Origin of the sequence: Streptomyces sp. ISL-10 (genome assembly GCF_018614575.1) — a bacterium.
Taxonomy (GTDB): domain Bacteria; phylum Actinomycetota; class Actinomycetes; order Streptomycetales; family Streptomycetaceae; genus Streptomyces.
Genome location: NZ_JAGGOJ010000025.1, coordinates 1 through 56,144, shown reverse-complemented (window position 1 = coordinate 56,144; position 56,144 = coordinate 1). Strand labels below are relative to the sequence as shown.

Annotated in this window: 54 protein-coding genes and 1 pseudogene (1 of these 55 running past the window's edge); 24 read left to right on the top strand and 31 right to left on the bottom strand. The window is 71.0% G+C overall.

Annotated features, from left to right (window positions below):
- A protein-coding gene (locus tag J7E88_RS26315; protein ID WP_215185340.1) for a LysR family transcriptional regulator crosses the window boundary here: on the top strand, positions 1-838 show its 3' portion. Its footprint begins 53 nt before the window's first position; only the last 838 of its 891 coding nucleotides appear in the window; the start codon falls outside the window, past its left edge; it ends in the stop codon at positions 836-838.
- Here the strand turns inward: J7E88_RS26315 and J7E88_RS26310 are convergent.
- The gene (locus J7E88_RS26310; protein ID WP_215185338.1) at positions 735-1,670 is read right to left on the bottom strand and encodes a DMT family transporter; all 936 of its coding nucleotides are present in this window, start codon (positions 1,668-1,670) and stop codon (positions 735-737) included. The two genes, J7E88_RS26315 and J7E88_RS26310, sit on opposite strands and share 104 nt — an antisense overlap.
- 120 nt (positions 1,671-1,790) lie before the next feature.
- Between J7E88_RS26310 and J7E88_RS26305 the strand changes: the two genes are divergently transcribed.
- The 3 genes from J7E88_RS26305 (at position 1,791) to J7E88_RS26295 (ending at position 5,990) form a co-directional block, all read left to right on the top strand.
- Complete coding sequence (locus J7E88_RS26305; protein ID WP_215185337.1) at positions 1,791-2,240, top strand: nucleoside deaminase; 450 nt, start codon at positions 1,791-1,793, stop codon at positions 2,238-2,240.
- A gap of 184 nt (positions 2,241-2,424) precedes the next feature.
- The gene (locus J7E88_RS26300; protein WP_215185335.1) at positions 2,425-4,485 is read left to right on the top strand and encodes a hypothetical protein; all 2,061 of its coding nucleotides are present in this window, start codon (positions 2,425-2,427) and stop codon (positions 4,483-4,485) included.
- On the top strand, positions 4,485-5,990 hold the full coding sequence (locus tag J7E88_RS26295; protein WP_215185333.1) for an ABC transporter substrate-binding protein: 1,506 nt from the start codon (positions 4,485-4,487) through the stop codon (positions 5,988-5,990). The genes J7E88_RS26300 and J7E88_RS26295 overlap by 1 nt, the downstream gene beginning before the upstream one ends.
- 138 nt (positions 5,991-6,128) lie before the next feature.
- On the opposite strand, the gene J7E88_RS26290 is transcribed toward J7E88_RS26295, so the two are convergent.
- The 8 genes from J7E88_RS26290 to hemL all read right to left on the bottom strand — a co-directional run bounded on the left by J7E88_RS26290 (position 6,129) and on the right by hemL (position 14,260).
- Positions 6,129-6,644, bottom strand: coding sequence for an SRPBCC domain-containing protein (locus J7E88_RS26290; protein ID WP_215185331.1), 516 nt, complete (start codon positions 6,642-6,644; stop codon positions 6,129-6,131).
- A gap of 54 nt (positions 6,645-6,698) precedes the next feature.
- Positions 6,699-7,781 (bottom strand): c-type cytochrome biogenesis protein CcsB, encoded by a 1,083-nt coding sequence (gene ccsB, locus J7E88_RS26285; RefSeq protein ID WP_215185329.1) that lies wholly within the window; start codon positions 7,779-7,781, stop codon positions 6,699-6,701.
- Positions 7,778-9,457, bottom strand: coding sequence for a cytochrome c biogenesis protein ResB (locus tag J7E88_RS26280; RefSeq protein WP_215185327.1), 1,680 nt, complete (start codon positions 9,455-9,457; stop codon positions 7,778-7,780). Before J7E88_RS26280 ends, ccsB begins: the two co-directional genes overlap by 4 nt.
- Before the next feature lie 6 nt (positions 9,458-9,463).
- Positions 9,464-10,228, bottom strand: coding sequence for a cytochrome c biogenesis CcdA family protein (locus J7E88_RS26275; RefSeq protein WP_215185325.1), 765 nt, complete (start codon positions 10,226-10,228; stop codon positions 9,464-9,466).
- A gap of 4 nt (positions 10,229-10,232) precedes the next feature.
- A complete protein-coding gene (locus tag J7E88_RS26270) occupies positions 10,233-10,832 on the bottom strand; it encodes a TlpA disulfide reductase family protein (RefSeq protein ID WP_215185323.1) in 600 nt (199 codons plus the stop codon).
- 68 nt (positions 10,833-10,900) lie between these two features.
- Entirely contained in the window at positions 10,901-12,139 is a 1,239-nt protein-coding gene (locus tag J7E88_RS26265; RefSeq protein ID WP_215185447.1) for a hypothetical protein, read from the bottom strand.
- A 127-nt stretch (positions 12,140-12,266) separates the two neighbouring features.
- Positions 12,267-12,947, bottom strand: coding sequence for a histidine phosphatase family protein (locus tag J7E88_RS26260; RefSeq protein ID WP_215185322.1), 681 nt, complete (start codon positions 12,945-12,947; stop codon positions 12,267-12,269).
- Complete coding sequence (gene hemL, locus J7E88_RS26255) at positions 12,944-14,260, bottom strand: glutamate-1-semialdehyde 2,1-aminomutase (RefSeq protein ID WP_215185320.1); 1,317 nt, start codon at positions 14,258-14,260, stop codon at positions 12,944-12,946. The genes J7E88_RS26260 and hemL overlap by 4 nt, the downstream gene beginning before the upstream one ends.
- Before the next feature lie 116 nt (positions 14,261-14,376).
- Here hemL and J7E88_RS26250 point away from each other — a divergent pair, with 116 nt between their 5' ends.
- A complete protein-coding gene (locus J7E88_RS26250) occupies positions 14,377-14,931 on the top strand; it encodes a hypothetical protein (RefSeq protein ID WP_215185445.1) in 555 nt (184 codons plus the stop codon).
- A gap of 87 nt (positions 14,932-15,018) precedes the next feature.
- Here the strand turns inward: J7E88_RS26250 and J7E88_RS37485 are convergent.
- The 3 genes and pseudogenes from J7E88_RS37485 to J7E88_RS26240 form a co-directional block, all read right to left on the bottom strand.
- Positions 15,019-15,129, bottom strand: a pseudogene (locus J7E88_RS37485) (hypothetical protein); the annotation flags it as partial.
- Positions 15,130-15,220: 91 nt separating this feature from the next.
- Positions 15,221-15,871, bottom strand: coding sequence for a class I SAM-dependent methyltransferase (locus J7E88_RS26245; protein WP_251023231.1), 651 nt, complete (start codon positions 15,869-15,871; stop codon positions 15,221-15,223).
- A gap of 403 nt (positions 15,872-16,274) precedes the next feature.
- Entirely contained in the window at positions 16,275-17,036 is a 762-nt protein-coding gene (locus tag J7E88_RS26240) for an SDR family NAD(P)-dependent oxidoreductase (protein WP_215185318.1), read from the bottom strand.
- Between the two features lie 126 nt (positions 17,037-17,162).
- On the opposite strand from J7E88_RS26240, the gene J7E88_RS26235 reads away from it, so the two are divergent.
- Positions 17,163-17,771: a TetR/AcrR family transcriptional regulator gene (locus J7E88_RS26235; protein ID WP_308307610.1), complete on the top strand. Its 609-nt coding sequence runs from the start codon at positions 17,163-17,165 to the stop codon at positions 17,769-17,771.
- Between the two features lie 524 nt (positions 17,772-18,295).
- Here the strand turns inward: J7E88_RS26235 and J7E88_RS26230 are convergent.
- Both J7E88_RS26230 and J7E88_RS26225 read right to left on the bottom strand, forming a co-directional pair.
- Positions 18,296-19,171: a glycosyltransferase family 2 protein gene (locus J7E88_RS26230; RefSeq protein WP_215185315.1), complete on the bottom strand. Its 876-nt coding sequence runs from the start codon at positions 19,169-19,171 to the stop codon at positions 18,296-18,298.
- A 109-nt stretch (positions 19,172-19,280) separates the two neighbouring features.
- The gene (locus J7E88_RS26225; protein WP_215185313.1) at positions 19,281-19,862 is read right to left on the bottom strand and encodes a TIGR03086 family metal-binding protein; all 582 of its coding nucleotides are present in this window, start codon (positions 19,860-19,862) and stop codon (positions 19,281-19,283) included.
- A 75-nt stretch (positions 19,863-19,937) separates the two neighbouring features.
- Between J7E88_RS26225 and J7E88_RS26220 the strand changes: the two genes are divergently transcribed.
- The 3 genes from J7E88_RS26220 to J7E88_RS26210 all read left to right on the top strand — a co-directional run bounded on the left by J7E88_RS26220 (position 19,938) and on the right by J7E88_RS26210 (position 22,255).
- Positions 19,938-20,825, top strand: a complete 888-nt coding sequence (locus J7E88_RS26220) for a helix-turn-helix domain-containing protein (protein ID WP_215185311.1) — start codon at positions 19,938-19,940, stop codon at positions 20,823-20,825.
- A 56-nt stretch (positions 20,826-20,881) separates the two neighbouring features.
- Positions 20,882-21,439, top strand: a complete 558-nt coding sequence (locus J7E88_RS26215; RefSeq protein WP_215185302.1) for a GNAT family N-acetyltransferase — start codon at positions 20,882-20,884, stop codon at positions 21,437-21,439.
- 90 nt (positions 21,440-21,529) lie between these two features.
- Positions 21,530-22,255 carry a Mut7-C ubiquitin/RNAse domain-containing protein gene (locus J7E88_RS26210; protein WP_215185300.1) on the top strand — a complete coding sequence of 242 codons (726 nt, stop codon included), beginning with the start codon at positions 21,530-21,532 and terminating at the stop codon, positions 22,253-22,255.
- Positions 22,256-22,323: 68 nt separating this feature from the next.
- On the opposite strand, the gene J7E88_RS26205 is transcribed toward J7E88_RS26210, so the two are convergent.
- Positions 22,324-22,899, bottom strand: a complete 576-nt coding sequence (locus J7E88_RS26205) for a TetR/AcrR family transcriptional regulator (RefSeq protein ID WP_215185298.1) — start codon at positions 22,897-22,899, stop codon at positions 22,324-22,326.
- Positions 22,900-23,029: 130 nt separating this feature from the next.
- Here J7E88_RS26205 and J7E88_RS26200 point away from each other — a divergent pair, with 130 nt between their 5' ends.
- Entirely contained in the window at positions 23,030-24,538 is a 1,509-nt protein-coding gene (locus J7E88_RS26200; RefSeq protein WP_215185296.1) for an FAD-dependent oxidoreductase, read from the top strand.
- A 142-nt stretch (positions 24,539-24,680) separates the two neighbouring features.
- Here J7E88_RS26200 and J7E88_RS26195 read toward each other — a convergent pair whose 3' ends face one another.
- Positions 24,681-25,229, bottom strand: a complete 549-nt coding sequence (locus J7E88_RS26195) for a hypothetical protein (RefSeq protein WP_251023230.1) — start codon at positions 25,227-25,229, stop codon at positions 24,681-24,683.
- Positions 25,230-25,411: 182 nt separating this feature from the next.
- On the opposite strand from J7E88_RS26195, the gene J7E88_RS26190 reads away from it, so the two are divergent.
- Together J7E88_RS26190 and J7E88_RS26185 are read left to right on the top strand one after the other, a co-directional pair.
- Positions 25,412-26,176, top strand: coding sequence for an SDR family NAD(P)-dependent oxidoreductase (locus J7E88_RS26190; RefSeq protein WP_215185294.1), 765 nt, complete (start codon positions 25,412-25,414; stop codon positions 26,174-26,176).
- Positions 26,176-26,757 carry a GNAT family N-acetyltransferase gene (locus J7E88_RS26185; RefSeq protein WP_215185292.1) on the top strand — a complete coding sequence of 194 codons (582 nt, stop codon included), beginning with the start codon at positions 26,176-26,178 and terminating at the stop codon, positions 26,755-26,757. Before J7E88_RS26190 ends, J7E88_RS26185 begins: the two co-directional genes overlap by 1 nt.
- Here J7E88_RS26185 and J7E88_RS26180 read toward each other — a convergent pair.
- Complete coding sequence (locus tag J7E88_RS26180) at positions 26,725-27,393, bottom strand: DNA-binding response regulator (RefSeq protein WP_215185290.1); 669 nt, start codon at positions 27,391-27,393, stop codon at positions 26,725-26,727. The genes J7E88_RS26185 and J7E88_RS26180 overlap by 33 nt on opposite strands.
- 69 nt (positions 27,394-27,462) lie before the next feature.
- Here J7E88_RS26180 and J7E88_RS26175 point away from each other — a divergent pair, with 69 nt between their 5' ends.
- Positions 27,463-28,434 (top strand): aldo/keto reductase, encoded by a 972-nt coding sequence (locus tag J7E88_RS26175; RefSeq protein ID WP_285427594.1) that lies wholly within the window; start codon positions 27,463-27,465, stop codon positions 28,432-28,434.
- Between the two features lie 114 nt (positions 28,435-28,548).
- Here the strand turns inward: J7E88_RS26175 and J7E88_RS26170 are convergent, their stop codons facing one another.
- Positions 28,549-29,742 (bottom strand): RtcB family protein, encoded by a 1,194-nt coding sequence (locus J7E88_RS26170; RefSeq protein ID WP_215185288.1) that lies wholly within the window; start codon positions 29,740-29,742, stop codon positions 28,549-28,551.
- 196 nt (positions 29,743-29,938) lie between these two features.
- Between J7E88_RS26170 and J7E88_RS26165 the strand changes: the two genes are divergently transcribed.
- The 3 genes from J7E88_RS26165 (at position 29,939) to J7E88_RS26155 (ending at position 33,413) form a co-directional block, all read left to right on the top strand.
- Positions 29,939-30,889 (top strand): DUF3558 domain-containing protein, encoded by a 951-nt coding sequence (locus J7E88_RS26165; protein ID WP_215185286.1) that lies wholly within the window; start codon positions 29,939-29,941, stop codon positions 30,887-30,889.
- Between the two features lie 239 nt (positions 30,890-31,128).
- Positions 31,129-31,839, top strand: coding sequence for a DUF3558 family protein (locus J7E88_RS26160; protein ID WP_215185284.1), 711 nt, complete (start codon positions 31,129-31,131; stop codon positions 31,837-31,839).
- Positions 31,840-32,057: 218 nt separating this feature from the next.
- Entirely contained in the window at positions 32,058-33,413 is a 1,356-nt protein-coding gene (locus tag J7E88_RS26155) for a DUF2637 domain-containing protein (RefSeq protein WP_215185282.1), read from the top strand.
- A 63-nt stretch (positions 33,414-33,476) separates the two neighbouring features.
- On the opposite strand, the gene lysS is transcribed toward J7E88_RS26155, so the two are convergent.
- Positions 33,477-35,225 (bottom strand): lysine--tRNA ligase, encoded by a 1,749-nt coding sequence (lysS, locus tag J7E88_RS26150; RefSeq protein WP_215185280.1) that lies wholly within the window; start codon positions 35,223-35,225, stop codon positions 33,477-33,479.
- Positions 35,226-35,533: 308 nt separating this feature from the next.
- Between lysS and argS the strand changes: the two genes are divergently transcribed.
- The gene (argS, locus tag J7E88_RS26145; RefSeq protein ID WP_215185278.1) at positions 35,534-37,297 is read left to right on the top strand and encodes an arginine--tRNA ligase; all 1,764 of its coding nucleotides are present in this window, start codon (positions 35,534-35,536) and stop codon (positions 37,295-37,297) included.
- 131 nt (positions 37,298-37,428) lie between these two features.
- Here the strand turns inward: argS and J7E88_RS26140 are convergent, their stop codons facing one another.
- Entirely contained in the window at positions 37,429-37,698 is a 270-nt protein-coding gene (locus tag J7E88_RS26140; RefSeq protein WP_215185276.1) for a DUF1876 domain-containing protein, read from the bottom strand.
- A 400-nt stretch (positions 37,699-38,098) separates the two neighbouring features.
- Between J7E88_RS26140 and J7E88_RS26135 the strand changes: the two genes are divergently transcribed.
- Together J7E88_RS26135 and J7E88_RS26130 are read left to right on the top strand one after the other, a co-directional pair.
- Positions 38,099-38,998 (top strand): glycoside hydrolase family 19 protein, encoded by a 900-nt coding sequence (locus J7E88_RS26135; protein ID WP_215185274.1) that lies wholly within the window; start codon positions 38,099-38,101, stop codon positions 38,996-38,998.
- Positions 38,999-39,163: 165 nt separating this feature from the next.
- Positions 39,164-41,941: a hypothetical protein gene (locus J7E88_RS26130; RefSeq protein WP_215185272.1), complete on the top strand. Its 2,778-nt coding sequence runs from the start codon at positions 39,164-39,166 to the stop codon at positions 41,939-41,941.
- 6 nt (positions 41,942-41,947) lie between these two features.
- Here J7E88_RS26130 and J7E88_RS26125 read toward each other — a convergent pair whose 3' ends face one another.
- Positions 41,948-42,349 carry an ATP-binding protein gene (locus tag J7E88_RS26125; RefSeq protein ID WP_215185270.1) on the bottom strand — a complete coding sequence of 134 codons (402 nt, stop codon included), beginning with the start codon at positions 42,347-42,349 and terminating at the stop codon, positions 41,948-41,950.
- A gap of 152 nt (positions 42,350-42,501) precedes the next feature.
- Between J7E88_RS26125 and J7E88_RS26120 the strand changes: the two genes are divergently transcribed.
- Positions 42,502-43,287 carry a helix-turn-helix transcriptional regulator gene (locus J7E88_RS26120; RefSeq protein WP_251023228.1) on the top strand — a complete coding sequence of 262 codons (786 nt, stop codon included), beginning with the start codon at positions 42,502-42,504 and terminating at the stop codon, positions 43,285-43,287.
- Positions 43,284-43,520 (top strand): DUF397 domain-containing protein, encoded by a 237-nt coding sequence (locus J7E88_RS26115; protein ID WP_215185264.1) that lies wholly within the window; start codon positions 43,284-43,286, stop codon positions 43,518-43,520. Before J7E88_RS26120 ends, J7E88_RS26115 begins: the two co-directional genes overlap by 4 nt.
- On the opposite strand, the gene J7E88_RS26110 is transcribed toward J7E88_RS26115, so the two are convergent.
- From J7E88_RS26110 to J7E88_RS26100, 3 genes are read right to left on the bottom strand one after another with little or no spacing between them, the layout of a single operon-like run.
- On the bottom strand, positions 43,504-44,016 hold the full coding sequence (locus J7E88_RS26110) for a DUF1772 domain-containing protein (RefSeq protein WP_215185261.1): 513 nt from the start codon (positions 44,014-44,016) through the stop codon (positions 43,504-43,506). The genes J7E88_RS26115 and J7E88_RS26110 overlap by 17 nt on opposite strands.
- Positions 44,013-44,420, bottom strand: a complete 408-nt coding sequence (locus tag J7E88_RS26105; protein ID WP_215185259.1) for a VOC family protein — start codon at positions 44,418-44,420, stop codon at positions 44,013-44,015. The genes J7E88_RS26110 and J7E88_RS26105 overlap by 4 nt, the downstream gene beginning before the upstream one ends.
- Before the next feature lie 59 nt (positions 44,421-44,479).
- Positions 44,480-44,644, bottom strand: a complete 165-nt coding sequence (locus J7E88_RS26100) for a hypothetical protein (protein WP_215185257.1) — start codon at positions 44,642-44,644, stop codon at positions 44,480-44,482.
- Between the two features lie 97 nt (positions 44,645-44,741).
- Here J7E88_RS26100 and J7E88_RS26095 point away from each other — a divergent pair, with 97 nt between their 5' ends.
- Entirely contained in the window at positions 44,742-45,413 is a 672-nt protein-coding gene (locus J7E88_RS26095; RefSeq protein ID WP_251023227.1) for a TetR/AcrR family transcriptional regulator, read from the top strand.
- Positions 45,414-45,497: 84 nt separating this feature from the next.
- Here J7E88_RS26095 and hemB read toward each other — a convergent pair whose 3' ends face one another.
- The 7 genes from hemB to J7E88_RS26060 all read right to left on the bottom strand — a co-directional run bounded on the left by hemB (position 45,498) and on the right by J7E88_RS26060 (position 53,531).
- A complete protein-coding gene (hemB, locus tag J7E88_RS26090) occupies positions 45,498-46,499 on the bottom strand; it encodes a porphobilinogen synthase (protein ID WP_215185255.1) in 1,002 nt (333 codons plus the stop codon).
- 221 nt (positions 46,500-46,720) lie between these two features.
- Positions 46,721-47,584: a class I SAM-dependent methyltransferase gene (locus J7E88_RS26085; RefSeq protein ID WP_215185253.1), complete on the bottom strand. Its 864-nt coding sequence runs from the start codon at positions 47,582-47,584 to the stop codon at positions 46,721-46,723.
- Positions 47,585-47,760: 176 nt separating this feature from the next.
- Positions 47,761-49,422, bottom strand: a complete 1,662-nt coding sequence (locus tag J7E88_RS26080; RefSeq protein WP_215185251.1) for a uroporphyrinogen-III synthase — start codon at positions 49,420-49,422, stop codon at positions 47,761-47,763.
- Complete coding sequence (hemC, locus tag J7E88_RS26075) at positions 49,419-50,378, bottom strand: hydroxymethylbilane synthase (protein WP_215185249.1); 960 nt, start codon at positions 50,376-50,378, stop codon at positions 49,419-49,421. Before hemC ends, J7E88_RS26080 begins: the two co-directional genes overlap by 4 nt.
- Complete coding sequence (locus J7E88_RS26070) at positions 50,375-52,186, bottom strand: glutamyl-tRNA reductase (RefSeq protein WP_215185247.1); 1,812 nt, start codon at positions 52,184-52,186, stop codon at positions 50,375-50,377. The genes hemC and J7E88_RS26070 overlap by 4 nt, the downstream gene beginning before the upstream one ends.
- Entirely contained in the window at positions 52,183-52,908 is a 726-nt protein-coding gene (locus tag J7E88_RS26065) for a redox-sensing transcriptional repressor Rex (protein ID WP_215185245.1), read from the bottom strand. The genes J7E88_RS26070 and J7E88_RS26065 overlap by 4 nt, the downstream gene beginning before the upstream one ends.
- Positions 52,909-53,255: 347 nt before the next feature.
- On the bottom strand, positions 53,256-53,531 hold the full coding sequence (locus J7E88_RS26060; RefSeq protein ID WP_215185243.1) for a glutaredoxin family protein: 276 nt from the start codon (positions 53,529-53,531) through the stop codon (positions 53,256-53,258).
- Between the two features lie 148 nt (positions 53,532-53,679).
- Between J7E88_RS26060 and J7E88_RS26055 the strand changes: the two genes are divergently transcribed.
- On the top strand, positions 53,680-54,636 hold the full coding sequence (locus J7E88_RS26055) for an HAD family phosphatase (RefSeq protein WP_215185237.1): 957 nt from the start codon (positions 53,680-53,682) through the stop codon (positions 54,634-54,636).
- A gap of 518 nt (positions 54,637-55,154) precedes the next feature.
- A complete protein-coding gene (locus tag J7E88_RS26050) occupies positions 55,155-56,009 on the top strand; it encodes an ECF subfamily RNA polymerase sigma factor, BldN family (RefSeq protein WP_215185235.1) in 855 nt (284 codons plus the stop codon).
- Positions 56,010-56,144: the final 135 nt, after the last annotated feature.

The window sequence follows — 56,144 nt, the reverse complement described above, 5'->3', positions numbered from 1 at the left end:
CACGCGAGCCGCCGCCGAGCTGACGTACGCCCAGTCCAGCGTGACGAGCCAGATCCGCGCCCTGGAGTCCTCCCTCGGCGTGGACCTGTTCGAGCGGCTCGGCAGCCGTATCCGGCTCACCGAGGCGGGCGAGCGGCTGCTGCCGTACGCCCGCCGGATGATCGACCTCGCCGAGGAGGCGCAGGCCGCGGTCACCGGGGCGGACGAGCCGGCCGGGACGATCACCGTCGGCACCATGGAGTCGCTGACCTCCTACCGGCTGCCGCCGCTGCTGGAGCTCTTCCACCACCGCTATCCGAAGGTCCGGCTGTCCCTGCGGCCCACGCTCGGCGACGAGACCCGCCGGGCGCTGCGCCGGGGCGTGTACGACATCGGTTTCCTGATGGAGCCGGAGACGGAGCACACGGGCCTGGAGAGCGAGGTCCTGGCCGTGGAGCCGCTGGTGCTCCTGGCCGCGCCCGGGCATCCGCTGGCCGCACGTCCGGGGCTGACGGCCGCGGACCTGGCGTCGGCGCAGCTCGTCGGTACGGAGCCCGGCTGTCCCTACCGCGACCTGTTCGAGCGCGAACTGAAGCACTGGGCACCTGCGTTCATGGAGTTCGGGACGATCGAGGCGACCAAGCGGGGCGTGGCGGGCGGCCTCGGGATCGCGCTGCTGCCCCGGGTCGCCGTCTGCGCGGAGCTGGCGTCCGGGGCGCTGGTGGCGCTCGACTGGGAGCCGCCGTTCACCCTCTTCACGCAGATCGCGTGGCGGCGGGAGAAGCGGCTTCCGTCCCATCTGCGGCTGTTCGTGGACCAGGCACGACGGCTCGTGCGCGAGGACGCGCGCGAAGCGTGACCTTCAGGCCGGCCAGCACGATCAGCGGCACGCCGAGCGCCTGGACGAGGCCGATGTGGTGCCCGTACACCGCCCAGTCGGCGATCATCGCGACGGCCGGGTAGACGAAGGCGAGCACGGCGATCTTCGCGGTGGGCAGCCTCTGGTAGGCCGCATACATCAGCACGTACATGACACCGGTGTGGATCACCCCGAGACCGGCGAGCCAGGCCCATCCCGCGCCGAGCCGGGACGCCGTGCCGAAGTCGGCGAAGGGCAGCAGCAGCGGGATGCCGACGAGGACCTGTACCAGGGCGACGAGGTGCGGCCGCACGCCGGTGATCCGCTTGGTGACGACCGTCGACAGCGCGTAGAGCACCGCGGCGGCGAGCGCGAACCCCATGCCCTTGAGCGAGCCGGTGTCCCCCGGCCGGACCCCGGAGACGAGGACCAGTCCGGCGAAGGCGACCACGAGCCAGCCGGAGGTGGCGGCGGTGAGCCTCTCGCGGAACAGCAGGGCGCCGAGCAGCACCACGTAGAACGGCTGCGTGTGGTAGACGACGGTCGCCAGCGAGATGGAGGAGGCCTCGTACGCCTCGAAGAGCAGCACCCAGTTGAAGACGATGAACACGCCGCCCAGCGCGGCGAGTCCGAGCTTCCCGGGGGTGAAGCCATGGCCCGTGAACCAGCCGCGGACAAGGACGTACGCGCCGAGTGCGGCGGCCCCGAAGAGGCACCGGAAGAACACCACATCGAAGGGGGACGCTCCGGACTCGACGACGAAGATGCCGAGAGTGCCCGAGAGCACCATGGCAAGGGTCAGTTCGACGGTTCCCCTGGTCTCGTTTCTCATGGCCGTGACGCTACGAACGGGAGCAGACGCCGGTCCACCGGCCAGTGGGGCGTCCTGCCGATGGGGTCATCGGCAGCGCCGATGAGGTGATGCCGGGGCCCGTCGGGGAAGAGTCCGGGCATGAACGAAGCAGAGGCCCGCAGGTGGCTCGCCACCGCCGTCGCCGAGGCGCGGGCGGGGCTCGCCGAGGGCGGCATCCCGATCGGTGCGGCGCTGTACGGAGCCGACGGCCGCCTGCTGGGGCGCGGCCGCAACCGGCGCGTGCAGGACGGCGATCCGTCGATGCACGCGGAGACGGCGGCGTTCCGCGCGGCGGGCAGGCAGCGGTCGTACCGGGGTGCCACCATGGTGACCACGCTGTCGCCGTGCTGGTACTGCAGCGGTCTGGTGCGGCAGTTCCGGATCTCCCGGGTGGTGATCGGCGAGGCGCGGACCTTCCACGGCGGCCACGACTGGCTGGCGGAGCACGGCGTGGAGGTCGTGCTGCTGGACGACGCCGGGTGCACGGCGATGATGCGCGCCTTCATCGAGGAGCACCCCGACCTGTGGAACGAGGACATCGGCGAGTGAGCCCCGCGCAGCCCCGGGATCCCGCCCGGCTCCGGACCACGGCGGCCCGGCTACGGCTCCGGCAACGGCGCGTAACAGACTGAACACGAAAACGTGAGAATTCCTCAGCCCAGCTGCCCGACAGGCCATAACATGGTTGTCAACTGGATGTTCCCCGGCGCCACTTGACCGCTCGGGAGTCTTTTTGAGGGATCAACTCGCCGCGAGGAGCGAACTGCTCGCGCAGCTCACGTCCCATCTCACCGGCGCCGAAGTCGCCGGCCGCACCTTCCGTCCGTACTGCAAAGCACTGCCACCTCCCGTGATCGCCGTCGTCGGTGGGCGCGGCATGGGCAAGACATACGACCTCACCTGGCTGCGCGACGTCTGCGGACACGTCACGCCCACCGCGTACCTGGACTGCGCGGACGACGCGCTGCGCACCGGCGCGGCCGAGTCGCCGGAGTCGCGGTCGCTGGTGACGGAGGCGCTGCGGCTGCTGGGCATCGGGTTCACCAGCGCGGGGCCGCCCCGTGCGCCGACGCTGCAGATGACCCGGCTGTTCGCCGGCCTGGTCGCGGTCGCGTCCGGCACGTGGAACGCCGACCAGGACGAGCGCATCGCCGCCGAACTGCGCCGCCTGGAGCTCATCTCGCCGGCACGCGGCAACTGGGCGCCGGTGGTGCAGAGCTGGGTGGCCAAGCTGATGGCGGCGTACGCGGCGCTGCCGATGCCGCTGCCTCCGGTGCAGAAGTTCATCGAGGTGTCGGTGGAGGTGCTGCTGCAGGAGCTGTTCCAGCGCGGCAGCCGCAAGGCCGTCGGCTGGTACGGGGCCTATCCGGGCGCGCAGGGCAGCGCCCGCTGGGGGCTGACCCTGCTGGGCAGTCACTTCCGGCTCGGCGGTGACCAGCGCCGGCGCGCCGAGTACTTCCTCGGGCAGGCATTGCGCGCCGACCTGGACGCGGCGTACCGGACGGCCGGTGGCTGGCTGCTGCGCACGGGCCGTCCGCTGATGCTGCTGGACAACGCCCACGACGAGCTGGGCGAGCAGCTGGTGCGGGACTGCCTCACCCACCGCTCGACCGGCCATCCGGACCGGGTCGTGGTGTACGCGGCGTTCCGGCGCGGCGACCCGTCGGTGCTGCAGGGCGCGCACCGGCTGGCGTCGCTCAGCTCCGCGGTGGGCCTGGCGGGCAGCCGGGGCGACGGGCTGTGCCGGCACCCCATGGTCGCGGTGCCGTATCCGCCGCTGCCGCCGGCCGGTCCCGAGACCTCCGACGGTCTGCTCAGCCATGTCGACCCGGACGCGATGCTGCCGCCCGGACTGCCGCGTGCGCTCTACCGGTTCACCGGGGGGCGGCCGCTGGCCATGACCCGGATGACGGACGCGATCGAGGAGCTGCGGACCACGGCGCGGGCCGCCACGCCTCCCGGCCCGCACGCGCCGGCCGCCCTGGCGACGCTGACGCTGCGGTCGTTGCTGCGGCACCGGCCGGCGACCCCGTTACAGGCGGCCACCGGGCCGACCCTGGCCGAGGCCCTGCGGGAGGAGCTGGCTCCGGGGGAAGTGGGCGAGCTGCTCACCCGGCTGTCCCCGGCCGCGGACGTGCGCTCTGCCGAGCTGCTGCTCCCGGCAGCGGCCGGCATGACGACCGCGGAGCTGCGCCATGCGCTCGACGCCGACGGATGGCCGCGCTGCGAGCGGCACTTCGTGGCCGACCACTGCCTGCGCAGCCTGCTGCTGCACCGGCTCTACCACCTGGACGCCGACCACTCCTCCTGGCTCGGCATGCACTCCCGGCTGGTGATGCACTACGCGGCGGCCGGGCCCGTCTCCTGGCACGCGTACCACCACGAGCTGGCCATCGGCCGGACCCAGGGGGCCGTCGCGCACCTGGCCGGCTCCCTCGGCCGCCCGGACACGTCGGCCTGGCTGGAGGAACTGCTGCACATCGCGTCCGCGCCGTGCTTCGACGGGCTCGCCGAGCGGCGCGGTCTCGCGTTCACGGGCGGGCACCGCGACCCGGAGCGGCGCGTCGAGCGGCTGCTGAACGCCGCCTGGCTCGCGCAGGACTGGCTGGACCTGCCCGAGGCGCGGCTGGAGGCGGCGGTCCACGGAGCGCTGTACGCGCTGCGGGACGACGTCGCCGACAGCTCCGTACTCACCGACGCCGCCACGCACTGGGCGGAGAGCATCCGGTCGGGTCGTCCGCTGCGGGAGTGCGACTGCTCCCGGCGGACCCGGGCGAGTGGGGGGAACGACTGATGAACAACCTGACGAAGATCCTCATCGGGGTCGGCGCCGCGACCGCGGTCGTGCTGGCCGTGCTGTTCGGCCCGGGCGTGCTCGACCCGGACCGCTCGTGCGCGACGGGCGTGGTGAAGCCCGAGGGCAGCGACGAGTGCATCGGCGTCTCGGCGACCGGCTACCACTTCGGGGTGAAGGAGATACAGGAGGTCGCCCGGGCCATCGGCGCCGAGAACAGGACAGTGGACGACTCCGAGCAGCTGGCGGTCTCGGTGGCGGTGATGATGCCGTTCAGCTCCAAGGCGCCGGAGCAGCTGAGGAAGATGCGGCACGAGTTGCAGGGCGTGTATGTGCAGCAGCGGCTCGCCAACCGGGCGGAGGGCCGACCGCCCAAGATCCGTGTGCTGCTGGCCAACACCGGCAATCTGGGCCACTACTGGGAGCAGGTGGCGAACCAGCTGGTCACCATGGCCGACGGCCCCGAGCAGCTGCGCGTGGTGACCGGCATAGCCACCAGCAACACCGCGAACAAGCAGGCCGTCGCCCTGCTGGCCCGTCACCACATCCCGATGGTCGGCTCCACGATCACCGCCGACGACATCACCAACGTCCCCGGCCTCGCCCGCGTCTCCCCCACCAACAAGGACGAGGCCCGGGCGCTGGTGTCCCACGCCAAATCCGTCGACCGCAGCGCCCTGCTCGTCTACGACACCAATCCGGACGACCGCTATGCGCAGACGCTGCGCGAGGCGTTCAACGAGCAGCTGCCCGACCAGGTCTACGAGCCGACGCAGTTCACCTCCAGCAAGGAGCCCGATAATCCGGGCAATCTGGGCAATGTCTTCAACAGCATCGCCCACTACATCTGCGACACCGAGGCGCACACGGTGTTCTTCGCGGGCCGACACACTCCCCTGCGGCTGTTCGTCTCGGAGCTCGGCAGGGCGGGCTGCGCCGGTCGCGGGTTCACGGTCCTGACCGGTGACGAGGCGTCCTATCTCGGCTCGGACGAGAAAATGGACCGGCAGGCCCTGGCCGTGCGGCCGGGCGAGAAGAAGCCGCGGGTGACGCTGAAGTACGCGGCGCTCGCCCACCCGGACGCCTGGGTCGAGGCCCCGGGACGGCCGCTGCCCGCGACGGGCGGCTCGGCGGCGGCGTACCGGCAACTGGCGGACGGCATCGCCGAGATGCGCGCCGACATCGGGCCGAACCAGCTTCAGGACGGGCAGACGATCATCGGTTACGACGCGATGGCGACCGCCGTGCAGGGCATCCGGCGCGCGACCGGCACCTCGGCGAAGGCCCCGGCGCTGGCCGATGTGACCGCCCAGTGGCCCCATTTGACGGGCTCGCTCCGGGTGAACGGCGCCAGCGGCTGGATCTGCCTGGACAACTACGGCAACCCGCGGAACAAGGCGGTGCCGATCGTGCGGCTCGCCGCCAACGGCACGCTGCGGTTCCAGGAGTTCTCGTGGCCGGACCAGAAGCCGCCGCCGGTGGACTGCATCCCCAAGAGGGACTGAGCACCGACCTGCTGAGCAGGACTGGCCGGCCGAGACGAACCGACCGGCCGGGCAGGACTGACCGGGCGAAGGGCCGCCGGCCGAGGAGGACCGGCCGGGCGAAGGGCTGACGGCTGAGCAGCAGTGCCCCCCGTGCGGTCACGCGGCCGCGTACGCGTCCCGCAGCTGCTGCCAGCGCTCGGGGGTCCAGGTGGACCAGTCGGTGGTCGGCCTGCCCTCCAGAGCGGCGACCAGCAGCTCGAAGTGGTGGTGCCAGCCGGCCAGGCAGTCGAGCAGCACCTCGTCGTCGCACCGCAGTTCGTTGGTGAAGCGGAGCACCGTGCCCTCGTCACCGTGCGGCTCCAGGTGGAAGCGGATGCGGCCGTGCACGGTGACCGTGTACTCGGCGACGCGCTCCACGTCCCACGCGGTGACATGGCCCTCCGCGACGATGTGACGACCGTCCGCATCGGCGTTGAGCCAGCGCAGGGTGACGGCGCCGCCGAGTCTCGGTTCGAGGACATCGGCGGCGCAGAGCCAGGCCGGCAGTCCTTCGGGAGTGGCGACGGCAGCCCATACCCGGATCACCGGATGCGGCAGACGGAGCTCGTACCGCAGCAGGCGAGTGCCGTCGTCCCGGGTCTCGGTGGTGCCCTGGGGGATCACGTCACTCATGCCTCCAGCGTCACTCGCCGGCGGTGTCGGCGCTACCTCACCAGGGGCGCCGCGTCACTCCACGCCCGCGTACGAGTGCAGGCTGTTCACGAACATGTTCACGCCGTAGTAGTTCCACAGGAAGCACAGGAACGCGACGAGCGCGATGTACGCGGCCTTGCGGCCCTTCCAGCCGGCGGTGGCGCGGGCGTGCAGATAGGCGGCGTACGCGACCCAGGTGATGAAGGACCAGACCTCCTTGGCGTCCCAGCCCCAGTAACGGCCCCACGCGTCGCCGGCCCAGATGGCGCCCGCGATGATCGTGAACGTCCACAGCGGGAAGACGGCCGCGTTGACGCGGTAGGAGAACTTGTCGAGCGAGGCCGCCGAGGGCAGCCGTTCCATGACCGAGGTGGCGAACTTTCCGGGCTGCCCGCCGCGGGTGAGCTTGCGCTCGTAGGCGTCGCGGAAGAGGTAGAGCACGGCGCCCACCGCACCGAGGTAGAAGACGGCGCCGCAGAAGATGGCGGTGGAGACGTGGATCCACAGCCAGTACGAGTCGAGGGCGGGCACCAGCTGGTCGCTCTCGGTGTACAGGTAGGTCACGGCGAAGCCGAGGTCCAGCAGCACGGTGGTGACCAGCGGCAGCCCGGCCCAGCGGATGTTCTTCCCGGCCAGCAGGAGGGCGAGGTACACACCGACGGCGACCGTGGAGAACGTCGTGGAGAACTCGTACATGTTGCCCCACGGCGCGCGCTGCACCGACAGGGCGCGGGCGACGACGCCCGCCGCCTCCAACAGGAACGCGAGCGCGGTGAGCGACACGGCGATCCGCCCGTACAGGTCGCCCTGTTCGGTACCGCCGTGCGCGCCGGGGCCGTCGGGCACGTCCCGGGCTCCGCTCGCGGCGCGGGTGACGACCTTCGGCTTCTGAAGGACCGCGGTCCCGCCCGCGTTCCTGACGGTGACCGGCGGGGCCGCGGTCGTCTCGGCGGGGGCGGTGAGCGCGGCGGCCGTGCGGGCCACCTTGCTGCGGCTGCCGAAGAGCCACTCGGCGATGTGCGCGAGGAAGGCCAGCGTGTAGACGGCCATCGACGAATAGATCAGGTAGTTGCTGATCTCCGCCAGATTCTCGTTGGTTGCGGCGGCGAGAGTCACTTCTCAGCCCCTTCGGCAGGAACGTCTACGGGTTCAGGCGCTGTCGGCGCCTTCGAATGGAGGGTCGCGGCCAGGTCGGCCAGTTCCTCCGGGAGCTTCGCCGACTCACTGCGGCCGAGCCCGGCCATCTCGACGACCGTCACCCCGTCCTCACCGCGCACGGCCCGCACCCAGATGCGGCGGCGCTGGATGAACAGCGAGGCGGCCAGGCCCGCGATGGCGGCGATCGCGCCGCTCAGCGCCCAGCCGGTGGCCGGCTGACGGGTGATCTGGAAGGTCGCCCACTCCCTGACCTCGTTCTCGAAGGTGATGGAGCCGGCGCCGTCCGGCAGCTTCATGGTTTCGCCGGGCCGGATCCGCTGCTTGAGGATGTCGCCCTCGGCGTTCTTGAACTGCTTCATCTTGCGCGTGTCGAGCTGGTACACGTTCTGCGGCAGGCCCGCGTCGACGCCGAGGCTGCCGTGGTAGCCGGTGAGCGCGAGCACCGGGTACTCCAGGCCTGGGAATTGGGAGAACATGTCGCCCTTGCCGTCACCCGCGAACGTCGGCACGAAGAACGCCTGGAAGCCCAGCTGGTCCTTCTTCCCGTTCTTGTCGCGGTAGCCGTCCATCACCTTGATGGCACCGGTCGACGTGATGTTGTTGTCGATCGGCAGCAGCGGCACGGCGTCCTGGAAGACCACCTTGCCGTTGCCGTCCCGCACGGTGACGACGGGTGCGTACCCGTGGCCGTTGAGGAAGACCTTGGTGCCGTCCACCTCCAGCGGCTTGTTGACCTCGATGATCTGCTTCTTCTCGGTGCCGCCGGGCCCGGACCAGGTCACGGCCGCCTCGTAGGTGCGCGGCGTGCCGCGCTGCGGCCCGTTCTTCTCGTACGTGCCGGTGAAGCCGTCCAGGCTGAAGCTGAAGGGGGACAGGTCGTCCGTGTCGAACAGCGAACCGGACTTGAAGTCGTCGTACTGGGTGAGCGTGTTGGAGAAGCCACCGCCCTCGACGACCAGCTTGCCGCCCTCGGACTTCAGCAGCTGGCCACAGGCGAACGCCACCAGCATCACGATCAGCGAGACATGGAAGACCAGATTGCCGGCCTCACGCAGATAGCCCTTCTCCGCGGCGATCGCGTCGCCCGCCGTGTGGGCGCGGAAACGGCGTCCGCCGAGCAGCGCGAGCGCCGCCTCGCGCACCTGCTCAGGTTCGGCCTGCGTCCGCCACGTCGTGTACGCGGGCAACCGGGTCAGTCGCCGCGGCGCGCCCGGCGGGCGGCTGCGCAGCTGACCGGCGAACTGCCAGGAGCGCGGCACGATGCAGCCGATGAGCGAGAGGAACAGCAGGATGTAGATCGCCGAGAACCACACCGAGCTGTAGACGTCGAAGAACTGCAGCTTCTCGTAGAGGGGGCCGAGGACCTCGTGGCGGTCCTTGAACGCCTGCACCTTCATCTCGTCGACGCTGCTCTGCGGGACGAGGGAGCCGGGGATCGCGCCGAGCGACAGCAGGAAGAGCAGGATCAGCGCGACCCGCATGGAGGTCAGCTGCCGCCAGAACCAGCGCGCCCAGCCGATCACTCCGAGGGCGGGGCCGCCGACGGTCCGGTCCGCCGCGCTCTCGGTGGGGGCGGTGGACAGCTGGGCGCCGGCCTCGCCGAGCTCGCGTTCGTCGGTGTCGTACTTGCTCATGGACGTTCAGATCCCCACCGTGAAACCGTTGGACCAGCTCTGCATCGACTGGACCATGCTGTCCCAGACACCAGTGAGCAGCAGCAGACCGGTGGCGATCATCATGATGCCGCCGATCCGCATCACCCAGGCGTAGTGCCGCTTGACCCAGCCGAACGCGCCGAGCGCCTTGCGGAACGCCACCGCGGCGAGGACGAACGGAAGCCCGAGGCCGAGGCAGTACGCGACGGTCAGCAGCGCCCCGCGGCCCGCGCTGGCCTGGTCCGCCGCGAGGATCTGGACGGACGAGAGCGTCGGTCCGATGCACGGTGTCCAGCCGATGCCGAACAGGGCGCCGAGCACGGGCGCGCCCGCGAGTCCGGACACCGGCCGCTTGTGGATGCGGAATTCGCGCTGGGTGAGCCACGGCATCATGCCCATGAAGAACACGCCCAGCAGGATCATCAGCACGCCGAGGATCCTGGACAGCAGCTCCCGCTCGCCCTGGAGGGTGGAGCCGAAGTAGCCGAAGAGCGCACCGCCGGAGACGAAGACGGCGGTGAAGCCGAGCACGAACAGGGAGGCGCCGGCGACCATCCGGCCGCGCCGGGCCTCGGCGAGGTCGGTGCCCGTGACTCCGGTGACGTACGAGAGGTAGCCGGGGACGAGCGGCAGCACGCACGGCGAGAAGAACGAGACGAGACCGCCGAGCACGGCGATGGGCAGCGCGAGGAGCAGGGCGCCGCCGAGGACCGTCTTGTTCAGTTCGGACGCTGCGGCGAGGACTTCCACAGGATCACTTCTCCGCGATCAACGGTTCGATGATCTTGTGCAGTTCCTCGTCGTCGAGGGCCTTGAGCGAGCGGGCCGCGATCTTTCCGTCCCGGTCGAGCACGATCGTGGAGGGAATGGCCTGCGGATTGAGGCTGCCCTTGGGGAAGCCGTTGACGATCAGTTTGCCGATCGGGTCGTACAGGCTCGGATACTCGATCCCGTAGTCCTTCTCGAAAGCGAGGGCCGGACCCTTGTTGGTGTCCCGGGTGTTGATTCCGACGAACTCGACGCCCTTCGCCTTGGTCTCCTTCGCGACCTTCGCGAAATAGGGGGCCTCGGAACGGCAGGGCGGACACCATGATCCCCAGACGTTCATCACGACGACCTTGCCCCGGAGATCGGCGACGTCGAGCTGGTCGCCCTCCAGGGTCTCGCCCTTGAGCTCGTTCGGGGACTGACGCTCCCCCTTGGCGACGGTCGAGATGCCGCCGGAGCCGGTGACGAAGTTGGTGTCGCCGCCGCCTCCGGACTTCCCGCCTTCGCCGCAGGCCGAAAGGGTGAGCGCACCTGCGGCGACCAGTGCGGTCAGCAGGGCGGCGCGGGGGGCACGACTGAGGCTCATGTGAAAAGTTTCGCATGGCCTCGGCGGCGATCTACCGCGCCCCCCTGCGTGCCCGATAAGGCCCGTTGTCAGGACGCCTTAAGGAATGCGTTCCAGCCGCCTGTCGGCGCCTGGCCGACCTCAAGGGTCCGCAGCTTCGCGAGCACCTGGGGATCCTGCGCATCGAGCCAGTCGCAGAACTGCCGGAAGGAGACCAGCCGTACGTCCTTCTTCCCGGCCATGCCCTTCAGCGCTTCCTCCACGGCATCCATGTAGATGCCGCCGTTCCACTGTTCGAAGTGATTGCCGATGAAGAAGGGCGCGCGATTGGACTCGTAGGCGCGGTTGAATCCCGCGAGATACGCCTCCGTGGCCTGCTTCCGCCAGCCCGGATAACGCGAAGGCATGCCCTTGGTCGAATTGCCGGACTGATTGGCGAGGATGTTGTAGTCCATGGACAGGACCTGGAACGAGTGCCCGGGGAACGGCACCAGCTGGAGCGGCAGGTCCCAGATGCCCAGCCGCTTGCCGGGCCACATCTGGCGGCCGCCGGGCGACGAGGCGTCGTAGCGCCAGCCCAGCTTTTTCGCGGCGGGCAGCAGGCGGTCCTGGCCGAGCAGACAGGGGGTGCGGCCGCCGACGAGCTCCTTACGGTAGTCGAACGGCAGCGGATCGATGTCGTGCCAGCCGCTGTTGGTCCGCCATTCGGTGACGAACTTCACAGCCTGGTCGATCTCGCTCTGCCAGTCGGCGGTCGACCAGTTGCCACCCGATCCGGGGCCCTCACAGAAATGCCCGTTGAAATGGGTGCCTATCTCATGGCCGTCGAGCCACGCCTGGCGTATGTACTTGAGGGTGTCCTTGATGTGATCGTCGGTGAGATAACCGATGTCGGACGCGCCGATCGAGTTGTTCGGCGGGCGGTAGAGCGACTTCTTCGACTCGGGCAGGAGATAGATCCCGGACAGGAAGAAGGTCATCGCCGCGTCATGGTTCCTGGCGAGTTCGAGAAAACGCGGGAAGAGGCCGTTGCCGACCTCGCCCGCACCGTCCCAGGAAAAGATCACGAATTGCGGCGGCGTCTGCCCCGGTTCCAGCGGAACCTCACGCCCCGGCTGGTTGGGCTGCTTCCCGGTGTCGGACGTGGAGCCGTCGCCGATCGGCCGGCCCTGTGCCGCCGACGGCGAGGGCTTGGCCCCCTCGCCCTGGTCACCACCCCGGCCACTTCCGGATCCGCCCGGGCCACTGGAGCCACAGCCCGCCACCGTGACCGCGGCCGCGGCCCCAAGTCCCGCTCCGAGCAAACCCCTTCGGGTGATGTCGCGCATATCGTTCCCCATCCGCACTCCCCTGGTCCGGGGGAGATTTCCAAACCGGCACAGGGAGAGATGCCGTGCGGAACGCGGAGGTTCCTGATATGCGCGACGGGTTTTTCTGCGTCTTTTCCCGGGGTGGCTACGCGCCGAATGCCTTCGACTTGCCCTTCACGGGCTTGGCACCGGCGAGAAGATGCGGCGGAACGAGATCGCGGGCCGGCTCGGAGTATCCGACGGAGACAATCGTGTTGCCCTCGTAGGTGAACGAGGTCAGCGAGGCCAGCGTGCACTGGCGGCGTCGCGGGTCGTGCCACAGCCGGCGCTTCTCGACGAAACTGCGCACCACCCAGATCGGCAGCTGGTGGCTGACGCACACCGCCTCGTGTCCGCGCGCCGCGTCCCGCGCCGCCTCCAGCGCGGCCGTCATCCGCTGGACCTGCTCCGCGTACGGCTCGCCCCAGGACGGGCGGAAGGGGTTGGTCAGGTGCTTCCAGTTGGCCGGCTGGCGCAGCGCGCCGTCGCCGACGCCGAAGGTCCTGCCCTCGAAGACGTTGGCCGCCTCGATCAGCCGCTCGTCGGTTTCGAGCGTCAGACCGTGCGATTTGGCGATCGGCTGGGCGGTCTCCTGGGCGCGCTCCAGCGGGGAGGCGACGACATGCGTGATGTCCCGGCCCGCCAGATGTTCGGCGACCCGGTCGGCCATCTGCCGCCCGAGCTCGGAGAGGTGGTATCCGCCGCGGCGGCCGTAGAGGACGCCGTCGGGGTTGTGCACCTCGCCGTGGCGCATCAGATGGACGACGGTGATGTCCCTGCGGCTCATGCGGTGGCCTCCGCGGCGGCTCGGGCGGCGGCGGGCAGCGCCGCCGCGATCCGCTCGATCGCCCGCTCGTCGTGAGCGGTGGAGACGAACCAGGACTCGAACGCGGACGGCGGCAGGTAGACGCCGTCGGCGAGCATCGAGTGGAAGAACGCGTTGAAGCGGAACGCCTCCTGCTTCTTGGCGCCCTCGTAGTCCCTGACCTCGGTCGGGGTGAAGAAGACGGAGAACATGTTGGACGCCGTCTGCAGCCGGTGCGCCACGCCCTCCTTCGTCAGGGCGTCCCGGACCAGCGCCTGGATCTCGGTGGAGACCGCGTTCACCTTCTCGTACGCGGCGTCGTCCAGCAGCCGCAGCTGCGCGAGGCCCGCCGCGGTCGCGACCGGGTTACCGGACAGCGTGCCCGCCTGGTAGACGGGGCCGGCCGGCGCGAGGTGCGCCATGACGTCCCGGCGGCCGCCGAACGCGGCGGCCGGGAACCCGCCGCCCATCACCTTGCCGAAGGTCATCAGGTCGGGCACGACACCGTCGACACCGAACCAGCCCGCCTTCGAGGTGCGGAAACCGGTCATCACCTCGTCGGAGATGTACAGGGCGCCGTTCTTCGCGCAGGCGTCCTTGAGCCCCTGGTTGAAGCCGGGCCGCGGCGGGACCACGCCCATGTTGCCGGGCGACGCCTCCGTGATCACACAGGCGATCTCACCGGGGTGTGCGTGGAAGGCCGCGTGCACGGCCTCCAGGTCGTTGTACGGCAGCACGATCGTGTCACCGGCCTGCGCACCGGTGACTCCTGGCGTGTCCGGCAGGGCGAACGTCGCGACGCCCGAACCCGCCGCCGCGAGCAGCGCGTCGACGTGCCCGTGGTAGCAGCCGGCGAACTTGATCACCTTGGGCCGGCCGGTGAAACCGCGGGCCAGCCGGATCGCCGACATCGTCGCCTCCGTACCGCTGGAGACCAGCCGTACCTGCTCGACGGGCCCGACACGGGCCACGATCTCCTCGGCGAGAGCGACCTCGCCCTCGCCCGGCGTGCCGAAGGAGGTGCCGCGGGCGACCGCCGCCTGCACGGCCTCGATCACCTCGGGGTGGGAGTGCCCGAGGATCATCGGACCCCAGGAGCAGACCAGGTCGACGTACTCACGGCCGTCGGCATCGGTCAGGTACGGTCCGATGCCGGACACCATGAACCGGGGCGTACCGCCCACGGCGCGAAAGGCACGGACGGGAGAGTTCACGCCGCCGGGCGTCACGAGGGACGCGCGGTCGAAAAGCGTCTGCGAAACTGGGGCGTCATAGGGAAAGCTCACGGAAACCATGGTCTCAGAGGCCCGGGCGATCTTGCGGACAGGTGTTTCACCGCACGTTCGTGGGGGAGGTCACTGTCACGATGATCTGGTTGCGCGGCGGGGGCTGCGAGTGGTCGGGTGGAGATATGCATCGCGGTGGCGGACTGGGCGAGGGGACCGACGACCTGGGTCCTGAGCCTGCCCGGCGTGGAAAGCACCGGCGAGGCGAAGCGGATGATCCCGTGGGAGGCAGGAGCGGCCGGTTGGGGGTGACGTACAAGTACTTCGGTGCGCCCGACGGGGCCACCGCCGCACGGGTGCCGATCTCGATGCGCCCCGAGGAGCTCGGTGGCGACGAGCTCGGCATGGGCGGTATGTTCACGAAGATCAAGCCGGAGACCATAGCCGCGATGGTGCTGACCGGCATCCAGGGCATGCCCCTGCACAAGGTGCCGCCGCTGGAGCTGGTGGTGCTCCACCCCGACTACGCGGTGGTGAAGCTGCCCATGACCGTGGTCGACCCGCTGCGGGACATCGGCGAGGAGTCGGTGGGCGCGGCTGCCTTCATCTGGTCGACCGTCCCCGACCGGGGCGGGCCGCGGGACGCGTTCAACGTCTACCAGCTGCTGCACGAATGGCAGGACTTCAGCCATCGTCTTCATGAGGCGGGGCATCAGCCCTATTGCCTTGTGTGGCCCTGACCTGGGCTGCTCTCGACAGCAGAGGGCGCATCCATCCGGATTCAGATGCGATGCCCTGGGGCCGTCGTCGGAGACGAGCCCAGGTACAGCGCGCAGTCGGCCGATCTTCGCGTCACGGTGTTCCGCCCAGTCCTTCAGCGGTTCCTCGTCCGTCCTGGCGTTCCTCCCGTCGGCCCGCCTCGGCCTCGCCGGGAGCACGCCGTGGAAGCGTCGCGCGGTCGAGCGCTCCCGCGACCCAGCCGAACCACCCCGTTTCGCCAGAGAGCGTCGACCACGCCGGAAAGCGCGGTCATGGGCGGGGTCTGCGGGCGTGGAGGACGAAGGCCGGCGGTGTGTTGCGCCATATGGTGCGGCCGGGGACGACTTCCTCGAAGCGGTCGGCCAGCAATTCGCGGAACCGACGGGCGGGGGTGAGGGGAACCGCATGGAGGTAGGTGAACGCGGTGAAGGCACCCGCCGGGGCGAGCACCGCGGCTGTCGCGTCCAGGAGCTGGTGCTGGGTGGCGGGGGGAAAGAGTGCCCAGGGCAGGCCGCTGACCACCACGTCGGCCCTCTCGATGCCGCGCTCGTCCAGCAGGTGGCGCAGGTGTACGGCGTCGCGCTGGATGACCTCGGCCCCCGTGTGGCGGTGGCGCAGGCGCTGGGCGAGGAGCGGGTCGATCTCGACGGCCAGGTGGCGGCCGCGGCCGGCGAGCCGGTGCTGGATCTCAGCGGTGAACGGTCCGGTGCCTGCACCCAGTTCCACCACGACGGGCTCGCCGCGTTCGGGCACCGGAGCGCAGACCGCCTCGGCCAGGTGCCGCGAGCTGGGCGCGATGGCCCCCATACGGGCCGGTGAGCGCACCCACTGCCGCAGGAACAAGGTGTAGTCGTTCGGCTCTTGCGAGGGTTTGCAGAGACGGCAGTGCCGGGCTGTTCGGGGCGCGGTGCTGGTGGTCATGTCGATGCCCTTGTCGGGGAGTGCGGGGGTCGATCGTGTCGGCGTGAACGGGCCGTGTGAGGTGGTTCATGAACGCGGCCGCCGGGCACCCGCGAGGCGATCGACCTGATCTCCGACGCGATCGCCGAGCGCGCCCGCGGTCGTGGCTTTCGCGGATCGCCGTTCATGAACGCTGCCGCCGGGCACCCGGCCGCCGACCATCCGGTGCGCGCCGTCTGGTGGCGTCCAGCGCATGCGAAGGCCGACGGGCGGCGGCAGCGCGGCCCGCGTGGCACCGGTCTGGACTCGTGGGTCAGGACAGCCTGTTGAGCGTTTCGGCTGCGGCGGGTCCGGCGGTGGCGGGGTTCTGCCCGTTGATCAGGTTGCGGTCGACGACGTCTCGCAGTTGACCATGGGCTTGGTGTCAGACCTGCTCGGTGGGGCGTACGAGCAGTTCGGCGACGGCCACGTGCCGGGGGCGGGTGACGATGTAGCCGACGGTGTCGGCGATGTCCTGACTCTGCAGCCGCTCGATGTCGCCCAGGGCGGCGGAGATGTGCTGCTGGATGACGTCGGGGTTGTGCGTGCGAAGTTCGGTGTCGACGCTGCCCGGCTCGACGACGGAGACGCGGACGTGCTGGCGTGCCAGTTCCTGGCGCAGCGACTCGCTGAAGGCGCCGACGCCGAACTTGGTGGCGCTGTACACGGCGGACATGGCGTAGGCGTTGCGGCCGGCGAGCGAGCCGACGTTGACGATGTCGGCGACCTGACGCGGCTCCTGGGTGGCTGCCTTGACCAGGTGGGGGATGGCCGCGTGGGCGGTGTACATCAGGCCCATGAGGTTGATGTCGATCATGCGCCGCCAGTCGTTCAGGTCCGCGCCCGGGGCGGGCCCGAGCAGCATGAGGCCGGCGTTGTTGACCAGGATGTCCAGGCGGCCCAGGTTCTCGACGGTCCGCTCGACCGCTTCCGCTGCGGCCTCGGCGGTGGTGATGTCAGCGGGTACGACCAGGGCCTGTCCGCCCGCGTTGGAGATCTCCGCGGCGAGGTCGGTGAGCCGGTCCTCCCGCCGGCCGACCAGGGCCACGGCGGCGCCCTCGCGGGCGAGTTCCAAGGCGGTGGCGTGGCCGATACCGCTGGAGGCCCCGGTGACCAGCGCAACGGTTCCTTGGAGACGACGAGTCATGGTTCAAGCCTTTCGATGAACGGCCACGTTGCTCCGGCCGGACGGGATGGGGGGAGACGGCTCTCTTGGTGGGAGCCGTACGGGGGCGCAGGCCGCTCAGGAATGAGCCAAAGGCACAATGGGGAGGTGAGCATCAGCGGGCAGAAGACCACCGGCACCACGCGTCAGGGGACCAAGGAGGACGGAGAGCTGCCGCCCCGCGAACGCCTGGTCCAGGCCGCGTCACGTCTGTTCTATTACGAGGGCGTACGCGCGATCGGCGTGGAGCGGCTGATCGCCGAGGCCGGGGTGACGAAGGCGACCTTCTACCGCCACTTCGCCTCCAAGGACGACCTGGTCCTGGCCTATCTGCTGACCAAGGACGTCTACTACAAGAAGGTGGCCGAACCGCTGGCCGCCGCGCATCCGCCCGCGGAGGCGATCGACCTGATCTTCGAGGCGATCGCCGAGCACGCCCGCGAGCGCGGCTTCCGCGGATCGCCGTTCATGAACGCGGCCGCCGAGTACCCGGACGCAGACCATCCGGTCCGCGGCCTGGTGACGTCACACCGGGACTGGATCCGCACCCTCTTCAGGCAGCTGCTCACCCGGCTCGGTCACACCGACCCGGAGTCGGCCGCCGGTGCGCTGCTGATGCTGTACGACGGCGCGATGGCAGCCGGCTACCTGGACGACTCGACGGCCGCCCACAAGACCCTGCTCGACGCGGTCCGCCTTATCCGATCGGGGGGCTGACCCCGTCGGGGCCGCGTGAAGCAGCGGCTCTGTGCGGGGCCCCGGCCGGGCCGGGGCGCGGATTGGCTTCATGGAACCTTTTTGATCTCTCTTCGATGTGCCGGCGACCTATGGCAGGTCTCTGCCTGGAGCCAGCCCGGCCGGGAAGGCCGATTCAGGTCGCCCCCAGGAGGTAGGAAGACCGGTCGTTCTACCTCTCGAAGATAGCTCTCTTGGCGTCCGCGCGCCACCGATCGACCCGCTTGTGGGATCCCTCACCCGACCTGCCGCCGGCTCTCGACGCCGACCTCACCGAGAAGCCCCAGGCCAGTCCCCGATCGCTTCGCGAGTCGCGGGACATCAGCCCTATCGCCTTGTGTGGCCCTGGCCCCGCGCGCCACGCGCCCTGCGCGCCCACGCTGCCCGAGAGCCGTCGCTGCCCGCGTCCGTGCCGGTGCGCCCTTGGTCCCCGCGCGCCACGCGCGCTGCGCGCCCCCGTGCCGGTGCCCCCCGCCCCTGGTCCCGGCGCGGCCCCGATGGCCGGTTCAGACGACCGGCGGTCGGCCCAGCCGCGCCATCAGCCACACGGTGCTCCAGCGCATCGGACGGCGCTCGCCGCACGGCGTGCGCACACCCTCGGCGAACCCGCCGAACCAGGCCCGCAGGCCAGGCGCCGAGCGGGTGCGCGCCAGCGTGAGCGCGGTCCACGAGCCGAGGTAGAGCGGCACCAGCAGGGCCGGGAGGTTCCGCTTCGCCAGCCAGACGCGGTTGCGGGCGGTCATCCGGTAGTAGACGCCGTGCCGGGTCGGAGGCGTGCGGGGGTGCTGGAGCACCAGCTCGGGGGCGTAGAGGATCTTCCAACCGTCGTCCAGGGCACGCCAGGCGAGATCCGTCTCCTCGTGCGTGAAGAAGAAGTCGTCCGGCCAGCCGCCGACCCGCTCCAGCATCCGCATCGACAGGGCGTGCCCGCCCCCGAGGAACGTGGTCACCTGCCCGCCGCGCAGCGGATCGGTCCTTCCGATCCGCGGCACGTGCCGACGCTGGGTGAAACCGGTCTCGTCGGCGATGCGGAAGCTGACGATCCCGAGCGCGGGATCGGCGTCGTACATCGCGGCGATACGGCTGAAGACGTCCGACTCGATGAGCAGCCCGTCGTCGTCCAGGTCCACGAGGACGTCGACGTCGCCGAACTCGCGCAGCCGCTCCATGGCGACGTTGCGCCCGCCGGACACCCCGAGGTTCTCCGGCAGCTCGACGCCGGTGACGCCGGGCGGCAGGTCGGGCAGCGGGGCGCCGTTGGACACCACGACGACGCGGGTGGCGGGATGGTCCTGAGCTGCCACCGACGCGAGCAACGCCCCCAGTTCGGCAGGCCGTGAGCCCATCGTCAGTACGGCCACACCCACACGCGCTCGGGACACGTCCACATCTCTCCATCTGTTGCCGGTCGTGACCCGCGAGCTTAACGGTGCCCGTCCGGCAGGTGTACGGAGGTGAGCGTGTTGTGGCCACCATCAAGGCAGACGCCGGCTACTGCCGACGCCACCCCGGATCGCGCCCCGTCAGCACCAGCAGCCGGTCGAAGTCCGACGCACCCGCTCCCCCGTCCGGCAGCGGATACTCCTCACCGAAGACGCCCATCTTGCGGGCGGTCGGCGCCAGTTCGCGGAACGCTGTCCGCACCTCCCGCACGACCACCGGCTCCGGCGCGAACTCCTGCCCCGTGGCCCGCGCCAGGTCCCAGGCGTGCACCGTGAGATCCCCGAGGGCCATCCTCCCGACGAGGCCGGCCGGCATGTTCATGGACCCCGTCACGCCCTGGTCCGCGCCCGGCACCGCCCATGCCGCGACAAGGGCCTCGGTCTCGCGGACGAAGTCCTCCCGCCAGTCGCCATGACCGGCGCGCAGCGGCTCCGCGGAGAAGTCGGTGTCCTTCTTCGCCGCCAGCAGCTGGAAGTTCACGACCACCTGGAAGAGGTGATCGACCAACTGCCGCACGTCGTACTCGGCACACGGCGTCGCGTCGCCCAGCTGGTCGTCGGTGATGCCGCGTACCACCGGAACAGCGCGCTCCGCAGCTGCTCGCAACAGGTCACTGATGGTGATCGTCATACCTCCGACCGTAGGCGGGCACCGCTGCACCCGTCTTGAAGAAACGCGACACCGCCCGGAACTAGGATCGCCTGCATGGCAGGTCCGCGACGCGACACCCGGGGCATCGTCGAAGCCCGGGAACTGCTCGCCCGCGTCGACTTCCGCCGCCGGGAGCCCGCACCCGAACTGCGCTCTCACATCGAGCACTACTGGCTCATCGACTGGGATCTGACCGAGCCGTACGCCTCCCATGTCGTGCCGCACCCGTCCGTGAACCTGGTGTTCCAGCGGTACGGCGACGAGGTGCCATGGGCCGAGATCGCGGGCATCGGCCTGGAGCTGTTCACGCAGAAGCTCGCCGGCCGGGGCCGGGTGTGCGGGGTGAAGTTCCGGCCGGGCGGGTTCCGGCCGTTCGCGCCGAACCGGCCGGTGTCGTACTGGACGGGCCGACGGGTGCCACTGACGCCGGCGTACGCGGATCCGGGGCCCGCACCGGGCGGCGACCAGCAGGCCACGACCGGGCGCCCAGCCGTGATGTCGCCGCCCCGGACGCGGCTCGACGCCGAGATCCGCCACGTCGTCGGGCCTGACGACGAGGACGCCCGGGTCGCCGCCCTGGACGCCTTCCTCCTGGGCCTCGCCCCGGCACCGGATCCGCAGGCGGCGCAGGCCATGGCCCTGGTCGACCGGGTCCGCGGCGACCGCTCGATACGGCGCGTCGCCGACCTGGCGACCGCGGAAGGGGTGTCGGTGCGCTCGCTGCAACGGCTCTTCGCGGCCTGCGTGGGCGTGGGACCGAAGTGGGTCATCCTGCGCTACCGCATCCACGAGGCGCTGGAGCGCGCCGAGGCGGACACGGCCGCGCTCGACTGGTCCGCGCTCGCCGCCGAGCTCGGCTACAGCGATCAGGCCCATCTGGCGCGGGACTTCACCGCGACGGTGGGCGTGCCGCCGACCGCGTACGCGCGACCCCGGCGCTGAAGCACCGAGTGCCGCACCGGCCACCGCTGTCGTACCCCGCCCCTACAGTGCACGGCATGGGCATCGACGCAGTGAAGGTACGTATCGAGCCGTGGTCCGAGGACGACTTCGCGCTGCTGCGCGCCGCGAACGCGCCGGAGCTGATGGACCACCTCGGGGGTCCCGAGACCGAGGAACAGCTGGTCGAGCGGCATGAGCGCTATGTGAAGCTGAGCGCCGACCGCACCGGCCGGGGAAGGATGTTCCGCATCGTCGTGGCCGAGGGCGAGGACGCGGGCCGCTCCGCCGGGTCGGTCGGCTTCTGGGAGCAGATCTGGGACGGCGAGCAGATCTACGAGACGGGGTGGGCCGTCCTCCCCGCGTTCCAGGGCCGCGGGATCGCGACCGCCGGGACGCTGGCCGTGATCGAGCAGGCGCGCGCCGAGCGCAGGCACCGGACCCTGCACGCGTTCCCCTCCGTGGACAACGGCCCGTCGAACGGCGTGTGCCGCAAGGCCGGTTTCACGCTCCTGGGCGTGCGCGAGGTCGAGTACCCGCCGGGGAACGTGCTGCGTTCCCACGACTGGTGCCTCGATCTCAGGGCAAGCCAGGGGAATGAGCTCATCCGGCCATGAGCCGGCGTCGCCTGGGGCGGCGAGGTCCATGGACGGCGCCCCGCGGGAAACTGCTGGCTGCCGTCCTGCGACCGGTGACATCCTGGCGCTGTGAACGGACCGGAAATCACCTTCAGTGTCGCCCGTGAGCTGCGGCTCTTCCTTCCGTCGGAGCGCCGCCAGGGCCGCAGTGCCGTCGTCACCGACGGCTCGTCGACGCTCGGCCATGTCGTCGAGTCGCTCGGCGTCCCGCTCACGGAGGCGGGCAGGCTGCTGGTCGACGGCCGCCAGGTGCCGGTCTCGCACATCCCTCAGGAGGGCGAATACGTCGAGGTACACGGCGTCGAACGGCCTCAGCGGGTCCCGGGCGCACCGCTCCGCTTCCTGCTCGACGTCCACCTCGGCACGCTGGCGCGGCGGCTGCGCCTCCTCGGTGTGGACGCGGCGTACGAGAACGAGGACATCGGCGACGCCGCTCTGGCGGCCCTGTCCGCGAAGGAACGGCGGGTGCTGCTCTCCCGTGACCGGGGCCTGCTGAGGCGTCGCGAGATCTGGGCGGGCGCGTACATCTACAGCGACCGGCCCGACGACCAACTCACCGAGATACTGGAGCGGTTCGCTCCGGAGCTGGCGCCGTGGACCCGGTGCACGGCGTGCAACGGGGCGCTGACGGACGCCGACAAGGAGTCGGTCCAGGCCCAGCTGGAGGGGGGCACCCAGCGTACGTACGACGTGTTCGCCCGGTGCACCGTGTGCGACCGCGTCTACTGGCGCGGCGCCCACCACGCCCGCCTGGAGGCGATCGTCGAGTCGGCCCTGCGCACGGCGGGGACGTAGCGGCGGGGACGTAGCGGCGGACCGCCCGCGGCGGACGCGCGCCTACGACGCCGGGGAGGCCGGCGGGGTCAGGGGTGCTCACCCGTCAGGTAGCGCTGCACTGTCGGCGCCAACCAGCCCACCACCTCCTCCTTCGTCATCTCGACGGCGGGCGGGAGGCACAACACGTACCGTGCCAGCGCCATGCCGAGGATCTGCGAGGCGACGAGCGCCGCCCGGCGCGGAGCCTCGGCCGGGTCGGGGGACAGGCTCGCGACCAGCGGCCCCAGTTGCTCCCGGAAGATCGAGCGGGCGCGCTCCGCTGCCACGGCGTTGGTGACGCCCGCCCGCAGCAGCGCGGTCAGCACCTCGTCCTGCTCCCACCTGTCCAGGAAGTGGGCGACGAGCACCGCGCCCGCGTGCTTGCCGGGCAGCGCCCCGAGCGCGGGCAGGCGCAGGTCGAATGCGGAGGCCGCGGCGAACAGGCCCTCCTTGTTGCCGTAGTAGCGCATGACCATCGAGGGGTCGATGCCCGCGTCCCGCGCTATGGCGCGGATGGTCGCCCGCTCGTACCCGTCGGCCGCGAAGCGCTCGCGGGCGGCTTCGAGGATCGCGGCCTTGGTGGCATCGGAGCGGCGCGGAGCGCCGGGTGCTTCCGTCGTCATGCCAACAAATGTAGGCCAACAGGTGTTGACATGCTAGATGCCCCCGTCTTACATTTGCCAACAAGCGTTGACCAACAGGTGTTGACCAACGGTCGTTGACCTACCGCACCGCCGACCACGGGAGGCAGCCATGCACGGCAAGCCCAGCACCGCCCGCGCCGCCGATTTCGACACCGATGTGCTCATCGTCGGCGCCGGACCCACCGGTCTCCTGCTGGCGGGCGACCTCGCCCGCGCGGGCCTGTCGGTCACCCTCGTCGAGCGCCGCCCTCCCGGAATCAGCAACATCACCCGTGCATTCGGCGTGCACGCCCGCACGCTGGAGCTGCTGGACGCGCGCGACCTGGCCGACGAGCTGGTGACGAAGGGCACGCCGATCACCGGTGTGCGCCTGTTCCGCCGGCTCTCGCTCGACCTGGGCACGCTTCCCTCCCGTTTCCCGTTCCTCCTGATCACTCCGCAGTACGAGGTGGAGAAGCTGCTCGAGCGCCGGGCCAGGTCGGCGGGCGTCGACTTCCGCCACGGGACGGAACTCACCGCAATCGACCAGTCCTTCGCCGGGCGCACCACTCCGGCCGGGTCTCCCGCCGGACCCGTCGACCCTCCGGCGTCGGTCACCGCCGAGCTCCGCGGCGCGGACGGCACCCGCAGCACCCTGCGTACCCGCTACCTCGTCGGTGCCGACGGCGTTCGCAGCAGCGTGCGGGAAGCGCTCGGCCTGCCCTTCCCCGGCGCCTCCGTCATCACGTCCCTCGTGCTCGCGGACGTACGGCTCGCCGAAGAGCCCGCCGACCTCCTCACGGTCGACGGAGCAGGCGACACATTCGCCTTCATCGCCCCGTTCGGCGACGGCTGGTACCGCGTCATGGGGTGGAACCGCACGCGCCAGGTCCCCGACAGCGAGCCCGTCGATCTCGACGAGGTGCGGGAGATCGCGCGCCAGGCCCTCGGCAGCGACTTCGGCATGCACGACGCCCGCTGGATCTCCCGCTTCCACAGCGACGAACGCCAGGCGCCTGCCTACCGCGTCGGTCGAGTGTTCCTCGCGGGTGACGCGGCACACGTGCATTCGCCGGCCGGAGGCCAGGGCATGAACACCGGCCTGCAGGACGCGGCCAACCTCTCCTGGAAGCTCGCATCGGCGGTCCAGGGCCTCGCCCCCGACCCCGAAGCGCTGCTCGACAGCTACCAGTCGGAGCGGCATCCCGTCGGCGCGATGGTCGTGCGCAGCAGTGGAGCGATCGTCCGCCTCGCGATGGCCCACACCCCGCTCCAGCGCGCCGCACGCTCCCTCGCCGCGAGTGTCGTCAACAGCGTCCGGCCGGCAGCCAGGAAGGCGATGGGCGTCATCTCGGGCATCGGCATCTCGTACGGCGGGCCGCGCCGCGCGCACCCTCTCACCGGCCGGCGCGCCCCGGACCTGCGGCTCGCCGAGGGCAGGCTCTACGAGCTGCTGAGGAAGGGCGAGTTCGTCCTGATCGGCCCCGCCGACCAGGCCGTCGCCACGGCCGCCGCGGTCCCGGCCGCACCCGGCCGCGTCATACGGGCGCACTGGGCCACCGGCCGGCGCACCGCCCTGCTCGTCCGCCCCGACGGCTACATCGCGTGGGCGGCGGGCCGTGGGAGGACCGTGGCCTGAGCGGCCGGTGGCACCGGGCGTTACTGTCCCGGGCGTAGGCGTCCCGCGCGCTGGCGTCCCGGGCGTCGGTGTCCCGTGCGCTGGCGTCCCCGGCGTCGGCGTCCCGGCCGGCGCCGGCCCCGGCGGGGCGGGGCGGGCGGCGTCAGAAGGCGTACGGATCCCCCGTGGCCGGCACGATCACCCGGTGTTCGTTGTTGGCCGGGTTCCGGTCGGTGGCTCCGCCGTTCCACACGGTGCGGATGTTCACGACCATCTCTGGCGGGTCACCCGCCGTCCGAAGACGCAGGGTGGTCGTGCGACCGGCACCGTCCGCCCGCAGCGGTCCCGTCGCGCACAGGACCACCCTTTCGCCGGCCCGCAGGCACCGTTCGGGCAGTCGTAGTTCACCGACCGGCCGCAGGGAGAACTCCAGCTTCACCGTGACGTCGTCGAGGCCGGAGGGCCCGTGGTTCTCGCTCGTCAGGGAGATCTCGAACCGCCCACCGTGCAGCGAGACATGACCGTGGTGGGCCACGTCGGCCTCCGGGGCGATTGCCCCGGCGGTCCCGGCGGCTGCGGCGGCCCCGGAGACCACACCCGCTTCGACGCCCCCGTGGCCCGTTTCCGCACCCGCACGAGCGCCCACCCCCGAGCCGACCATCAACACGACCGCCGCCGCCCCGGCCGGCAGCGCCCTACGCATCGCACACATGGACCGAAGATACCGATTTTCCCTTTACATACCTGACCGCCGATCAGCACCTGGCGCGTCCCGCCGCGCCGCCCGTGCGCTGCGCCCGGCCGCCCCCGCCCGGTCCACCGGTGCGGCCCGGCCCGGTCCCGGAGCCGACCTATCCTGACCACAGTTCGATCACACGCGCGAGGAGCCACCACATGACCACAGCCCGGACCCCCGTCGCCGTCGTCACCGGAGCAAGCAGCGGCATCGGCGCGGCCACCGCACGGCAGCTGGCAGCCGCCGGACACCACGTTCTCCTCACCGCCCGCCGCAAGGACCGCATCGAGGCCCTTGCCGCCGAGATCACCGCCGCCGGCCACCAGGCCACCGCCCACGCACTCGACGTCACCGACCGGCCTGCCGTCGACTCGTTCGCCGCGTCCCTGGACCGTTGCGACGTCCTCGTCAACAACGCGGGTGGCGCGCTCGGCGCCGACCCGGTCGCCACCGCCGACCCGGCCGACTGGCGCCGGATGTACGAGGTCAATGTGATCGGCACGCTCCATCTCACCCAGGCGCTGCTCCCCGCGCTCACCGCGAGCGGCGACGGCACCGTGGTCGTCCTGTCCTCCACGGCGGGCCTCGCCACCTACGAGGGCGGCGGTGGCTACGTCGCCGCCAAGCACGGCGCCCACGTGCTCGCCGAGACCCTGCGCCTGGAGATCGTCGGCACCCCCGTCCGCGTCATCGAGATCGCCCCCGGCATGGTCAGGACGGAGGAATTCGCCACGACCCGCTTCCGGGGCGACACAGAGCAGGCCGCCAAGGTCTACGCCGGCGTACCCGAACCGCTCACCGCCGACGACGTCGCCGACACCATCACCTGGGCCGTCACCCGCCCGTCCCACGTCAACATCGACCTGCTCGTGGTGCGCCCCCGCGCCCAGGCGTCCAACTTCAAGATCCACAGGGAGCTGTGATGAGCGACCGCATCGCCCTCTCGCGCCTCGTCGCCGCCGATCTTCCGGCCGCCGCCCCAGGTCTCGGTGCCCTGCTCGTCGACGCTGTCGACGACGGCGCGTCCGTCGGCTTCACCTCCTCGCTCACCGCCGAGGAGGCCACCGCCTGGTGGGCGGACCTGGCACCCGCCCTCACAGAGGGACGGACAGCCGTCTGGGCGGCCCACGACGGCGGCCGGCTCGTCGGCACCGTCCAGCTCAGGTGCGAGACCTCGCCCAACGGGACGCACCGGGCGGAGATGGCCAAGCTGCTCGTCCACCGCGACGCGCGCGGCCGCGGCATCGCACGCCGACTGCTCACCACGGCCGAGGAGTTCGCCCGCTCCTCGGGGCGCACCCTGCTCATGCTCGACACCCAGACGGGCAGCACGGCGGAGCGCCTCTACCGGTCGGCGGGCTGGATACCCCTCGGCACGGTCCCCGACTACGCCGCTGATCCCTCCGGCGTCCTGCGTTCGACGACGTTCTTCCACAAGTCTCTGCGGCCGGCACCGACGGCACCGCAGGTCTCAGAGCGGGCCGTCGAGCTCACGGGCCCGTAGCCCGGCCTGGAAACGCGACGTGGCACCCAGCAGCGTCATCACGTCGGCGACCCGCCTGCGGTAGGTGCGCAGCGACATCCTGAGCAGCCGCGCCGCCGTCTCGTCGGTGTGCCCGTCGCCCAGCATCCGCAGGATCCTGCGGGCTTCCTCACTCAGCACGGGCGGCGCCGCCGCCCGTGCCCGCAGGAAGTCATGCAGTTCCGTCGCCGACTCCCAGGCCGCGCCGAACAGCGACCGGACACCGTCGACGACGTCCGGCGAGCTGACGACCGAGTACGTCCGTGTCCCGGGCGCGGGCGGACCAGCGAGAATCGCGACCTTCCGGTCGATGACGATCGCCTCGCGGGGCAGCGGCGCGCTGGAGATGCGGACCTGCGCGTGCTCGGAGACCCGCAGCAGGCGCTGCTCGGAGTACCCGTCGGCCACGGCTCGGGGGGTGTAGAGCTTGTGCATGGACAAGCCCTCCCCGTGCATGGGGCGAAAGCCCTCGGCGAAGGCCGCGTTCACCCCCGCCGACCAGGTGACCAGGTCCTCGGCGGCACACAGGAACTCGCTGCGGGCGGAGCCGAAGAGATGCCCCGCACGGCGCACCAGTTCCTTCTCGCCCCGCAGGGTCACAATCCGATCGGTTGCCATGACCCCGCCATTCTGGCAGCAACGTGCCAATCCACCGCCGGGCAGCCGCACGCCCTGCACGATGCCCGCATGCCGATGAACGGACCCACGCCCACGACGTCGACCGACCATGCCCCCCACGCCACCGACCACGCCCCGCACCCGACCGTGCTTGCCCCGCACCCGGCCGGCCGCACCCCCCACGCCGCCGACGCCGGACGCTTCGACCTCGGCGGAGACCTCTCCGTGGCCCGCATGGGCTTCGGGGCGATGCGGCTGCCCGCCCCCGACTGGCACGGCCCGGCCGGCGACCCCGACCGCGCGGTCGCCGTCCTGCGCCGCGCCGTCGAACTGGGCACGGACCACATCGACACCGCGTGGTTCTACTTCTTCCGTGACCTGCGCGCCAACGCCCTGATCCGCCGGGCCCTCCACCCCTACCCTGACGGCCTGGTCATCGCCACGAAGGTCGGCCCGGGCCGCACGTACGACGGTGACTGGCTGCCTTCGGCCGGGCCCGAGGAACTGACCGCCGCCGTCCACCGCGACCTGCGCGAGCTCGGCCGCGACCACCTGGACCTCGTCTACCTTCGCGCCCTCCCCGAGGACGGCCCGGTCTCAGAGCGGTTCGGCGCACTGGCGAAGCTGCGCGACCAGGGCCTGATCCGCCACCTCGGCGTGAGCAACATGTCGGCCGGACAGCTCGCGGAAGCCCGCCGGATCGCCCCGGTGGCCGCCGTGCAGAACCACTTCAGCCTCAGCCACCGCAAGAGCGACGACGTGCTCGACGTCTGCACGCGCGACGGCATCGCTTTCGTCCCCTTCTTCCCCCTCGGCGGCCTCGGCGTCCCGGACCTTGCCGCACTGCGTACGGTCGCCGACCGCCACGCCGCGACCCCCGCACAGGTCATGCTGGCCGGCCTGCTGGCCCTGACCCCGGTCATGCTGCCGATCCCTGGCACGTCCTCCCCGGCCCACCTGGAGGAGAACGTGGCGGCGACGACGCTACGGCTGGCCCCCGAGGACCTCGCCGTCCTGACGACCCCCTCCGCCACCGTCTGACACCGTCCGACACCTGCCGACCGCCGGGCCACCCGCCCCCGCAGCAGCCACCGCCGCCGAACAGCACGGGGCCCCGGACCGTTCCCGGTCCGGGGCCCACGGCGACGGCTCGCCTCAGCCCTTCACACAGATGACCTGCTTCAACTTCGCGACCACCTCGACCAGGTCGCTCTGCTGGTCGATCACCTTCTCGATCGACTTGTACGCACCCGGGATCTCGTCGACCACCCCGGAGTCCTTGCGGCACTCCACCCCACGGGTCTGCTCCTCCAGGTCCCGCGTCGAGAAGCGCCGCTTCGCCGCGTTGCGGCTCATCTTGCGGCCCGCGCCGTGGGAGGCGGAGTTGAAGGACGCCTCGTTCCCGAGGCCCCTGACGATGTAGGAGCCGGTACCCATCGAACCGGGGATGATCCCGTAGTCGCCGGACCCGGCCCGGATCGCGCCCTTACGGGTGACCAGCAGGTCCATGCCCTCGTAACGCTCCTCCGCCACATAGTTGTGGTGGCAGCTGATCTCCGGCTCGAAGGCGACCCGGGCCTTCCTGAACTCCTTGCGGATCACTTCCTTGAACAGGCCCATCATGATCGCGCGGTTGTACTTCGCGTACTCCTGCGCCCAGTAGAGATCGTTCCGGTACGCCGCCATCTGCGGCGTCTCCGAGACGAAGACGGCGAGGTCGCGGTCGATCAGGCCCTGGTTGTGCGGCAGCTTCTGCGCCTCGCCGATGTGGTACTCGGCCAGCTCCTTGCCGATGTTCCGCGACCCGGAATGCAAGGTGAGCCACACCACACCCTGTTCATCGACCAAGAGCTCGATGTAATGGTTGCCTCCGCCCAGCGTCCCCATCTGCTTCGTCGCCCGTTCCCGACGGAACTTGACCGCGTCGGCCACTCCGTCGAACCGGTCCCAGAAGTCGTCCCAGCCCTCCGCCGGGAAGCCGAACACCCGTGCCGGGTCCACCATCTCGTCGTGCATTCCCCGGCCCACCGGGATCGCCTGCTCGATCTTCGAGCGCAGCCGGGAGAGGTCACCGGGCAGGTCGTTCGCCGTCAGGGACGTCTTCACCGCCGACATGCCGCAGCCGATGTCCACGCCGACCGCAGCCGGGCACACCGCGCCGTGCATCGCAATCACCGAGCCGACCGTGGCGCCCTTGCCGTAGTGCACGTCCGGCATCACGGCGAGGCCCTTGATCCAGGGAAGCGTGGCGACGTTCTGCAGCTGGCGTATCGCAACGTCCTCGACCGTCGCCGGGTCGGTCCACATCCGGATGGGAACCCTCGCGCCCGGCATCTCTACATACGACATAACTCCTCAATTCCCCCGAAAAGACATCTAACGCAAATGCCCGGCCAATGACCGCGAACAGCTCAGCGGACCGGCATCCGGGGCAGCGCGTGCGATAGACATTGTGTCGGTCGGCCCTCAGCGGTCGACAACCGTTTTTCCCGGGCGCGGCGGCGCGGACCACTCAGAGGTACCCATGGAGAAGGGAGCCAGGAACGTGCAACGGAAGGCGTACGTCCCCGGCGCGGCGGCGCTCCTCGCGGCGCTCGTCACCGGCGTCACCGGCTGCACCAGCGGCGGTGGACCCACTGATTCCGCAACCGACGCCAAGGCCAACGGAGCCCGGGCCTCGGCCGCGCCTCCCGGCCGGTACCGCACGCTGCTGGAGCCCTGCGGCTCCATCGAGCGAAGCACCCTGAAGGACCTGCTGCCCGGCGTCGTCACACTGCCCGAGGACCAGCAGCAGCAGGTGCTGCGGGGCACGCCGGCCGTGACGTACGACACCGACCGCCGCGCCGCGTGCAGTTGGAAGGGCCAGTCGCCGGACTCCTCCCACCAGGTGCGGGTGGATTTCGAGCGGGTCGTCTCCTACGACCCCGCCGTCAGCGACGACAACCGCGCTCAGGAGGTGTTCGCGGAGAAGCAGGCCGCGACCTCCGTGCCCGTCGCCCCCGGCCCCGGTGACGCCGGCCCCGAGGGCGGGACCACGGCCTCGCCCTCGGCAACCGAGAGTGCCGGGGCGGGCGCGACCCCGGACCTGGAAACCCGCGGCGGGAAGGGTACGCAGGCGCCCGGAGACCCTGAGGGCGCGGAGAGCTCAGGACAGCCGTCCGACGACGCGTCCCCCGACAGCTCCCCCGACGGCTCTGCGGACGGCCCCGCGAACGACCCCGACGGCAGCCCGTCCGGCAGCGCGTCCACCGCAGGCCTGGAGCCCCGCGTCCTGGAGGGGCTCGGCAACGCCGCCTTCATCGACGACGTGCTCGGCCGTGCCGGAAACACCGCGCAGCGCCGCACCGTGAGCGTGGTGTTCCGCACATCGAACGTGATCGTCACGGTCGTCTACGCCGAGCAGCCGGCGCTGGTGACGGAGGTTCCGGACAGCAAGGAACTGCAGGAAAAGGCCCAGAGCGTGGCCGGCAGGCTGGCCGAGCTCTTCGACGAGTGACCGGCGCAGCCATGGCGTCGCACGTCCTGAGTGCGGCCCCACCACCGCGGCGCGGGCGCGTACCGTGGCCTGGCCGGCCGTGGCGGCCGCGCCCGGACCCGACGGACCCGACGGACCCGACGGGCAGACGGACCCGACGGACAGACCGACAGACGACGGATCCGACGGATCTGACGGACAGACCGACGGACACCGACCGACCGAACGACGGACAGACCGAACGACCGACTGAAGGAACCATGCACCGTTCAGCCCAGCGACTCACCCGCATACTCGCCTGCGCAGCCGTTCCGGTGATGCTCGTCGTCGCCGGCTGCTCCTCGGACTCCGGCGACAGCAAGCCCAAGGGTTCTGCGGCCGCCACCCCCGAGGCGAAGAAGTCACCGACGGTCGCGCCCGCGAAGTTCACGAAGCTGCCGGACCCGTGCGAGTCGATCGCCCGCAAGACGATCGAGGACCTGGTGCCGGCCGCGAAGTCGAAGTCCGGTTCCGCCGGCCGGTCCTCGGACGCCGACAGCCGCGGCAGCTGCTCCTGGAACGGCCTGGACGACAACGGTGTGAAGGGCTCGCAGTACCGCTGGCTGGACGTCTCCTTCCTGCGCTACGACTCCGACGCCACGCTCGCCGTCAGCGGTGAGCAGCGCGCGAAGGACAACTACGCCAAGGAGATCGCCAAGGCGCAGGCCACCGAGGGCGCCAAGGACGTGAAGACCGCCCCGGCGCCCGGCGTCGGCGACGAGGCGACCACGGTCAACTACAAGCTGAAGAAGACCGGTGAGGACTTCGTCTACGCCGTCATCGTGGCCCGTACGGAGAACGGCCTGGTCACGCTCACCTACAACGGCACCGGCTACGCCGGGGCGAAGAACCCCTCCTCCGGCGATCTGACGAAGGACGCGCTGAAGGCGGCGAAGGAAGCCGTGGCCTCGGTGGCCACCGCCAACAAGTAGTCCGCCGACAAAACAGGCAGTACGCCCACAGAACAGGCAGTACGCCGACAAGCAGTCGGCCTGTTCACCGACACACCGCTCCCCCACCGGTGTTGACGAATCTGCCCGCCGCCCTCCGCCCGCCGTCGTAGCAGAGGGCGGAGGCACGCCCTCCGGGGCCATGTGCCAGGCTGGGCCCCCGCAGAATGAGGGATGGGGAGGGGAACACCGTGGCCGCGATGCAGCTGACACGCACGCACCGAGTGCTCATCGGTGTCGTCGTCGCGGGAGCGCTGATCATTGCCGCGATCGGTTTCGCGGGATCGTATTCCGCGGTCCGCGACCTCGCGGAGCAGAAAGGGTTCGGCGACTTCTCGCTCGTCTTCCCCATAGGCATCGACGCCGGAATCTGCGTGCTGCTCGCGCTCGACCTGCTGCTGACGTGGATGCGCATACCGTTTCCGCTGCTGCGCCAGACGGCGTGGCTGCTGACGGCCGCGACGATCGCGTTCAACGGTGCGGCCGCCTGGCCCGACCCGCTCGGCGTCGGTATGCACGCGGTGATCCCGATCCTGTTCGTCGTCTCCGTCGAGGCGGCCCGCCACGCGGTGGGCCGGATCGCGGACATCACGGCGGACAAGCACATGGAGGGCGTACGGCTCACGCGCTGGCTGCTCTCGCCCGTGCCGACGTTCCGGCTGTGGCGGCGGATGAAGCTGTGGGAGCTGCGCAGCTACGAGCAGGTGATCAAGCTGGAGCAGGACCGGCTGATCTATCAGGCCCGTCTGCAGGCACGTTTCGGCCGGGCCTGGCGCCGTAAGGCGCCCGTCGAGGCGCTGATGCCGCTGCGGCTGGCGAAGTACGGCGTTCCGCTGGCCGAGACCGCCCCGGCGGGTCTCGCGGCCGCGGGCATCGAGCCGGCGCTGCTCCCGCCCGCGCCGGTGACCGAGCAGGCGGCGCAGCCCGAGCTGCCGCGCGGCGCCGGACAGCGCCCGGCCGCCCGGGAGGCCATCGCTTCGGAGCCCGAGGCCGCGCAGGACGCGCCGGCCCCGGCCGGGCGGCAGGTGCCGCCGCAGGAGCGGAACGAAGCCCCGGGCGGCCCCTACGAGAGCCCCTGGTTCGCCGCGTCGCAGGCTGCGCAGGACGCCTACCAGGGCACGTACGACCCGACGTTCGCCGAAGACTTCGAGTCCGTTCCGGTGCCGGTCCCGGTGGGCCCCGGCGACCGTACGCGCCCGCTCGGCACGGGCCCCGGTCCGCAGACGTTCGACGAGCAGCAGCGGTACGCCCAGGGCTACGCGGAACAGCGGTACGCGGAACGGCCCTACGCGGAGCAGTATGCGCAGCCCGCTCCCGAACCCGAGCTCGTCCCAGAGTTCACGCCCGAGGACAAGGAATTCGAGGAGATGGCCTACCCGGCGTACAGGGACTACGTGGACGAGCACCAGGACTATCCGAACTCCCGCACGCTCGACATAGTGCTCGCCGACCGCTACGGCGTCCGACACCCGAACAGCGCGGCGCTGCTCAAGCGTCTGATGCCGCGCTTCCAGCAGCGCCATCAGACCGAGCTCGAGGCCGAGCACATCGCCTGACAACCGCCCCGCACGACAAGGGCCCCCACCCACCGGGTGAGGGCCCTTCGCACATCCGGGGCTTCAGGCCCCGAGCAGCTTGCGCACCCGGTCCGCACCCACGGCGAGGAGCAGCGTGGGCAGGCGCGGGCCCGTCTCGCGACTGACCAGCAGGCGGTACAGCAGCGCGAAGAAGGAACGCTGGGCGACCTTCAGCTCCGGCGTCGGCTTGGCGTCCGGCGTCAGGCCCGCCATCACCTTCGGCACTCCGTAGACGAGCGTGGTGAGCCCGTCCAGGGACCAGTGCGTGTCCAGTCCCTCCAGCAGCAGCCGCAGGGACTCGCGGCTCTGGTCGTCCAGCGAGCCGAGCAGCTCGGTGTCGGGCTCGGAGCGCACGACGGTCCGGGCTTCGGCCGGGACGTGCGTCGAGATCCAGCTCTCGGCGCGGTCGAGCCGCGGCCGGACCTCGTCGAGGTCCGTGACCGGGTTCGCCGGGTCCAGCTCGCTGAGGATGCGCAGCGTCTGGTCCTCGTGCCCGGCGGTGATGTCGACGACCGAGGCGAGCGTGCGGTACGGCAGCGGGCGCGGCGTACGCGGCAGGTCACCGGCGGCCGTGCGGGCGGCGCGGGAGTACGCGGCGGCGTCGGCGGGCAGGACGGTGCCGTCCGCCACCTTGGCCTCCAGCTTGTCCCACTCGTCGTACAGCCGCTGGATCTCCTGGTCGAAGGCGATCTTGAACGACTGGTTGGGCCGGCGGCGGGCGTACAGCCAGCGGAGCAGCTGCGGCTCCATGATCTTCAGCGCGTCGGCCGGGGTGGGCACGCCACCGCGGGACGACGACATCTTCGCCATGCCGGAGATGCCGACGAAGGCGTACATGGGGCCGATCGGCTGCTTGCCGTCGAAGATGCCGACGATCTGTCCGCCCACCTGGAAGGACGAGCCCGGCGACGAGTGGTCGACACCGGACGGCTCGAAGATCACGCCCTCGTACGCCCAGCGCATCGGCCAGTCGACCTTCCAGACCAGCTTTCCGCGGTTGAACTCGCTCAGCCGGACCGTCTCGGAGAACCCGCACGCGGTGCAGGTGTAGGTCAGCTCGGTGGTGTCGTCGTCGTACGCCGTGACCGTGGTCAGGTCCTTGTCGCACGAGCCGCAGTACGGCTTGTACGGGAAGTAGCCCGCGGAGCCGGTGCCGTCGTCCTCCGCCGCCGCGCCGGAGCCCTCGGCGGCCTCCAGCTCGGCCTCGTCGACCGGCTTCTGCGACTTCTTGGCCTGCGCCTCGGCCTGGGCCTTCGGGTCCTTCTTGGTGCGGTACTGGGCGAGGATCGCGTCGATGTCGCCGCGGTGCCTCATCGCGTGCAGGATCTGCTCGCGGTACACGCCGGCGGTGTACTGCTCGGTCTGGCTGATGCCGTCGTACTCGACGCCCAGCTCGGCCAGGGACTCCGTCATCGCGGCCTTGAAGTGCTCCGCCCAGTTCGGGAAGGAGGAGCCCTTCGGCGCGGGGACCGAGGTGAGCGGCCTGCCGATGTACTCGCTCCAGGACTCATCGACGCCGTCGATCCCCTTCGGGACCTTGCGGTAGCGGTCGTAGTCGTCCCAGGAGATCAGGTGGCGGACCTCGTACCCGCGGCGCCGGATCTCGTCGGCGACCAGGTGCGGGGTCATGACCTCGCGGAGGTTGCCCAGGTGGATGGGGCCCGACGGGGACAGTCCGGAGGCGACGACGACCGGTTTGCCAGGCGCACGTCGCTCCGACTCGGCGATGACCTCGTCCGCGAAACGGGAGACCCAGTCGGTCTCGGTGCTGCTCTGAGCCACGGTCGGCACGTCCTTGATTCCTAGGGTCGGGAAAACGTCGGGAAACTCGCGTACACCATTCTCCCAGACCGGCAAACCGGATCACACTGAAATCCGGCGCGGCGCCGGACGGCCGTCCGCGTGCCGCCACATCGGGGCATCGCTTCGCCCACGCGGCGGCCATCGACTCGCCCCCGGCACGCCGGACAGCCGCCTTCGCCAGGCCGGACAGCCGCCCGCGTCCCGGCACATCGGCTCGCCCGCGTACCGGCAATTCGGTTGCCGGGCCATGGGACACTTGACCACTGGAACATCCCCCTCGACAGGAACGGAAGCTCATGGCCTCGGTCCCTTCCCTCGCTTCGACCGTGCAGCAGCGCCTCGCGGACGCCCTGGCAGCAGCGCTGCCGGAGGCCGGGTCCGCCGACCCCATGCTGCGACGAAGCGACCGGGCCGACTTCCAGGCCAACGGCATCCTGGCGCTCGCGAAGAAGCTCAAGGGCAACCCGCGCGAGCTTGCGACCAAGGTCCTCGACGCCATCGCGGCGAACGACGTGCTGAAGGACATCGAGGTCTCCGGCCCCGGCTTCCTGAACGTGACGATCACCGACAGGGCGATCGTCCAGACGCTGGCCGCCCGTGCCGCCGACGACCGGCTCGGTGTGCCGACGACCGCCGAGCCCGGCACGACGGTGATCGACTACGCCCAGCCGAACGTGGCCAAGGAGATGCACGTCGGCCACCTGCGCTCGGCCGTGATCGGCGACGCGATGGTGCGGATCCTGGAGTTCGCGGGCGAGCGCGTGGTGCGGCGGCACCACATCGGCGACTGGGGCACCCAGTTCGGCATGCTCATCCAGTACCTGATCGAGCACCCGCACGAGCTGGACCACAAGGACGGCGCCTCCGGCGAGGAGGCGATGTCCAATCTGAACCGCCTCTACAAGGCCGCCCGTGCCCTCTTCGACTCCGACGAGGAGTTCAAGGCCCGCTCGCGCGACCGCGTGGTGGCGCTCCAGTCGGGCGATGCGGAGACCCTCGCGCTCTGGCAGAAGTTCGTCGACGAGTCGAAGATCTACTTCTACTCGGTCTTCGACAAGCTCGACATGGAGATCCGTGACCCCGACGTCGTCGGCGAGTCCGGCTACAACGACATGCTCGACGAGACCTGCCGCATCCTGGAGGAGTCCGGCGTCGCCGTGCGCTCCGAGGGCGCGCTCTGCGTCTTCTTCGACGATGTGAAGGGCCCCGACGGCAACCCGGTCCCGCTGATCGTCAAGAAGTCCAACGGCGGCTACGGTTACGCGGCCACCGACCTGTCCGCGATCCGCGACCGCGTGCAGAACCTGGACGCCTCCACCCTGCTGTACGTGGTGGACGCCCGCCAGTCCCTGCACTTCAAGATGGTCTTCGAGACCGCGCGCCGGGCCGGCTGGCTCGGCGACAAGGTCAAGGCCGTGCAGCTCGCCTTCGGCACCGTGCTCGGCAAGGACGGCAAGCCGTTCAAGACCCGTGAGGGCGAGACGGTCCGGCTGGTGGACCTCCTCGACGAGGCGATCGACCGGGCGACGGCCGTGGTGCGCGAGAAGGCCGGGAAGGTGGGCCTGAGCGAGCAGGAGATCGTCGACAACGGACGGTACGTCGGCATCGGCGCGGTCAAGTACGCCGACCTGTCGACGTCCGCGGTGCGCGACTACAAGTTCGACCTGGACCAGATGGTGTCGCTCAACGGCGACACGTCGGTCTACCTCCAGTACGCGTACGCCCGCATCCAGTCGATCAAGCGCAAGGCCGGCGAGACACGCCCGGTCGCGCACCCCGAGCTCGAACTGGCCCCGGCCGAGCGGGCTCTGGGCCTGCATCTGGACCAGTTCGGCGAGGTGCTGGCGGAGGTCGCGTCCTCGTACGAGCCGCACAAGCTGGCCGCGTACCTGTACCAGCTGGCCTCGCACCTGACGACGTTCTACGACCAGTGCCAGGTGCTGAGCGACGAGAACCCGGCGGAGCTCGTGGAGAACCGCCTCTTGCTCGTCGACCTCACGGGCCGCACGCTGCACCAGGGCATGGCGCTGCTGGGCATTCGGACGCCCGAGCGCCTCTGAGCCCTCTTCCGTACGGGATCCCCTTCCGTACGGGATCCCTTTCCGTACCGGCCAGTGGGCCCGGATCGCAGCGAGCGGATGACCCGCTGAGCGGTCCGGGCCGACGGCCCTGCGGTCAGACAGTCAGGCGGTCAGTGGATCGGGTGCGACTTTCTCCCCGACGCCTGGTCGATCTCCGTGTGCGCCTTCTGCAGCAGCTGGGAGGCGAGGTCCATCAGGGCGCGAGCGCCCGCGATCTCCTCGCCGACCAGTAGTTGCGGCTGGTCGGAGTGGTGACGATTCGCGTTTCCGTGGCCCCGGTATTCCGTGCCGTCACCGAGCCTCACCAGGGCGGCCGCCCGGGTCCGGTCGCCCTCCTCCCGGAATTCCATCTCGATGTGCCATCCGACGAGTGTCTGCATGGCGGATCACCTCCAGCGGTACCTCTTCCAGGGTGCGCCGCGAGGCCGCAAATCACCACACCACTTACCCGCTGCTGCGTATCCGACTGAGTCGACCTCACCATCGGCACCCCGGCCCGGGCGCGCGGCATCGCCGCGTACGCGGGCCGGGGTGCCGACTGCATCGACGGCGGGATCACGGCCGCCCCGCAGGCGTACGCGACCCGGGCCGCGTAGGTCCTCCACAGCGCGACCGGTGGGCGTAGGAGACCCATGAAAGTTACCCGCGGTTCGCATTGGTCTATACCTTGACTGGATCATGACATAACGCTTGAGTGTGTGCCACAGCCCCCCACCGCGGCTCGCCCGGAGGCCAACTCCTGCTCCGGTGCGGGCCGTTGAGCGCAAAAGGAGTGATCGAGTGCTGAGAACACGCCTCGCGGCCCTGCTGGCCGGGGTCCTCGTCGCCGGCGGTCTCGCCGGAGTCCTGATGCCCTCCGCATCCGCCGCCCCGGCGGACGCCGCCTGCGACGCCGCCACCACCTGGCAGGCGGGCAGGTCCTACGTCACTGGCAACGTTGTCAAGTACACGGACGGCAAGCACTACATAGCCGAACACGACAATCCGGGCTACGACCCGACGATCAGCACCTGGTACTGGGACCCGTACAACTGCAGCGGTGGCAGCACCCCGTCCCCGTCGGGCTTCGTGGTGAGCGAGGCCCAGTTCAATCAGATGTTCCCGAACAGGAACTCCTTCTACACCTACAGCGGCCTCACCGCGGCACTCAGCGCCTACCCCGGCTTCGCCAACACCGGCAGCGACACGGTGAAGAAGCAGGAGGCCGCGGCCTTCCTCGCGAACGTGAGCCACGAGACCGGCGGACTGGTCCACATCGTGGAGCAGAACACGGCCAACTACCCGCACTACTGCGACTGGAGCCGGCCCTACGGCTGCCCGGCCGGCCAGGCCGCGTACTACGGCCGCGGGCCGATCCAGCTCAGCTGGAACTTCAACTACAAGGCCGCGGGCGACGCGCTCGGCATCGACCTGCTCAACAACCCCTGGCGTGTGGAGCGCGAGGCGGCCGTGGCCTGGAAGACGGGCCTTTGGTACTGGAACACCCAGACCGGCCCCGGCACCATGACCGGCCACAACGCCATGGTCAACCAGGCCGGCTTCGGCCAGACCATCCGCTCCATCAACGGCTCGCTGGAGTGCGACGGCAAGAACCCGGCGCAGGTCCAGAGCCGTGTGAGCAAGTACCAGCAGTTCGCGCAGATCCTGGGCGTCCCCACGGGCGGCAACCTGTACTGCTGATCCCTCATGAACGGGCCGCGGACCGGGGAGACTTCGTCCCCCGGCCGCGGCCGCACCATGTCACGGGGCCCGCAGGCAACCCACCGGATCTTCTCCCCGTCCTCCGAGGTGGAGAGGCACCCGCGGACCAGGGCGCCCGAGAAACGGGGTCGAGGAGGGGGAACGTTGATACGTACCCGGAAGATATGGGTCACCGCGGCAGCGGTGCTCACGATGGCGGTGGTGTCGCCCGCGGGGGCGCACGCCGTGCCGCAGTCACCCGGCAGCCCGCCCGCCGCGGCGACCGACGACAACGATGGCCTGCCGCCCGGCTGGCGGATCACGAACACCGCCGGGCAGAACACACTGGAGTGGCGTTCACCGCGGCCCGTGCCCGCGGGCGACGCCCGGGTGGAATTCCACGCCGACGGCAAGCTGGTCGGCGTACCCGAACCCGAGAACGACGGCCGGACCTTCCGGCTGCCGCTGGACGACGCGCGCACAGCGGACCTGGCCGACCTCCAGGTGCTGGCGGCAGGCCGGCGGCTCGACCAGGAGGCGGACGGCGCGCGCGACCGGCGTTCCTCGCCGCCCGCCGCCAAGCCGCCCGCCCAGCTCCCCGCGGGTTCCGTCGACCCGGGCAGGCCCGGCAAGTACCGCACGGTCACCGGCGAGTACGCGCTCCACCCGGTCCGACTGCCCGGCTTCCCCGCGCCCGTCGAGATGCGCGGCGTCGTCGTCGCGCCGAAGGGCGCCACCGGCAAGAGCCCGGTCGCGCTGTTCCTGCACGGCCGGCACGCCACCTGCTACGTCCCCGGCAAGGACGACGAGGTCACCATCGACTGGCCCTGCGCCAAGGGCGCCGAGCCGATCCCGAGCCACCGGGGCTATCTGCGCGACCAGAAACTGCTGGCCTCCCAGGGCTATGTGACCGTCTCGATCTCCGCCAACGGCATCAACGGCCAGGACGGGGACGCCGAGGACGGCGGCGCTCAGGCACGCTCATCGCTCGTGCGGCAGCACCTCGCCCGCTGGGCCGACTGGGCCGCGAACCCGGCCAAGGCACCGGAGGCAGTACGCAAGGGGCCGAAGGCCGACCTGTCCCGCGTGCTGCTCGTCGGGCACTCGCGCGGCGGCGAGGGCGTCAACCGTGCGGCCATGGACAGCCTGTACCCGGCCCCGGCCGGTCAGGACGGCTACCGCGGCAAGGTGCGCTGGCACATCCGCGGGACCGTGCTCATCGGCCCGACGATCTTCGGCCAGAACCCGGTGCCGGACGTCCCGTCTCTGACGATCCTGCCGGGCTGCGACGGCGACGTCTCCGACCTCCAGGGCCAGGTGTACGCCGACGGCACCCGCGGCGTCAGCAGGGGCAAGGCCCTGCACAGCGCGGTCTACATGGTCGGCGCGAACCACAACTACTTCAACAGCGAGTGGACGCCGGGCCAGGCCAAGGCACCGGCCGACGACGACTTCTGGCACGACCCGGAGCAGCCCGACCCGGTCTGCTCACCCGGCACCGCGACCCGGCTGACCGCCGACCAGCAGCACCGGGCGGGCGCCACCTACATCGCCGCGGCCGCCCGGCTGTTCGTCGCCGGGGACGACCGGGTGCGTGAGCTGCTCGACGGCACCGGCCGCCGGGCCCCCTCCGCCGACCCGGCGCGGGTTCTGACCCACGGGGTCGGCGCGAACCGGGGTGCCGGCTTCCTCCCCGACGGCTCCGTGAAGGTGAGCGGCGGACGGCTGTGTTCCGCCGTGGACCCCGACCCGCGCACCGCCTGCCTGAACCCGGAGGCCGGCGGCTCCTCGCCGCACTTCGCCTCCTGGCAGCCGAACCCTGAGACCGGCCGCCGTGCCGTGGCGCTGCGCTGGTCCGCGCCGGGCTCGGCGGTGAAGGTCCGCCCGGAGAAGCCGCTCTCCGTGCGCGGCGCCAAGGACCTCGCGCTGCGCGTCTTCGTGCCTCCGAACACCACCGGGACACGGCTGGACGTGTCCGTCACGGACGCCTCCGGCAAGCGGGCCGACCTGGGACGCGTCCGGGTGGACGGGCTGCCGGGCAGCGACCGTACCGCGTCCCACTGGGCGCGCGAGGTACGCGTACCGCTCTCCGCCGCCGCTCGCGCCGGACTCGACCTGCGCGAGATCGCCTCCCTGGAGCTGACCCCGCGCAGCCGCTCCGGCCAGGCGTGGCTGATGGATGCCTGGGCGTGGAGCCCCGGCACGCCCGCCGTGCGCGAGGCCCCGCTGGCCCGCGTCGACATCGGCCGGCTGAAGGTCAAGGAGGGCGACTCGGGCGTCCGCACGTACCAGGTGCCGGTACGCGTGTCCGGCAAGGGCACCGGCACGGTCCGCCTGTACGTCCTCGACCCCGTCACCGGCCAGGCGAAGCACCGGCTGGTGACGGTGAAGCCCGGCAGCAGCGGCATCGACGTACCGGTGAAGGTGAAGGGCAACAAGCGGTACTCCTGGGACGTGTCCAACGACGTGCTCGTCAAAGCGGTCCGCGGGACCGTCGTCGGCACGTACTCCGGTGGGGTCACGACCGAGAACGACGACCCGATGCCCAAGATCACCATGAAGCCGGTCGCCGACAAGGTGACGGAAGGCCATCCGCTGAAGTGGCGGATCGCCCTGTCCGCGCCCGCCGACGTGGAGATGTCGAGGACGCTCCAGATCGTGGCGGTGCCTGGCCGCCCGGAACTGTCCACCAAGGACGTCGACCGGCAGTGGCTGGAGGAGCTGATCGGTGAGGTCCCCGCTGGTGAGGTACCGCTGTCCCAGCTGGAGTACGCCTCCCTGTGGGCGTCCGTACCGGCCGGCAGCACCACCGCGGAGGTGACCGTGCCCACGGTCGGCGACCGGGTGGCGGAGCCGGCGGAGTACGTGGGCCTCCAGCCCGTCGACGACGAGGGCGAGCCGCAGGGCCCGGCCCTCACCGGCACGGTGACCGACGCGCCGTAGCCCCCGTCACGGCAGGGTGAACTCGCACCACACCACCTTGCCGGGGTCGCGCCGGCCGACACCCCAGGTGTCGGCCAGCGCGTCCACCAGCAGCAGTCCGCGCCCCGACTCACCGGCCGGGGCGCGGACGCAGGGCCGCCCGTCGCCGCTGTCGTGCACCTCGACCCGGAGCGCGGACCCTTGCCCGTACAGCCACAGCCTCAGCAGATATCCACGCCCCGGCGGTACGCCGTGCACCAGCGCGTTCGTCGCGAGCTCGCTCACGCACAGCGTGATGTCGTCGGCCCGTGCGCTCCACCCCCACGCGCCCAGTGCCTCACGTACGAACTCCCGTGCCCTAGCGACGGATCGACGCTCGCGGCGGCAGAACAGCTCGCGCAGGTCCTCGTGTTGCATCGTCTTGTCCACGACGGGAGCGTTGCGCGCAGTGACGGTTCGGCAGCACGCCGTGGACCCGTACGTTTCATTTGTACGGGTGCCGAAGGCGTAACGTACGGACCCGTCCGGGGAGTTGGTCAGACATGCACCCCAGGAGACGCCACCGGAAGAACGCCTCGGCGATGCGACTGGTCGGCCGCCAGCTCGCCCGCTTCCGCGAGGCTGCGGGCCTCACCCAACGCGAACTCGCGACGGAGTTCAACCTCGCGGAGGAGACGGTCGCCTCGATCGAACAGGGCCGCCGCCCGCTGAAGCCGGACCTCGCGCAGAGATTCGACGACCGCCTCGACACGAAGGGCGCGCTGTCGGTCGCGGTGGAGCACATGCCGGAGGTGGACCTGATCCCGGCGTGGGCGGAGGAGTACATGGACCTGGAACGGGAGGCCATCGCGCTGTCCTGGTACGAGAATCAGGTGCTGCCAGGTCTCTTACAGACGGACCGCTACGCGCGGGCCGTGTTCCGCACAGACGTTCCGGCCCTCAATGAGGACGAGATGGAACAGCTCATCATCCGGCGCTTGGCGCGGCAGGACATCTTTCGCCGTCCCGTACCGCCAACCATCAGCTTCGTAGTCTCCGAAGCAGTACTCATCGACCGTCTCGGCGGGGACGCGGTGCGGCAGGAGATGCTGGAGCATCTGCTCACCTGCACCGACCTTCCAGGCATCACGCTTCAGGTGATGCCGCTCGGCCGCGAGTCACATGCCGGCCTGTCAGGCCCGTTCATCCTGTTGGAAACTCCCGATCACCAGCATCTCGCCTACGCAGAGGGGCAACGCGGCAGCCAAATGATCTCCTCCCCGGATGAGGTCAGCATCTTGGCCCGCAAATATGCGATGCTGCGGACGCAGGCCCTCAACGCCGAAGAGACAAAGGGCCTGTTGGAGCGCCTGCTAGGAGACCGATGAGCACCGCACTTGAGTGGTTCAAGTCCAGCTACAGCAGCGAACAAGGCGGCGCCTGCCTCGAAGTGGCGTACCACTGGCGCAAGTCGACGCACAGCGGCGACGAAGGCGGACAGTGCGTCGAGGTCGCCACCCACCCCGCCACCATCCACGTCCGCGACTCCAAGAACCCCGGCGGCCCGGTGCTCAGCCTCGCACCGGCCGCCTGGACGGCCTTCGTCAGCGACCTGCGCTGAGGCCCTGCGCGCCCTGGACGTACAGGGCCCACGCGAGGCAGCCGAAGGCCGCGGTGTGCAGGACGGCCCGGACGGTGTTCCAGGTGACCCACTTGTCCTCGAAGGCGGCCCGAGCGGCTTCGAGCTGAGCGGGATCGCCCGCGAGGGACACCTTGTCGAGCGCCTCGTTGAGCGGCACGTTCTGGGTGCCGGTCACCAGGAACGCCACCACGTACAGGACGAGCGCGGCGACGATCCACCAGCGGGCCGTGCCGCCGGGCCCGTCCCCCGGCCGGACCGCCGCGAGGACGAGAAGGGGCAGCGGCAGCAGGAAGGGCACCAGGAACCAGCCGTTGATGATGGCGCGGTTGATGTGCTGCATGGCCTGGACGAACGCCTGGTCCCCGGCGCGGGCGAGGCCCGGCATGACGGCGTAGGCGAAGGCGGCGAACAGACCGGCCATCAGCCCGGTCGCCACGGTGGAGGCCACGAGGGCCGCGGTGCTCAGTGTTCTCATGCGCTCTCCTCTGCGCTGTCGGCGGCGGGCGTGACCCATTCGACGAACTGGACGATCACTCCGTTGGGGTCGGTGATCTGGAAGAGCCGCTCGCCCCACGGCTCCTCGCGCAGCGGCATGGTGATCTCGACGCCTTCGGCGCGCAGCCGCTTCTCCTCGGCCTCCAGCCCCGTGAGGGTGAAGGCGAGGATCAGTCCGCCGGCGTGCTGGTCGCGCTGCTCCGCGGGCAGGACCTCGATGCCGCGCCGCAGCAGAACGATGTCGACTGCGGCGTCGGCCCGGGTGAGGGAGGCGAAGCCGTCGGCGGCGGCCTGCTCCTGGTAGCCGAGGTGGGTGGTGAAGAAGGCCTGGGAAGCGGCCACGTCGTCGACGGTGAGCGAGACGGTGGAGGCGGTGATCTGCAAGGTGTGTTCCTTTTCCGGGGGTTGAGGGGGCCGGCGCGCCATGGTGGCGGTCGGGTCGGTCAGTAGGAGCTGCGGCGCGGGAGGTTCCGTGCGCGGCGGTGGTTGTCCTGGAAGCGGACGGGGTGGAGCTGTGCGGGCTGTCGACCGCCTTGCTGCCGACCACGGGCGGCCTGGTTGCCCGACGCCTGGTCGGCGAGGAGCTTGGCGAGATCGAGTCGCTGCATGCGTTGTTCCTCTCGGTGAAACTTACATTGGGCGTAAACTTAGACCGAGAGAAGTGAGGGTGTCAACATAAAATTGCTACGGATGTAAGATTCCCTCATGAGCAACGACACGGGCATGACGACGAGCACGCCGGCGCATGACGCGCCGGGGGGTCTACGAGAGTCCAAGAAGCGCGAGACACGGCAGCTGATCTCCGACCACGCGACCAGGCTGTTCATGGTCCAGGGCTTCGAGCGGACGACCCTCGCGGAGATCGCCGACGCGGCGCGCGTGGCGAAGAAGACGGTGACCAACTACTTCCCGCGCAAGGAGGACATGGCACTGGACCATCAGGAGGCGTTCGTCGCGAGCCTGGCGGACACCGTCGCCTCCCGCTCCTCCGGCGAATCGGCCCTCGCGGCGCTGCGCCGCGCGTTCGAGGCCGCCGTCGCGGCCCAGGACCCGGTCGCCGGATTCGCGGGCCCGGACTTCTCACGCATGATCGACGACAGCCCGACCCTGTCGGCCTGCCTGCGCGGTCTGCACGACCGGCGCGAGGAAGCCCTTGCCCACGCCCTCGCCCGGGCCACGGGCACGTCCGCCGACGACATCACGCCCCGTACGGCGGCGGCGCTGCTGGGCGCGGCGCACCGGGTTCTGTTCGGGCGCATCCAGGAGCTCACCCTCGCGGGGCACTCAGGCGACGACATCGCGCGGACCGTCGGGGACGAGGCCGCCCGCGCCTTCGATCTGCTCGAACCGGCCCTCGCCGACTACGCGGTGGCCTGACCGGCCGGCACCGTGTCGCCGTCGACGCACACGGCGGACGGCCCGGTGCGCAGGCGCGCACCGGGCCGTCGAGGAGTCCTTGGTCTAGCGACCTGCGCCGAGACCCTGCGCGACCTCCGTCGCCCAGTACGTCAGGATCATGCTCGCGCCCGCCCGCTTGATGCCGAGCAGGCTCTCGGCGATGGCCTTCTCCCTGTCGATCCAGCCCTTCTCGGCCGCGGCCTCGACCATCGCGTACTCGCCGCTGATCTGGTACGCCGCGACCGGCACGGCCACCGACTCCGCGACCTTGGCGAGGATGTCCAGGTAGGGCCCGGCGGGCTTGACCATGACCATGTCCGCGCCCTCCTCCAGGTCGAGGGCCAGCTCGCGCAGCGACTCGCGGACGTTGGCCGAGTCCTGCTGGTAGGTCTTGCGGTCACCCTGGAGTGAGGAGCCGACGGCCTCGCGGAAGGGGCCGTAGAAGGCGGAGGAGTACTTCGCGGTGTACGCGAGGATCGACACGTCCTCCTTGCCGATGGTGTCGAGCGCGTCGCGGATCACGCCGATCTGGCCGTCCATCATGCCGCTGGGGCCGACGACATGGACGCCCGCGTCGGCCTGGACCTGGGCCATCTCGGCGTAACGTTCCAGCGTGGCGTCATTGTCGACACGGCCGTCCTCGGCCAGGACCCCGCAGTGGCCGTGGTCGGTGTACTCGTCCAGACACAGGTCGGACATGATCACGAGCTCGTCGCCGACCTCGGCGCGGACGTCGCGGATGGCGACCTGGAGAATGCCGTCCGGGTCCGTGCCCGCCGTTCCCAGAGCGTCCTTCTTGGCGTCCTCGGGCACGCCGAAGAGCATGATCCCCGCGACCCCGGCCTCCCGTGCCTCCACTGCGGCCTTCCGCAGGGTGTCGCGGGTGTGCTGGACGACGCCGGGCATGGCCTGGATCGGGACGGGCTCGCTGATGCCCTCCCGCACGAAAGCGGGCAGGATCAGGTCGGCCGGGTGCAGGCGGGTCTCGGCGACCATGCGCCGCATGGCGGGAGTGGTCCGGAGCCGCCGGGGGCGGGCACCGGGGAAGGATCCGTACGCAGTCATACGTGCCACGCTACGCCCGGCCGGACCGTGCGATTACCGACACCGCGTCGGCGCGGGAAGCGCGTGCCGGGGTGCCGGGGTGCCGGGGTGCCGAGCGGATCACGCCGGACAGGCCCGTGGCCGTCTGGCGCATGGGGCCTCCCCCAGGCTCGCGGGGCCGAGGGTGAAGCATCACAAGGCGCCGGAGTGCTGCGGCGTGGCCCCCTACCGTGCCCGAAGGGCTACGGGGGAGTGCTCGGGCGTACGGCGGTGACGATCCAGGCGGCCGAGCCGTACAGGACCCCCTCCTCGGTCAGATGCGCCTCGATGTCCGCGCGCAGGGCGTCCAGGACGCGTGCCCGTCCGGCAGGGTCGAGGTCTTCGAACAGCCAGACCATCCCTGACACGAAGCGGTACGCCTCCTCGGCGTTCCGGCCGAGGCGCATCGGGCGCTCCAGGCCGGTCAGCTGCGGCGCGCCGAACCCGGCGGCGGTCAGCCGCTGCCGTACGACATCGGGGTCGGCCATGGAGAAGGGGCCGGGCTCGTCCGGCTGCTGGGTGGGCAGCTCGCGCCCCGCCGCCAGCAGGGCCGAGACCGAGCGGAACCACTCGTTGCGGGCCAGGTCCTGCCACACCAGGAGCACCAGCCGGCCGCCGGGCCGCAGCGCACGGGCGATGTTGCGGAACGCGGCCACCGGGTCGGCGAAGAACATGGAGCCGGCGCGGCTGATAGCCACGTCGAAGAACGCCTCGGGGAACGGGTGCGTCTGCGCGTCCGCCTGCTCGTAGCGGACGCTGTCGAGCCCTTCCCGCTCGGTCTCCCGCCGGGCCACACGCAGCATGGGCCCGGACAGGTCGACGCCGAGGACGGGGCTGCCGACGGTGAGCCGGGCGGCGGCGCGGGAGGTGACGCCGTTGCCGCAGCCGATGTCCAGCACGCGCTCACCGCGCTGGAGGGCGGCGGCGTCCAGGAAGGGCCGCTGATAGGCGTGCAGGGCTCGGTCGAAGCTCTCGGCGTGCTCCGCCCAGTACGCGCCTTCGTCGCCGTCCCAGGCGCGGGCCTGCTCGGCGTTGGCGGGGTCGACATGCACAATCCCGGCGCTCACGGCGGGTCACCCCTTTTTCGGCTGCCGAAGGACCCTTGTGCTTCTGGTGTACGCCCATCGGACCCCACCTGTCGAACGCACGGCCCGGCCTGGGGCACGCACGGCCGACCTGGGGAGCGTACGCAGGCGGGGCGGGCGGAAACTCCGCCCGCCCCGCCTTTCGGAGAGATGTCCGCTCAGGTCGTCGTGCGACGTCTCCGGCCACCCGGACGCCGCTCCGACGGGCGCGTCACATGCTCGCCCGCCTCCAGCGCCGCCGCCCGGCGGGCCGCGCCGAACTGCGCCAGCGCCTCCGCCAGCTTGTGCACCGACGGCTCCGGCGACAGGACGTCGACCCGCAGGCCGTGCTCCTCGGCCGTCTTCGCCGTGGCGGGACCGATGCACGCGATCACCGTCACGTTGTGCGGCTTGCCGGCGATGCCGACCAGATTCCGCACGGTCGACGACGACGTGAACAGCACCGCGTCGAAGCCGCCGCCCTTGATCGCCTCACGGGTCTCCGCCGGGGGCGGCGACGCGCGCACGGTCCGGTAGGCGGTCACGTCGTCGACCTCCCACCCGAGCTCGATCAGGCCCGCGACCAGCGTCTCGGTCGCGATGTCCGCGCGGGGCAGGAAGACGCGGTCGATCGGGTCGAAGACCGGATCGTACGGCGGCCAGTCCTCCAGCAGGCCGGCCGCGGACTGCTCGCCGCTCGGCACCAGGTCCGGCTTCACGCCGAAGTCCACCAGCGCGGCCGCCGTCTGCTCGCCGACCGCCGCGACCTTGATCCCGGCGAAGGCACGGGCGTCGAGCCCGTACTCCTCGAACTTCTCCCGCACGGCCTTCACCGCGTTGACGGAGGTGAAGGCGATCCACTCGTAGCGTCCGGTGACGAGTCCCTTGACCGCGCGCTCCATCTGCTGCGGCGTACGCGGCGGTTCGACCGCGATCGTCGGGACCTCGTACGGCACCGCACCGTAGGAACGAAGCTGGTCGGAGAGCGAGGCCGCCTGCTCCTTCGTACGCGGCACGAGCACCTTCCAGCCGAACAGCGGCTTGGACTCGAACCACGCGAGCTGGTCGCGCTGGGCGGCGGCGCTGCGCTCACCGACCACGGCTATGACCGGCTGGTGTCCCTCGGGGGAGGGCAGCACCTTCGCCTGCTTCAGCGTCTGCGCGATGGTGCCGAGCGTCGCCGTCCAGGTGCGCTGGCGGGTCGTCGTACCGGCGACGGTGACCGTCAGCGGCGTGTCGGGCTTGCGGCCCGCGGCCACCAGCTCGCCCGCCGCGGCGGCGACCGTCTCCAGCGTCGTGGAGACGACGACCGTGCCGTCGCTCGCGCCGACCTCGGTCCAGCAACGGTCGGACGCGGTGCGGGCGTCGACGAAACGGACGTCCGTGCCCTGCTCGTCGCGGAGCGGGACACCGGCGTACGCGGGCACGCCGACGGCCGTCGCTACACCGGGCACGACCTCGAAGGGAATCCCTTCGGACGCGCACGCGAGCATCTCCCGGCCGGCGTCGGTGTCCAGGCCGGGGTCACCGGTCACGGCACGGACGACCCGCTTGCCGCCCCGCGCGGCCTCCATGACAAGATTGGCCGCATCCCTGAGTACGGGGATCCCGGCGGAGGTTGACGCGTCGTCAATGACCGTCAGCTCAGGCGTGCTCACGCCTGCCCGCGCATGACCTCGCACGACATCGAGGACAGCGGGCTCGGCGATCAGCACGTCAGCGCCGGCGAGCGCCTCGACGGCGCGCAGAGTCAGCAGACCGGGGTCGCCGGGACCGGCACCCAGGAAGGTGACGTGCCCGTGGGCGTCGAGGCCGGGAAGGTTCGAGGTGGTGGGGCTCAAAGTGCTCGCTCCCCCATAAGACCGGCCGCACCCTTGGCGAGCATCTCGGACGCGAGTTCGCGACCGAGCGCGATGGCGTCGCCGTGCGACGTGGGTACGGGACCGGTGGTGGACAGCTGCACCAGCGCGGATCCGTCGGTCGTGCCGACGACGCCCCGCAGGCGCATTTCGGTGGCATCCTGGCCGTCGGCCAGCAGGTCGGCGAGCGCACCCACAGGTGCGGAGCAGCCGGCCTCCAGGGCGGCGAGCAGGGATCGCTCGGCGGTCACGGCGACCCGCGTGTGCGGGTCGTCGAGTCCACTGAGCGCGGCGACGAGATCCGCGTCGGACGCGGAGCACTCGATCGCCAGGGCCCCCTGGCCGGGGGCGGGCAGGACGAAGTCGACCGACAGGAAGTCGGTGACCTCGTCGATCCTGCCGATGCGGTGGAGTCCCGCAGCGGCGAGCACGACGGCGTCGAGCTCCCCGTTGCGTACGTATCCGATCCGGGTGTCGACGTTTCCGCGGATCGGCACGGTCTCGATGTGCAGCCCGTGGGAGCGGGCGTACGCGTTCAGCTGCGCCATGCGGCGCGGCGAACCGGTGCCGACGCGGGCGCCGTCCGGCAGCTGGTGGAAGGTCAGTCCGTCCCGGGCGACCAGCGCGTCGCGCGGGTCCTCGCGCTTGGGTATCGCGGCCAGCGCCAGACCCTCGTGCGGCGCTGTGGGCAGGTCCTTCAGCGAGTGGACGGCGAAGTCCACCTCGCCGCGGAGCAGCGCTTCCCGCAGGGCCGTGACGAACACGCCGGTGCCGCCGATCTGCGCCAGGTGCTCACGGGAGACGTCCCCGAACGTCGTGATCTCGACGAGCTCGACGGCCCGGCCGGTCAGCCGGCGCACCGCCTCAGCCACGTGCCCGGACTGGGCCATGGCGAGTTTGCTGCGCCTGGTCCCGAGCCTCAGTGCCCTCTCGGTCATACTCGCCCTCGGTTCTTGACGTCTGCGTCATTCAGGTCGGCCCGGCTGACGGAGGCGACCGTCTCCGGGTCGAGGTCGAAGAGGGTCCGCAGCGCATCCGCGTACCCGGCACCGCCGGGCTCGCTCGCCAGCTGCTTGACCCGCACGGTGGGCGCGTGCAGGAGCTTGTCCACCACGCGGCGCACGGTCTGGGTGATCTCGGCGCGCTGCTTCTCGTCCAGGCCGGTGAGCCGGCCTTCGAGACGGGCCATCTCGCCGGCCACGACATCGGCGGCCATGGTGCGCAGGGCGACCACGGTCGGGGTGATGTGCGCGGCGCGCTGGGCCGCGCCGAAGGCGGCGACCTCGTCGGAGACGATCGAGCGGACCTGGTCCACGTCGGCGGCCATCGGCGCGTCGGCGGAGGCCTCGGCGAGCGACTCGATGTCCACAAGCCGTGCACCGGCGAGGCGGTGGACGGCGGCGTCGATGTCGCGCGGCATGGCGAGGTCGAGGAGCGCGAGCCGGACGAGGCCGCTCCCGTGCGGCACGGTGGCCGCACGGGAGGAAGCCGCGCGGGTGCGGGAGGCGTTGTCGACCCAGGCGCCGTGCTGCGCGAGGGAGTCGTCGAGACCGACGGGGCACTCGGAGCCTGGGGCAACGTCAATGCCGCCGAGACCGGCGCCGCTGCTCGCGAGTGCCGCCGCCTCGGCGGCGGGCAGGTCCGTCACGCGTACGGCGGCGGTGTCCCCGCGTCCGGCATCCGCCGGCTCTGCGCGATCCGTGCCGGGCAGGTGGTCGTCGGTGCGGTCCGTGCCCGCGGAGTCGCCGGACCGGTCGGTGCCCTCGATCGAGGGAGCGGCCAGGTCGCCGGCGCCGCCCGGCAGTTCGGCCACGCGGCCGTCCCTGGCCGCCGCGGCGGCCAGGCGTGCGACCACGCTGCCCTCGGGGGCGCGCAGGTCAGTGGCCCGACCAGTGGTCTCGGGCACGACGTGCTGCGACGCGAGCGCCGTCGCGACCGCCTCGGCGGTCAGGACCAGACCGGTCGCGCCGGTGCACGAGACGGCCACGTCGGCACGTGTCAGTTCGTCGGCGAGGGATGCCATCGGCACCGCGTGTGCGCGCACGCCGCCCGACTCGGACAGCGCCGCGGCCAGCCGCTCGGCGCGCTCCGTCGTCCGGTTGGCGATGACGAGTTCGCGTACGCCCAGGCGCGCCAGCGTCGTCGCGGCGAGCGAGGACATCGAGCCGGCGCCGATCACCAGGGCCCGCTTGTCCGCGGCCCAGGCCTCGACCGGCTCGCCCGCGGCGAGCTGCTCGAGACCGAAGGTGACGAGCGACTGCCCGGCCCGGTCGATGCCGGTCTCGCTGTGGGCGCGCTTGCCGACGCGCAGTGCCTGCTGGAACAGGTCGTTGATCAGCCGTCCGGCGGTGTGCAGTTCCTGACCGCGCGCGAGGGCGTCCTTGATCTGGCCGAGGATCTGGCCCTCGCCGACGACCATGGAGTCCAGACCGCAGGCCACCGAGAACAGGTGGTGGACGGCCCGGTCCTCGTAGTGCACATAGAGATAGGGAGTGAGCTCCTCGAGCCCGACCCCACTGTGCTGGGCGAGCAGCGTGGACAGCTCGGCGACACCGGCGTGGAACTTGTCCACGTCCGCGTACAGCTCGATGCGGTTGCACGTGGCGAGGACCGCCGCCTCGGTGGCGGGCTCCGCCGCGAGGGTGTCGTGCAGCAGCTTGATCTGCGCATCGATGGGCAGCGAGGCGCGCTCCAGCACGCTCACGGGAGCGCTGCGGTGGCTCAGCCCGACGACGAGGAGACTCATGCCGGCATCACGGCGGGCATGTCCCCGTCGGGTCCCTTCCGGCCTGCGGCCTCGGCCTCCTCGCCGGCCTTCCGCTGCTCGTGGAAGGCGAGGATCTGGAGCTCGATCGAGAGGTCGACCTTGCGCACGTCGACGCCGTCCGGCACCGACAGCACGGTGGGGGCGAAGTTGAGGATGGAGCTGACACCGGCGGCGATCAGCCGGTCGCACACCTGCTGGGCGGCGCCGGCAGGCGTCGAGATGACGCCGATCGACACTCCGTTGTCGCTGATGATCTTCTCGAGCTCGTCGGTGTGCTGGACGGGGATGCCCGCGACGGGCTTCCCGGCCATGGCCGGGTCGGCGTCGATGAGCGCGGCGACCCGGAAGCCACGGGAGGCGAAGCCGCCGTAGTTGGCGAGGGCGGCGCCGAGATTACCGATGCCGACGATGACAACCGGCCAGTCCTGCGTCAGACCGAGCTCGCGGGAGATCTGGTAGACGAGGTACTCGACGTCGTAGCCGACGCCGCGGGTCCCGTACGAGCCGAGGTATGAGAAGTCCTTGCGCAGCTTCGCGGAGTTGACGCCGGCGGCCGCGGCGAGCTCCTCGGAGGAGACCGTGGGCACGGACCGCTCGGAGAGCGCCGTCAGGGCGCGCAGGTACAGCGGAAGCCGGGCGACGGTGGCCTCGGGGATTCCTCGGCTACGGGTCGCCGGTCGGTGATTTCGGCCAGTTGCCACGGTGCTCCTGCGGGATGAGCGAGGCTGCAGGCGGCCGTGTGTCCCAAGACCGCCCCGTCGAATGCAGGCTATGTCTTTGTGAACGCGTGCACAAAGATGGTGTCCGCTTTGTCCGTCCAAAGTGACCGGGGTCACGCGATCCGGGGGCCTGATCCAGGAACCGCGAACCGCCCCGGACCGTTGAGGCGCCAATGGGGGCAAAGCCGTACACACTCCTTACGATCTACGCCCCCGAGACCGCCTGGCTCCACCTACTCTGCCCTGTCGCGGCCCTGGCCCGATAGAGTCGTGCCCGGCGGAGAAAACCAAGCAAAACGACCATGATGGTACCCGCCTTCCGTGTGACATCAGCTCCCGAGCGCGCGGCGCAGCCGATCGGGGTCCACCCGCCAGAAGGTGTGCTGCTCCCCGTCCACCAGCACCACGGGGATCTGCTCCCAATAGGCGCGGTGGAGCTCGGTGTCCTGGTTGATGTCCTTCTCCTCCCACGAGGCGCCGGTCTCCGCGCAGACCGTCTCGACCACGGCCCGCGCGTCGTCGCACAGATGGCATCCGGGCTTGCCGATGAGCGTCACGATGCGCTCCTCGGGCTTCTTCTTCACACGCCGCAGCACAGGACTCATACGTCCATTCTCGCCCGCGCCGCCATTGCCCGGTTTCCTTCCTTTCGCGCGCCGCGGATCACCCGTTTAACAGCGCGGTCGCGGAGTGTTCACGCCGTCGCATCCCGGCGAGTCCGGAAGTCCCGAACAGACTGGCTATGCTCACGACATGGCCGCTCTGGGATGGCTCACCCCGCGTAGGCGCTCCGCCACCGCTCGCAGCGTGCTGGCGGGCGAAGCCGCCGCCGAGGCAGCGCGCAAGTCCTCACAGACCATCGAGGCGCTCGAAGCCCTCGATGCAGGGCCCCCGACCGCGGGGCCCGCCGTCGGGGAGCCCGAGTTTCCCGTCGCCGGGGACGTCCGCGCCGCGGCGTTCTTCGACCTCGACAACACCGTGATGCAGGGCGCGGCGATCTTCCACTTCGGCCGCGGCCTGTACAAGAGGAAGTTCTTCCAGCGCCGCGAACTGGCCCGGTTCGCCTGGCAGCAGACGTGGTTCCGGCTGGCGGGCGTCGAGGATCCGGAGCACATGCAGGACGCGCGGGACAGCGCGCTCTCCATCGTGAAGGGCCACCGGGTCTCGGAGCTGATGAGCATCGGCGAGGAGATCTACGACGAGTACATGGCGGGCCGGATCTGGCCGGGGACCCGGGCGCTGGCCCAGGCGCACCTCGACGCGGGTCAGAAGGTCTGGCTGGTCACTGCCGCACCGGTCGAGACCGCGACGATCATCGCCCGCCGGCTCGGTCTGACCGGCGCTCTCGGGACGGTCGCCGAGTCGGTCGACGGCGTGTACACGGGCAAGCTGGTCGGCGAACCGCTGCACGGCCCCGCGAAGGCGGAGGCGGTACGGGCGTTGGCGGCGGCGGAGGGCCTGGACCTCGCCCGCTGCGCGGCCTACAGCGACAGCCACAACGACATCCCGATGCTGTCGCTGGTCGGCCACCCGTACGCCATCAACCCCGACTCGAAGCTGAGGAAGTACGCGCGCGAGCGCGACTGGCGCCTGCGGGACTACCGGACCGGCCGCAAGGCGGCGAAGGTGGGCATCCCCGCGGCGGCGGGTGTGGGCGCGCTGGCCGGCGGCACGGCAGCGGCGGTGGCGCTCCACCGCCGTCGGCGCTGACCTCCCGAAGACCCCACAGGGAGACCGCACGCCCCGCAGCGCGTGCGCGTGAGGCGCGGGCCCGGACGACTCGCCCGGAGAAACACGCAGAGAGACGCGCCGCGGCGGTCGCACCCCCGGCGTGTCGCGATCACGCCGTGGGCGGACCGCAACGGCGCCGTGGCGTGTAGCAGGCGTGGAGCAGTGGAGCCGCGGCGTGTCGCGGGCGTGTCGGCAGACAATCAGCGGCTCCTACCCCGCCACACCCCCGGCCAGTCCCATTGCCGCGCCCCGACCACAAGTCACCCCTCGACAGGACAGATCGCGAAGTAATTCGATCAACAAGTGCTCACAATGTGCGACCTGATCTGTCGTCAACCCGCAACAGAAGCGACGGAAACGGCGATTTGAGCAACTCGGTGTAGCACTGCCTGTACGAAGCGTTATTCTCCTCAGACGCAGGACGGAACCCACCAGTCATCACGACGGGTGAACGGTCCCGCACAGCACGTGATGGAAGCTCTGCCTCTGGGAGTCCCGTGTACCCACACGTCGGGGTTGACGCCTCGGGCCTGGCTACGCTGCGCGCAGCGGTCCTCGACCACCTGCGCGGCTTTGTCCCCACCGCGTACGCCGTCCCCGCATTCGCCACGCCCGGCCTCGCCGTCAGCGGCGCGGCCGCCCCTTGTTATGCCCTGGCCGACGGCATTCCGAACGGCATGCAGAAGGGATCGGCCCGTAGTGCCGTCGATGACGGACGCCGGTCGGCCGACGGCCGGGCGGCCGTCGGCCGACGGGGCGGACGCGGCGGCGCGACCACCGCCCGCCGGCCCACTGCCGACAGCGACAGCGCCCGCATGATGGAACTCGTCGAGCGCGCCCAGGCGGGCGAGGCCGAGGCCTTCGGGCGGCTCTACGACCAGTACAGCGACACCGTCTACCGCTACATCTACTACCGCGTCGGCGGCAAGGCGACGGCGGAGGACCTGACGAGCGAGACGTTCCTCAGGGCACTGCGCCGGATCTCCACCTTCACCTGGCAGGGCCGCGACTTCGGCGCCTGGCTCGTGACGATCGCCCGCAACCTGGTCGCCGACCACTTCAAGTCGAGCCGCTTCCGCCTGGAGGTGACCACCGGCGAGATGCTCGACGCCAACGAGGTCGAGCGCAGCCCGGAGGACTCGGTCCTGGAGTCCCTCTCGAACGCCGCGCTGCTCGAAGCCGTGCGCAAGCTCAATCCCCAGCAGCAGGAGTGCGTGACCCTCCGCTTCCTCCAGGGCCTGTCCGTGGCCGAGACGGCCAGGGCCATGGGCAAGAACGAGGGCGCGATCAAGACGCTTCAGTACCGGGCCGTCCGCACCCTCGCGCGGCTGCTCCCCGACGACGCGCGCTGAGCCGTCCCTCCGCGTCCCCCAACGTCCTCCCTCCCCCCCCCCTCCCCCCCCCCCCCCCCCTCCTCCCCCCCCCCCCCCCCCCCACCCCCCCCCCCACCCCCCCCCCGGGGCGGCCCCGGTGCCGCCCTGTCCCGT

Coding starts and splice junctions, on each gene's coding strand:
- J7E88_RS26310 (WP_215185338.1), bottom strand. CDS start 1,670: ATGAGAAACGAGACCAGGGGAACCGTCGAACTGACCCTTGCCATGGTG.
- J7E88_RS26305 (WP_215185337.1), top strand. CDS start 1,791: ATGAACGAAGCAGAGGCCCGCAGGTGGCTCGCCACCGCCGTCGCCGAG.
- J7E88_RS26295 (WP_215185333.1), top strand. CDS start 4,485: ATGAACAACCTGACGAAGATCCTCATCGGGGTCGGCGCCGCGACCGCG.
- J7E88_RS26290 (WP_215185331.1), bottom strand. CDS start 6,644: ATGAGTGACGTGATCCCCCAGGGCACCACCGAGACCCGGGACGACGGC.
- J7E88_RS26280 (WP_215185327.1), bottom strand. CDS start 9,457: ATGAGCAAGTACGACACCGACGAACGCGAGCTCGGCGAGGCCGGCGCC.
- J7E88_RS26270 (WP_215185323.1), bottom strand. CDS start 10,832: ATGAGCCTCAGTCGTGCCCCCCGCGCCGCCCTGCTGACCGCACTGGTC.
- J7E88_RS26265 (WP_215185447.1), bottom strand. CDS start 12,139: ATGCGCGACATCACCCGAAGGGGTTTGCTCGGAGCGGGACTTGGGGCC.
- J7E88_RS26260 (WP_215185322.1), bottom strand. CDS start 12,947: ATGAGCCGCAGGGACATCACCGTCGTCCATCTGATGCGCCACGGCGAG.
- hemL (WP_215185320.1), bottom strand. CDS start 14,260: ATGGTTTCCGTGAGCTTTCCCTATGACGCCCCAGTTTCGCAGACGCTT.
- J7E88_RS26250 (WP_215185445.1), top strand. CDS start 14,377: ATGCATCGCGGTGGCGGACTGGGCGAGGGGACCGACGACCTGGGTCCT.
- J7E88_RS26245 (WP_251023231.1), bottom strand. CDS start 15,871: ATGACCACCAGCACCGCGCCCCGAACAGCCCGGCACTGCCGTCTCTGC.
- J7E88_RS26240 (WP_215185318.1), bottom strand. CDS start 17,036: ATGACTCGTCGTCTCCAAGGAACCGTTGCGCTGGTCACCGGGGCCTCC.
- J7E88_RS26225 (WP_215185313.1), bottom strand. CDS start 19,862: ATGACGATCACCATCAGTGACCTGTTGCGAGCAGCTGCGGAGCGCGCT.
- J7E88_RS26220 (WP_215185311.1), top strand. CDS start 19,938: ATGGCAGGTCCGCGACGCGACACCCGGGGCATCGTCGAAGCCCGGGAA.
- J7E88_RS26215 (WP_215185302.1), top strand. CDS start 20,882: ATGGGCATCGACGCAGTGAAGGTACGTATCGAGCCGTGGTCCGAGGAC.
- J7E88_RS26205 (WP_215185298.1), bottom strand. CDS start 22,899: ATGACGACGGAAGCACCCGGCGCTCCGCGCCGCTCCGATGCCACCAAG.
- J7E88_RS26200 (WP_215185296.1), top strand. CDS start 23,030: ATGCACGGCAAGCCCAGCACCGCCCGCGCCGCCGATTTCGACACCGAT.
- J7E88_RS26195 (WP_251023230.1), bottom strand. CDS start 25,229: ATGTGTGCGATGCGTAGGGCGCTGCCGGCCGGGGCGGCGGCGGTCGTG.
- J7E88_RS26190 (WP_215185294.1), top strand. CDS start 25,412: ATGACCACAGCCCGGACCCCCGTCGCCGTCGTCACCGGAGCAAGCAGC.
- J7E88_RS26185 (WP_215185292.1), top strand. CDS start 26,176: ATGAGCGACCGCATCGCCCTCTCGCGCCTCGTCGCCGCCGATCTTCCG.
- J7E88_RS26180 (WP_215185290.1), bottom strand. CDS start 27,393: ATGGCAACCGATCGGATTGTGACCCTGCGGGGCGAGAAGGAACTGGTG.
- J7E88_RS26175 (WP_285427594.1), top strand. CDS start 27,463: ATGCCGATGAACGGACCCACGCCCACGACGTCGACCGACCATGCCCCC.
- J7E88_RS26170 (WP_215185288.1), bottom strand. CDS start 29,742: ATGTCGTATGTAGAGATGCCGGGCGCGAGGGTTCCCATCCGGATGTGG.
- J7E88_RS26160 (WP_215185284.1), top strand. CDS start 31,129: ATGCACCGTTCAGCCCAGCGACTCACCCGCATACTCGCCTGCGCAGCC.
- J7E88_RS26155 (WP_215185282.1), top strand. CDS start 32,058: ATGCAGCTGACACGCACGCACCGAGTGCTCATCGGTGTCGTCGTCGCG.
- argS (WP_215185278.1), top strand. CDS start 35,534: ATGGCCTCGGTCCCTTCCCTCGCTTCGACCGTGCAGCAGCGCCTCGCG.
- J7E88_RS26140 (WP_215185276.1), bottom strand. CDS start 37,698: ATGCAGACACTCGTCGGATGGCACATCGAGATGGAATTCCGGGAGGAG.
- J7E88_RS26120 (WP_251023228.1), top strand. CDS start 42,502: ATGCGACTGGTCGGCCGCCAGCTCGCCCGCTTCCGCGAGGCTGCGGGC.
- J7E88_RS26115 (WP_215185264.1), top strand. CDS start 43,284: ATGAGCACCGCACTTGAGTGGTTCAAGTCCAGCTACAGCAGCGAACAA.
- J7E88_RS26110 (WP_215185261.1), bottom strand. CDS start 44,016: ATGAGAACACTGAGCACCGCGGCCCTCGTGGCCTCCACCGTGGCGACC.
- J7E88_RS26100 (WP_215185257.1), bottom strand. CDS start 44,644: ATGCAGCGACTCGATCTCGCCAAGCTCCTCGCCGACCAGGCGTCGGGC.
- J7E88_RS26095 (WP_251023227.1), top strand. CDS start 44,742: ATGAGCAACGACACGGGCATGACGACGAGCACGCCGGCGCATGACGCG.
- hemB (WP_215185255.1), bottom strand. CDS start 46,499: ATGACTGCGTACGGATCCTTCCCCGGTGCCCGCCCCCGGCGGCTCCGG.
- hemC (WP_215185249.1), bottom strand. CDS start 50,378: ATGACCGAGAGGGCACTGAGGCTCGGGACCAGGCGCAGCAAACTCGCC.
- J7E88_RS26070 (WP_215185247.1), bottom strand. CDS start 52,186: ATGAGTCTCCTCGTCGTCGGGCTGAGCCACCGCAGCGCTCCCGTGAGC.
- J7E88_RS26060 (WP_215185243.1), bottom strand. CDS start 53,531: ATGAGTCCTGTGCTGCGGCGTGTGAAGAAGAAGCCCGAGGAGCGCATC.
- J7E88_RS26055 (WP_215185237.1), top strand. CDS start 53,680: ATGGCCGCTCTGGGATGGCTCACCCCGCGTAGGCGCTCCGCCACCGCT.